Source organism: Aeromonas sp. R10-2 (assembly GCF_040908445.1).
Classification (GTDB): Bacteria; Pseudomonadota; Gammaproteobacteria; order Enterobacterales; family Aeromonadaceae; genus Aeromonas; species Aeromonas veronii.
In genome coordinates, this window is record NZ_JBFODS010000086.1 from 1 (window position 1) to 55859 (window position 55859).

A 55859-nucleotide genomic window follows, 5' to 3' on the forward strand; every position below is an offset into this window, starting at 1 on the left:
GAAGAGAACAGAAAAATGGCTGGGGTACTAGGATTCGAACCTAGGGATGGCGAGATCAAAACCCGCTGCCTTACCGCTTGGCGATACCCCAACAGTGATGCCTGACAGAAACTATCAAACATCTTTCAAAAATGGCTGGGGTACTAGGATTCGAACCTAGGGATGGCGAGATCAAAACCCGCTGCCTTACCGCTTGGCGATACCCCAACAGCGTTCCTCAACAGTCGCGAGACTGGCAAAGAACTTTTAAAAATGGCTGGGGTACTAGGATTCGAACCTAGGGATGGCGAGATCAAAACCCGCTGCCTTACCGCTTGGCGATACCCCAACTAGAGATGGTGGCTATGACGGGATTCGAACCTGTGACCCCCGCATTATGAGTGCGATGCTCTAACCAACTGAGCTACATAGCCAACCTTGCTTCCGGTGAGTCGTTACCTCGTCACCGTGCGGGCCGAATTATGCGTATCTGGCTCTGGGGCGTCAACCCTTTTTTTGCCAGAAAAACGCAATTTGAGTGCGTTTGACCAGTTATTGGTCTCTGTTGCGCAAAAGCCCAACAATCTGCTTTTTTTTACGACATTGCCATGATTGCCCGGGCAATGGCAGATAAAAAACAGGCCAGCAAATGCTGGCCTGTCATGGGATTAGACGTTGAACAGGAAATTCATGATATCGCCATCTTTGACGATGTAATCTTTCCCTTCAGCGCGCATTTTGCCCGCTTCCTTGGCGCCTTGCTCACCCTTGTAGTTGATAAAGTCTTCAAAGGCGATGGTTTGGGCGCGAATAAAGCCTTTTTCAAAGTCAGTGTGGATCTTGCCAGCCGCTTGCGGGGCAGTGGCACCGACCGGAATAGTCCAGGCGCGTACCTCTTTCACACCGGCGGTGAAGTAGGTCTGCAGGTTGAGCAGCTGGTAGCCGGAGCGGATAACGCGGTTCAGGCCCGGCTCTTCGATGCCAAGGTCAGCCATGAACTCGGCGCGATCTTCATCGTCCAGTTCGGCGATGTCGGCTTCGATGGCGCAGCAGACCACGACCACGACCGCGTTCTCGGCGGCGGCGATTTCACGCACCTTGTCCAGATAGGGGTTGTTCTCGAAGCCATCTTCCGCCACGTTGGCGATATACATGGTGGGTTTCAGGGTCAGGAAGTTGAGGTGGCTCACGGCGGCCAGCTCTTCTTTATCCAGCTTCATGCCGCGGATCATCTGGCCGTTTTCCAGCGCGACCTTGATCTTCTCCAGGGTTTCGACTTCCAGCTTGGCATCCTTGTCGCCGCCTTTGGCACGCTTGGACTGACGGTGAATGGCGCGCTCGCAGGCGTCCAGGTCCGACAGGGCCAGCTCGGTGTTGATCACTTCGATATCGTCAGCGGGAGAGACCTTGCCGGCAACGTGAATGATGTTCTCGTCATCGAAGCAGCGCACAACGTGGCCGATCGCTTCGGTTTCACGGATGTTGGCCAGGAACTGGTTACCCAGACCTTCACCCTTGGAGGCACCGGCAACCAGGCCGGCGATGTCGACGAATTCCATGGTGGTCGGCACAACGCGCTGCGGATTGATGATGGCCGCCAACTGATCGAGGCGGGGATCCGGCATCGGCACCACACCTGTGTTCGGCTCGATGGTGCAGAACGGGAAGTTGGCGGCTTCGATACCGGCCTTGGTCAGCGCGTTGAACAGGGTGGATTTGCCTACATTGGGCAGGCCCACGATACCGCATTTAAAACCCATGGATTGTTACCTTACTTGATGGATGCTGTTGGGGGTCGCCCGCAGGCGGCCCATGTCATGCTTGTTCTGGTCGTTGCTCATGTACCGGCACAATGCCCGTACAGGGTCAAACCGACCTAACCCTTTTCAGCCTTGAAGCTGTGCAAGCGATTCATGGCCTTGGTCATATCTTGTTTGAACAGGATATCGGTGGCGCGCAGGGACTCGTCCAGCGCGGCGTCGATCAGGTTCTGTTCACTGCTGGGGGCCTTGGTCAGGACGAAGCCAGCCACCTGCTCTTTGCTGCCGGGATGGCCGATCCCGAGCCGCAGCCGGAAGAAGTTATTGTTGTTGCCCATCTTGGCGATGATGTCCTTGAGGCCGTTATGACCACCGTGACCACCACCCTGCTTGAACTTGGCGATGCCAGGCGGCAGATCCAGTTCGTCATGGGCCACCAGAATCGCTTCCGGCTCAATCTGATAAAAACGCGCCAGTGCGGCCACCGCCTTGCCGGAGAGGTTCATATAGGTGTTCGGGATGAGCAGCCGTACATCCTGTCCCTCGACCAGGATGCGGGCAGTATGACCGAAGAACTTGGGTTCTTCACGCAGGCTGACATTGTGCCAGCGGGCCAGTTGCTCCACATACCAGGCGCCCGCATTGTGGCGGGTCTTGGCATATTCCGGGCCGGGGTTGCCCAGTCCGACGATCAGTTTGATTTCGCTTGTCACGCTTGATGTCTTCACTCGCAGCTGCCGTGGGCACACTACCCAGGGCAATAGGACGCAATATTCTAGCCGCCGAGTGGCGATCACTCAACCAATGCGCATGTTATGGCGGGATTTGCAGCATTATTGCGGCCAATGGGTGGCTAACTGTGGGCAAACGGGCCTCTTGCAAGAGGCCCGTTTCAGTTTACCGATGGATTGTGCCCGGTTGACTATCGTCGTTATTTGGCGCGCAGCAGGGTAACGGTCTCTTCATCCAGCGCGGTCAGGGAGGGGCGGGCATCGCGCACATACTCCACGAAAGAGGCTGCATCGGTGCCGCAATCCACGCCGCTGGCTTTGCAATCGAGGGCCTGGCCCGGGGCATAGACGGCGCTCAGCAGCTCGCCGTTTTGTGCCACCTTCAGCACCGGGAAGGCGGTCAGCTTGCCATTGACGCTGGCGATATCGACCCGCTCGCTCTTCTGACGCTGGGCATTGGCCAGTGCTTGCCAGCCATCGTTGCCGTTGGCGCTGTAGGCGTTCATCACTACCCGATAGCGCTGGCTATCAACCAGATCCTGCCACTCGCCGCTTGCGGTCTTGCGCTGCAATTGGGTCAGGGTGCCCGCTTTGCCTGCGTCGGTCTCCTGGAAGGTGTAACGCAGGTGTCCGCCATAGGGGAACTTGCCGGCATGGGCGCTGGCGGGCAGGGTGGCGGTGATGGTCTCGGTCAAGAGGGCACGCACCTCGGCGCCAGTCAGGGTCAGCACCGAGAGCTGGTTCTTGAACGGCAGCAGGGTGAGGGCACTATCCCCCTCGCGCCATTCGCCAGCAGGCAGGTCGGCGCGCACGCCCCCCACCGCAACCAGAGAAAAATCGACCGGGCCGCCGGTCAGGGCTTGCACTGCTGGGGTATTGGCCCAGTAGAACTCCCCTTCGGCAACCAGCGGCGCGACATCTGAGCCGTGGCTGTCGCTGCCGTTGTCGCCGGGACGACGGGCATTTTGCAGCTGCTCGGGGATGGTGCCGATCACCGGGCCGTAGGCTTTCTCCAGCGCCGGTTTGTAGTGGCTGTCGATGATGCCGCGCAGGCGCGGATCTTCGTCCACGGTCACCAGATTGGGCTGGTTGTCGACAAACTGGCTCGCCTCTTTGCTGCGGGCATCGTCGAGCGCCTGCTTGCGCGCCGCATCGGCGAAGAAGTCGCGGCTGGCCAGCAGGCTGTTGTGGCCCTGGCAGTCGGTCACCTGACCGTGGCTGTCAAAGGTCACCTGCGCCAGACCGATGGCCTGGGCGTAGGAGCCCGCCTGCACCACGCAGGTTTTGCCGATGCCATCCGGATTGGTCACCAGCTTGGCGTAATCGCCGGTCTTGCCCCAGCCGATATTGCGAAAATCGCCGAGCAGGCTGTGGGAGTGGCCGCCGACGATGGCATCGAGGCCGTTTACCTTGGCCGCCAGTGCCAGATCCCGCTCGTTGCCGATGTGGGTGAGCGCCACGATCTGATGGATCCCCTTGGCTTGCAGCATGTCGACCGTGGCCTGAGCCGAGGCGACCTCCTTGCCAAAGCGCAGCTTGCCGACGTTGGGGGCGATATTGCCCATGTCTTCCAGTACCAGACCGATGACGGCGACCAGCTGTTTGCCTTGTGGCAGGTTGTCGAGATCGGTGACCGGGCTCTTCTGGTTGCCGTCAAAGGCGTAGACCACGAAGGGCTTGAGGTTGTCAGCCTTGCTGAGGGCCGGATCGGCCTTGGTGTCGAGGTTGGCGGCCAGCACTGGGAAGTTGACCCCCTCGATGAAGCGGGCCAGCTTCTGGTTATCCAGATCGAACTCGTGGTTGCCCAGCGCCATGGCATCGAGGCCGAACTGGCTCAGCAACTCGGCGTTGGCCATCCCCTCGTTGAGTTTGAAGTAGCCGCTGCCCTGCCAGGCATCGCCACCGTGCAGCAGCAGCAAGGGCTGGTTCTTGGCCAGCGCCTCGGCCTGATAGGCTTTCGCCATGGTCAGCAGGCGCGGGTAACCGCCAAAGCGGGTATAGAGGGTGTCCGTCTCCCCCTGCTGGGCAAAGATCTGCCCTTTGATCTCGGCATTGACCGGATCAAACTGGGAGTGGGTGTCGTTCATGTGAGCCAGAGTTAGCACGAAGGGCGGGTTCTCTTTGGCGGGCTGACAGGCGAACAGGGCACAGGTGAGGGTCGCGAGCAGGAGGGGACGCAAGCAATTCATGGGTAAATCCTTAAGCCTGCCGGGGGCAGGGTCGTACCAGATAGCAGAAAGTTGGAAAGAGAAGGTCCAGAAAGACGAAAACCGCCTGATGGCGGTTTTCGTTATTGCTGAATCTATCAATGCTCAAACATGGCAGAGATGGACTCTTCGTTGCTGATGCGACGAATGGCTTCGGCCAGTACAGTTGACAGCGTCAGCTGCTTGACCTTGCCTACCGCTTTCATCTCCGCAGTGAGCGGGATGGAGTCGGTAATGATCAGTTCATCGATCACGGAGTTCTTGATGTTCTCGACGGCAGAACCGGAGAAGACCGGGTGAGTGGCGTAAGCGAATACACGCTTGGCACCGCGCTCTTTCAGGGCCTCTGCGGCTTTGCACAGGGTGCCGCCTGTGTCGATCATGTCATCAACGATGATGCAGTCGCGGCCTGCAACGTCACCGATCAGGTGCATGACCTGGGAGACGTTCGGGCGGGGACGGCGCTTGTCGATGATGGCGATGTCGGTATCATCCAGCAGCTTGGCGATGGCGCGGGCACGCACGACGCCACCGATGTCCGGGGAGACAACGACAGGAGACTCGAGGTTCTTGGACTTCATGTCTTCCAGCAGCACCGGGCTACCGAACACGTTGTCTACCGGAACGTCGAAGAAACCTTGAATTTGCTCGGCATGCAGGTCAACGGTCAGCACGCGATCCACACCGACGCTGGAGAGGAAGTCAGCGACAACCTTGGCGGTGATGGGGACACGGGCGGAGCGGACGCGGCGGTCCTGACGGGCATAACCAAAGTAGGGGATAACGGCAGTGATACGGCCAGCTGAAGCACGACGCAGAGCATCCACCATGACGATCAATTCCATCAAATTGTCGTTGGTCGGGGCACAGGTGGATTGAATGATGAAGATATCGCCACCACGTACATTCTCATTGATCTGTACGCTGATCTCGCCGTCGCTAAAGCGACCTACGGCAGCATTGCCGAGTTTGATAAACAGGCGATCTGCGATCTTCTGGGCTAGTTCCGGCGTTGCGTTACCAGCAAACAGCTTCATGTCAGGCACGGTTTGAAACCTCGGGGTTGCATCCAGTATGTGGGGGAGTCTGAAATCAGACCCTATCGTTTTTGGGCAAACGATTTATCAAGATAACGTACAAGGTGTCTGCTGCCCAATGAATGTGATGATACCGGTAACCCGAATCCGTGGCCGAGTGCAAAACCGGCCACGTTAATCATCATCAATACCGTTCGGTAAAATTGGCTGGGGTACTAGGATTCGAACCTAGGAATGGCGAGATCAAAACCCGCTGCCTTACCGCTTGGCGATACCCCAATCATTTGAACTGTTGCAATGTGGAGAAGAGAGGTGATATGTTCTCGCCCTTGGCGACAAACCCATCAAGTCCCTTCGGCACGCAGGCCAACACTTCCCGAGCAGTTACTTCGTCTTCAAATTGAGCAAAGACGCAGGCTCCTGTGCCCGTCATTCTTGACGGCGCGTATTCTAGCAACCAGCCGAGCGCATTGGCAACCTCGGGGTGGCGCTTTTTCACCAGTGATTCGCAATCGTTTTTCCACTCGCCTTCCAGCAGGTTGTCCAGCGCCATTTTCGGCGTGGCTCTCGGCAGGTCCGGATCCTGGAATACGGCCGCGGTCGCTACATGGCAATCGGGCTTGAGCACCAGATACCAGGCATCGGGTAGTTCGACCGGTTGCAGCCGCTCGCCCACCCCTTCGGCAAAGGCCGCCTTGCCACGGACAAACACCGGTACATCGGCCCCCAGCTGGACGCCAAGTGCTGCCAGTTCATCTTCGCTCAAACCCGCTTGCCAGAGGTGGTTAAGCGCCACCAGCGTGGTCGCTGCATCGGATGAACCGCCGCCAATACCGCCCCCCATGGGCAGCACTTTTTCCAGCCGGATATGGGCACCTTGCGGGCTCGGCAGGGTTGCTTGCAGCAGGCGTGCCGCCCGAATAATCAGATTCTGCTCATCCGGCACCCCGGGAATGGCCGGGCTCAGGGTGAGTGTGTCGCTATTCGGTATCACCTCAAACTCGAGCCAGTCGCTGTGGTTGAGGAAGATAAACAGGGTCTGCAGCTCGTGATAACCATCGGGACGACGGCCATTGACGTGTAAAAACAGGTTGAGTTTGGCCGGTGCCGGCCAGCGTGTGGAAGCCATTAACGTGCAAGAGTCCATTGGTTGATCTGAAGCTTGAGGCGGCTGTTCTGGCCGGTCATGGTCAGCTGGTGTGGCAGGCGGTAGCCATCCTGATCCCGATAATCGCCATAGACGATCTGCCACTGGCCGTCGCGCACGCTGGCCAGACTGCTGTCGGGGTTGAGTTCAAACTCCGCCTGACCCGGCAGCCCCTTGATCCACTCTGGCAATCCAGCAACCGGAATATTCCAGCCGGTCAGTTGATAGATGAGTGCTTCGGCATCCTGGCTCTGGTGGCGATTGCCGTCGCTGTCGAGCAGGGTGATCTCCCCCTTGCTGCGGGAGAGCTCCAGAATGCTGGTGCCGATCAGGCTGGTGAGGTTGAGGCGATAATCCTCCCCATCCTGCTGCCAGTTGAGACGGGCGCTGCCCTTTTGCTGTGGCGTGATGATGGCCATCTTGCCAGAGAGCTGCCAGTGGGTCAGCTGCTCGAGACGGGCCCGCTCCTGGTTCCAGTTCACCTGGTCACGCTGGGGCTGGGTGGTGGCACAACCGGCCAGCAACAGCAGGCAGGTGAGGGTAAAAATACGTAGCAGCAAGAGACGGCTCCAGAGAGAGGAATTTGCCACAGTATACGGGGCGGCCGTATTGCTTTTAAAGACTTACCCTTTCTCGTACAATTGGCAGCCTTTGCACCCAGCGTATGAAATGATCGTCGCCCACTCATGAGTTTGCTTGCCCTCGGAATCAACCACAACACCGCCAGTGTCGCCTTGCGGGAACGGGTCGCCTTTGGCCCGGACTGCATCGATCGCGCCTTGCGTGAGCTGGTGAGCCAACCCGGTGTCAGCGAGGCGGTGATCGTCTCCACCTGCAACCGGACCGAACTCTATTGCAATCTGGAGGAGGAGCGGCAGGAGCAAGTGCTGCGCTGGCTGCAACAGTTCCACGGGCTGGACGCGGCCGAACTGGTCACTGCCATCTATCAGCATCACGATGAAGAGGCGGTGCGCCACCTGATGCGGGTGGCGTGCGGGCTCGACTCGCTGGTGTTGGGGGAGCCGCAGATCCTGGGGCAGATCAAGCAATCCTACGCTCATGCCCAGCAGGCGGAGTCGGTGAAGGGGGCGCTGGAGCGGCTGTTCCAGAAATCCTTCTCGGTGGCGAAAAGAGTGCGTACCGATACCGAGATTGGCGCCAGTGCCGTGTCGGTGGCCTTTGCCGCCGTCAGCCTGGGCCGGCGGATCTTCTCCGATCTCTCCCAGACCAAGGTATTGCTGGTCGGGGCGGGGGAGACCATCGAACTGGTGGCCCGTCATCTGCGCGAGCAGAACGTCACCAAGATGATGGTGGCTAACCGCACCCTGCAGCGTGCCCAGACCCTGGCGGCCGAATTCGGTGCCCAGGTGATGACGCTCGAAGAGATCCCCGACTATCTGCACGAAGCGGATATTGTCATCAGCTCGACCGCCAGCCCCCTGCCCATCATCGGCAAGGGGATGGTGGAGCGCGCGCTAAAGGCCCGCCGTTTCAAACCCATGTTTCTGGTGGATATTGCCGTGCCGCGCGACATCGAAGCCGAAGTCGATGAGCTCTCCGATGCCTATCTCTACACGGTGGATGATTTGCAGGGGATCATCGAGCAGAACCTCGAAACCCGTAAGCGGGCCGCCGCACAGGCCGAGGTGATCGTGCAGGAAGAGCGCGACGAGTTTATGGGCTGGTATCGCGGCCAGAGCTCGGTCGATCTCATTCGCGATTACCGCCATCAGTCCCAGCAAGTGGCTGATGAAGAGTTGCAACGGGCCCTGCTGGCATTGGCGCAGGGCGAGAGTGCCGAACAGGCGCTCAAGGCGATGGCCCATCGCCTCACCAACAAATTGATCCACGCGCCGACCCAGGCGTTGCGCCAGGCTGCCTCCCAGGGGGATCAGAGCGAGCTCTCCCGCTTGCGGCAGGCGCTGGGGTTGTCACAAGAGCCATAATTTTCGGGCAACCTGCCGGTTGTCCCGTCCTCCATTGAGAATGCAAGAGTTATGAATCCGTCACTGATCAGAAAGCTGGAAGGCCTCATCGAGCGCCACGAAGAAGTACAGGCCATGCTCGGCGAGCCGGATGTGGTCTCGGATCAGGATCGCTACCGCGCCCTGACCCGCGAATATGCCCAGCTGGAAGATATCGTTCACGCCTTCCAGCGTTACCGTCAGGCTCAGGATGATCTTGAGACCACCCAGATGATGCTGGAGGAGGATGATGCCGACTTGCGCGAGATGGCGCAGGAGGAGCTGCCGCTGGCCAAGGCCAATCTGGAGGCGCTGGAGCAGGAGCTGCAACTGATGTTGCTGCCCAAGGATCCCAAGGATGACAACAATTGCTATCTGGAGATCCGCGCTGGTGCCGGTGGCGACGAAGCGGCCATCTTTGCCGGTGACCTGTTCCGCATGTATTCACGGTTTGCCGAGCGTCAGGGCTGGCGCGTCTCCATCGTCAGCTGCAACGATGGTGAATACGGTGGCTACAAGGAGGTGATCGCCAAGATCGACGGCGAGCGCGTCTATGGCCGTCTCAAGTTTGAATCCGGTGGTCACCGGGTACAGCGGGTGCCGGAGACCGAATCTCAGGGGCGGGTGCACACCTCCGCCTGTACCGTCGCCGTGTTGCCGGAAGTGCCGGAAGCCGAGCAGATCGAGATCAACCCTTCCGATCTGAAGATCGACACCTTCCGCGCCTCCGGTGCCGGCGGTCAGCACGTCAACAAGACCGACTCGGCCATCCGCATCACCCACCTGCCGACCGGTCTGGTGGTGGAGTGCCAGGACGAGCGCTCCCAGCACAAGAACCGCGCCAAGGCGATGTCGGTGCTCTCCGCCCGCCTGCAAGCGGCCGAGGATGAGCGCCACCGCGCCGCCGAGCAGAGCACCCGCCGCAATCTGGTGGGCTCCGGTGATCGCTCCGAGCGCATCCGTACCTACAACTACCCGCAGGGCCGCCTCTCCGAGCACCGCATCAACCTGACCCTCTATCGCCTCTCCGAAATTCTGGAAGGGGATCTGGACTGCGTCATCACCCCGCTGGTGCAGGAGTATCAGGCCGATCAGCTCGCCTCGCTGGCCGAGAACAACTAATGCAAATGGTGATCCGGCAAGCTCGCATTAAGTGTTCTGCCCATAAGGTGGAGTGGCACTGATGCAGATCCAGCAGGCCCGCGCCCATATCATGACTGTGTTGGCTGAGGGGGAGTCCCCCCGCGCCGATGCCGATGTACTGCTCTGTCATCTGTTCGGGTGTCGTCGCAGCTATCTGATGACCTGGCCCGAACATGAGCTGGATGCCGCCCAGCAGGCCACCCTGCAGGGGTGGCTGGCTCGTCGTCTCAACGGCGAACCTATCGCCCATCTGGTGGGCGAGCGGGAGTTCTGGTCGCTGCCCCTCAAGGTGAGCCCGGCGACCCTGATCCCGCGCCCCGATACCGAGGTGCTGGTCGAGCAGGCGCTGACCAGAATCCCGCAAGGTCCTTGCGCCGTGCTGGATCTCGGCACCGGCACCGGCGCCATCGCGCTGGCGCTCAAGTCCGAGCGGCCCGAGGTCGATGTGTGGGCGGTGGATCGGATGGCGGATGCCGCGGCGCTGGCCCGCGAGAACAGCGCCGCACTGGGGTTACCCATCGAGGTGCGCGATGGCAGCTGGTTCGAGCCCCTTGGCGAGCCGGATCACGACGAAACGCCACGATTTGCGGTGATTGTCTCCAATCCCCCCTATATTGATGGCGCCGATCCCCATCTCGAGCAGGGTGACGTGCGCTTTGAACCCCGTTCAGCGCTGGTTGCCGATGACGCCGGGCTGGCTGATATCCGCCATATCGTGGCCCATGCTCCCGCTTATCTGCTGACCGATGGCTGGTTGCTGCTGGAGCATGGCTGGGGTCAGGGGGAGGCGGTGCGTCAGTTGCTGCGCGATGGCGGTTACCGCGAGGTAGCCACGGTGCGCGATTACGGGGATAACGACAGGGTGACGCTGGGCCTCTGCCCGCTGCGCTGACAGCCCCTTACTGTTACACGGCGGGTTGCCTGTGCGCCCCCATGCAAGGATTGAATATGGTTTTTGTGCTCAAACACCTGCACCTCACCCTGATAGCCGGGGCCGTGCTGATGTTTATGCTCCGCTTCTACTGGGTACAGACCGCCACTGGCCGAGCCTATAGCGCGCCGGTGATGAAGGTCAGCGGTTGGCTCAACGGTCTGGTGGTGCTCTCCGGCGTATTGCTCTGTATGGTGCTGGATCTCAACCCGCTCAATAACGGAACGCCCTGGCTCAGCGAGAAGCTGATGGCCATTCTGGTGCTGGTATTTCTGGCGGCGATGGCGCTGCGGTTGGCCAAAAGCAATCTGGTGCGCTGGTGCTCCTTTCTGGGGGCGCTCGGCTGGATCTACTTTATTGCCAAGTTGGCAGTGCTCAAACAGACGAGTGTGTTCGGCTAAGGCATGAAGAGAATGTTACACATAGACGAATGGACCGATTTCGAAGCCCACGACATCACCGAGCTGGCGTTGTCAGTCAGTGACGAAATTTATGGCTCGGTCGAGGAGGGGATCCGCGAGTTGAACCTGCTGGACGAGTGGCTGGATGAGCAGATCGAAGAGGGCACCTGCGACGAGGTGCGCCAGCAGTTGCTGCAGGGCTTCTACCACAGCCTCGGTTTTCATGGCGACTGGCAGGACTATTTCTCTGCCAACAACTGTGACCTCAATCAGGTGCTGGTGCAGCGCAAGGGGATCCCGGTCAGCCTCGGCATTCTCATCATCCAGCTGGGGCGCAAGCTTGGGCTCGATGTGGAGGGGATCTGCTTCCCCGGCCACTTCCTGGTGAGCTTTGCCGGTGGCGAGGGGGAGGTCTATGTCGACCCCTTTACCGGCGACGAGCTGAGTCTGGCCCGCATCGAGCTGCTGCTGCGCGGTGCGTTGGGGGACTTGGCGACCCTGACCCCCGACTACCTGCAGCCCTCCGGCCAGTGGGAGATCATCGAACGGCTGCTCAATGTCAGCAAGGGGGCCTTGCTGCGGGAAGACCGCATGCCCGAGGCACTGCGTTGCAGCGAGTTGTTGCTGCGGATGAAGCCCGGCGATCCGCTGGAGACGCGGGATCGCGGCTTTATCTACGAGCAGCTCGATTGCCCGCGCCAGGCCGCCGACGATTTTGAATATTTTATTGAACAATGCCCGGACGATCCGGTCGCCGACGTGCTGAAAGTACAGCTGGCCGCGCTGGATCTGAGCCCCAAGCCCCTCCATTAAGGGCGGCTTGAAACTTAAACAGAAGAATATCAAGGCCGCAGCGCTCGGCTGCAACGGAGTAACTTGGCTTCAGGCCCCTTCATTAAGGAAGTCTTAGATGGAACAGAAGAATATCAAGATCAACCAGATCGACGTAGCCAACGACAAACCGTTCGTGCTGTTTGGCGGCATGAACGTGCTGGAATCCCGCGACATGGCGATGGCGGTGTGCGAGAAGTACGTGGAAGTGACCAGCAAGCTGGGCATCCCGTTTGTCTTCAAGGCGAGCTGGGACAAGGCCAACCGCTCTTCCATCCACTCCTACCGCGGTCCGGGTCTGGAAGAGGGGATGAAGATTTTCCAGGAGCTGAAAGCGACCTTCGGCATGCCGGTCATCTCCGATCTGCACGAACCCCATCAGGCCAAGCCGGTCGCCGAGGTGGTTGACGTTATCCAGCTGCCCGCTTTCCTGGCACGCCAGACCGATCTGGTGGAAGCCATGGCCCGCACCGGCAACGTCATCAACATCAAGAAGCCGCAGTTCCTGAGCCCAAGCCAGATGAAGAACATTACCGACAAGTTCGAGGAGTGCGGCAACGACCAGCTGATCCTGTGCGAGCGCGGTGCCAACTTCGGCTACGACAACCTGGTGGTGGACATGCTGGGTCTGGGCGTGATGAAGAAGAGCACCGGTGGCTATCCGGTGATCTTTGACGTGACCCACTCCCTGCAGTGCCGTGATCCGCTGGGTGCCGCCTCCGGTGGCCGTCGCGAACAGGTGACCGAGCTGGCACGTGCCGGAATGGCGGTCGGTCTGGCCGGTCTCTTTATCGAATCCCACCCGGATCCGAAAATTGCTCGCTGCGATGGCCCGAGTGCCCTGCCGCTGGAGAAGCTGGAAGGCTTCCTCAAACAGATGAAGGCCATTGATGACCTGATCAAGGGCTTCGAACCTCTCGATACCTCGGCCTGATCCCGACGCTGTCATGCCTGATGAAAATGCCCCGCAATGCGGGGCATTTTTTGATAAGGATGCGGTGACAAGCACGCATAAAAAAACGGCCGATTGGCCGTTTTTTTGTGCCGATACAGCGAGTATCAGCTCTTCACTGCAGGGCGCTGATTACAGGCTCTGGGTGAAAGTACGGGTAACCACGTCACGCTGCTGTTCCGGGGTCAGGGCGTTGAAACGCACTGCGTAGCCAGATACACGGATGGTCAGCTGCGGGTACTTCTCCGGGTTTTCGATAGCATCTTCCAGAGTTTCGCGACGCAGCACGTTGACGTTCAGGTGCTGGCCACCTTCAACAGCAGGCTCAGCCTGAACCGGCAGTTCGCGGTATTCGAACTGACCCAGGTCAGCCAGTTGCACTTCTTGATCGGCAGCGAAAGCATCGCCTTTGACGCAGATGCAGCGAGCTTGTTGCTTCTCTTCGTCCAGCAGCCAGAAAGAGTTCAGCAGAGCGGTGTTGGCGGCCTGGGTGATTTGAATGCCTTTGATCATGGTATGACTCCTCAATGGGAACGCGAATCCAACTGTAAGGAAATTACCCTGATGTATTTAAGCTACCGTCGATGGCGATGACTTAAAGGGCCCTTGCCTTACACCTTTTCTTTGATGGGGTCATATATACCACGGTGGTAATATTACCAAAATTGATCTAGATCAAGAAAATCCGACAAAGCGCCATTTCAATGGGATTAAATTCTTGAGTTGAATCAAAAATAGGTCATTTTTCTGATTTTGTAAGATATCCAAATTATGCATCTTTTGTCTCGTTAATCTAGTAATTTAACTACATCTTTTCGGCTTTTTCTGAGGTTAATTGAGGGGTTGGCTACACTCAGCAAAAAAAGCGAGGAGAGTGCCGGGTGAATAATGGGTTGCGAAAGTGGGCATGGCTGGCCCTGTTCTGTTGCTGGGCAAGCAGTGTTGCGGTACGGGCCGAGACGGTGCGAATTGCTGTGGGCGAGTGGCCACCTTATATCAGTGAGGCGCTGCCCAATCAGGGCTTTCTCTGTGAGGTGGTGCGCCAGGCCTTTGCCGAAGAGGGGCTCGATGTCAGCTTTCACTTCTATTCCTGGGCCGAGGCTTACCGACTGACTCTGGAGGGACGCTATGTGGTCACCATGCCCTGGTTTCGCTCCCGCGAGCGGGAGCAGCTTTTCTATCTCTCCGCCTCGCTCGGCCATTTCACCACTCGCCTGATGACGCTGACCGGTACGCCCGCGATCAATCTGGGTGAGCTGAAACACGAGCCGGTCGGAGTGACCCGTGGCTATTTCTATGGCGATGGTTTTGCCGCTCGCCAAGCCGGGCTCACCCTCGAGTGGTCAGATTCCGATGAGGAGAGCATGGGCAAGCTGCTTGACGGGCAGATCCACTATCTGGTGATGGATGAGCAGGTGGCACAGACTCTGTTCCAGCAGGCGCTCGTTCGTCATCCCCAATCGCTGTCACTGACCGGTGCCGCCGACCCCATCTGGTTGCAACCGGGATACCTGCTGATGCGCAAGGCCGATCCCGAGGCGCGCCGTCTGATGCTGCTGTTCAATACCGGCCTGCGCAAGCTGGAGCGCTCGGGGCGCCTAGCCAGGCTCTGGAAAGCGTGAGCCACGGTTGCGTCTTGCGGGCTGGCCCCCTATCCTGAGCCCTTCGCCGTATCAAGTGAGGAGGCCGGGGTGCTGACCTGGAGTGATGTGATTGGCTCTGAGAAAGAGCAGGACTATTTCAAGAGTACGCTGGCAACTGTCAGAGCCGAGCGGGAAGCGGGCAAGGTGATCTACCCGCCAGCTACCGATGTGTTCAATGCCTTCAAGCTGACCGAGCTGGATCAGGTCAAGGTGGTGATCCTGGGCCAGGACCCCTACCACGGCCCCAATCAGGCGCACGGTCTCTGCTTCTCCGTTCTGCCCGGCGTGCGTACGCCCCCCTCACTGGTCAACATCTATAAAGAGATGCAGCGTGACCTGCCAGGTTTCGTCACACCCAATCACGGCTTTCTCGAATCCTGGGCCAAACAAGGTGTCTTGCTGCTCAACACTGTGCTGACGGTGCAGGCCGGTCAGGCCCATTCCCACGCCCATCTGGGATGGGAGACCTTTACCGATCGGGTCATCGAGCAGATCAATGCCAGCTGTCAGGGGGTGGTGTTCCTGCTGTGGGGCGCCCACGCCCAGAAGAAGGGACGTTTCATCGACCGCCAGCGCCACTATGTGCTGACCGCGCCGCACCCGAGCCCCCTCTCTGCCCACCGCGGTTTCATCGGTTGCGGTCACTTTAGCGAGACCAATCGCTTGCTGGAACAACAGGGCAAGAGTCCGATAGAGTGGAAATCTGTCTGCATCCCACTTGATTGAGTGCAAAGTTCGGGCGACAAATGACCGTATACTCAGGGACATAAGATTAATTCAGAGCCAAGGAGTGCCCATGTTATCCAGTCTGCACAAGGATCATCTCAACATCGCCCGACTTTTGGAGCTGCTCAAGCACAAGCTGGCAGCCATCCGTGCCGAAGAGCCCATCAGCTATTTTCTGGTGCGCGATGTCATCGACTACCTGCGGGAGGTCTCTGACAAGTACCACCATCCTAAGGAAGATCTCATCTATGACTACTACCTGAAATATCGGGTGGTGGAGGGAGAGGTCGCCAACCGCCTGCAGGAGGAGCACGTCAAGCTGCTGGAGGCCGGGGCCGATCTCAAGGAGATGGTGGAGATGATCCTGATGGATGCGGTGATCCCCCTCGATCAGTTCACTACCAAGCTGGAGCGCTTCGTGGAGCTGCAAGAGGCACACATGAACTATGAAGAGGGGGTGATCTTCCCCCATCTGCGTGACTCCCTGACCGAGGATGACTGGCGTCATCTGGAGCAAAACTGGCAGAATCGCGCCATTGGCGACCCCCTGTTCGGGGCTGAGGTGAGCCAGCACTTCCAGGCACTGGCCAAACGCCTCTCTCTGCCGCTCACGACCGGCTAAGACGAGCCCGTACCCGCAGCGTGGCAGGTATTGTGTGAGTGCAACTTGAGTGAAAATAGAAAGGCCTCCGGATGGAGGTCTTTTGCATGATGGATGTTGCCATCCATTGCGCAGCCCAAGGATATACAACTGCTGGCAGCAACTCTCTTCGGAAAAGTTACTTATCGACTATCTGGCGTGACTGAGCAGGGTGGATGGGCAGGTGTGCAGGTATTGGTGGGGCGTCAGGCCGAACTCCTGTTTGAAGCGGGCGGCAAAACGGCTGGGGGAGTCATAACCGCAGGCGAGGGCGACCTCCAGCGGGGTTAGGCCCTGTTGCAACAGGTTGAGGGCGTGGCTCATGCGTACCTGAGCCAGCAACTGGCGAAAGCTGCGACCTTCGGCGGCCAGCTTGCGCACCATGGAGGCGCGGCTCATGGAGAAGTGGGGGGCCACCGCCTCCAGGGTGTGGTCGATGCCGGGTTCCACCGCCAGGTAGCGTGCCAACCGCTCTGCGAGGGTCATGGTGCTGGCGGGAAAGAGCAATCCGAGGGCGTTGGCGGCCCGCAGTTCGGCATAGAAGCCGCGCAGCAGTTCGGCCTGTGTTGCTTCGCTCAGTCCCCGTTCGGCCATGGTGCTGATGAGTTCAAAGCAGAAGGCGAGCCCGGGGGTGACCTTGACGGCGGGTTCCTCCAGATCGGCGTGGGAAGGGGCTGACTCGGCCAGCCACTCCGGCGGTGGTGGGGTCAGCAGCGTGATGGCGTGGGAGCGAAACTTGCCCTGCTCCGGCTGATTGACGAAGGTGAGCTGGTGGCCTGCCGGGATCAGCAGCCATCGCTCCCTGTCAAACGACAGACGTCGCTCGCGCCACCATAGTTGCTTGCTCCCCTGGGTGACCCAGATAAGGGTCGGGGCATAGATGAGCACCCGATGCAGGGGCTGCTGGCGGATCCCGAGATAGTGGCTCTGTTGCAGCAGGGGAGTGCTCATCCGGTTGGCTCCTAGGGAGTGACGAAGGTGGCGGTCAGGGTGGCCTTGCCGAGCGCCATGCTATTGAGCATGTAGCCTACCATAGCGGGCGGGGTATCAGCCTTCACCTCGAGATCATGGGGCAGGGCCCAGGCGGTGAACTGATAGCGGTGCATGCCGTGACCTGCGGGCGGGCAGGGGCCGCCGTAACCCTGGTTGCCAAAGTCGGTGCGGATCTCCAATCCCTGCTTGAGCTTGCCGGAGGCATTGCTGGCCAGCTCGCTCTGGGTGGCAGGCAGGTTAACCACCAGCCAGTGCCACCAACCGCTGCCGGTAGGGGCATCGGGGTCATAGGCGGTGATGGCAACACTCTTGGTGCCTGCCGGCAGATCCTGCCAGCTAAGTTGGGGCGAGTGGTTGTCGCCGCTGCAGCCAAAGCCGTTGAAGCTGAACTGTTTGTCCATCAACTGGCCTTCGTGAATGTCCGTGCTCTTCAGGGTCATGGCAAAGGCTGGCATGGCCGTCAGGCAGAGCAGTGGCAACAGGGCACTCTGTTTGAGCAATTTCATCGGGTGACTCCTCGTGTGGTAACGGGTTCACTTTAGCGAGGGTGGGACAGGATTTTGTTGCAGAACGACTCAATTTGAGGTCGATTGGTGAGTTAATTGAGCCTTTTGGTGGTTTTATGGCAAGAGGGTAAACGGCAGCCATAAAAAAACCGGCATCAGGGATGCCGGTTTTTTGTTTGAAGATGAGAGGTGCGGCTTAGCGCAGGATCATCTCGTCACGGCCCGGGCCGACGGAGACCATCGGAACCGGTACGCCGAGCAGCTCTTCGATACGCAGCACGTACTGCTGGGCCGCTTTGGGCAGCTCTTCGAAGGTGCGGCAGCCGGTGATGTCTTCGCTCCAGCTTTCCATCTGCTCGTAAACCGGCTTCAGGGCTGCAGTTTGCGGCCAAATCGGGTTCTCGGTGTGGGCACCTTCGTAGGCCACGCAGATCTTCAGATCCGGCAGACCGGTCAGGCAGTCCAGCTTGGTCAGAGCCACTTCGGTGGCGGCTTGCAGCTCGACACCGTTCTTGGTAGCGACGGCGTCGAAGTAACCGACATCACGGGGACGGCCAGTGGTAGCGCCGAACTCATTGGTGATCTTGCGGAACTCGTCCTGGTTCTCCATGGCGGTCAGCAGGGTGCCGGTACCGACAGAGGAGCTGAATGCCTTGGCTACAGCGATGACGCGCTCCGGGCGCAGACCTGGCAGACCGCCACCGATACCGGCGTAGGCGCCAGATACGTGGGAGGAGGTGACCCAGGGGTATTCGCCGTAGATCAGGTCACGGCCAGCGCCCAGCTGGGCTTCGAACAGCAGGGTCTTGCCTTCAGCCTGCAGCGCTTTGAGCGGCATGCTGACGTTGCACACGGCGTCGATCCACGGTGCAGAGACTTCCAGCAGCCAGTCAGCCATCTCCTGGGCAGTCTGGGTGAATTCGAAGGAGGGGTAGATAGCCTTCATCTGCGGCAGTTTCCAGTCCAGCATGAACTGGATGCGCTCGACCAGTACGTCCGGCTGTTTCAGCCAACCGACCAGGATCGCTTTTTTCATGACGCGATCGCCGTAGGCAGGGGCGATGCCCTGACGGGTGGAGCCATAGGCGCCGTCACCCAGACGTTGCTCTTCCAGGGTATCTTCCAGTGCGTGCAGCGGCAGGCAGAGGGTTGCGCGGTCAGAGATGGCCAGCTTCGGAGTCACGCCGGAGGCTTTGACTTCCTCGAGCTCGACGGTCAGTTTCTCGGGGCTGATCACCATGCCCGGGCCGAGGACAACCAGGCAATCCGGGTTGAATACGCCACTCGGAACCTGGTGCAGCTTGAAGGTGCCAAGGTCGTTGACCACGGTGTGGCCAGCGTTGTTGCCGCCCTGGAAGCGAATGCTGGCGCCAGCTTGACCTGCCAGATAATCCACGATGCGGCCTTTGCCTTCATCACCCCAGTTAGCACCTACGACTACGATAGACGACATGACTCTTTCTCCTAAGACGTTAGGCGTCCATCCTAGGAGCCTGATGCGGATTAGAAAAATTAATTATCTTTATAATTCCGATAAGAGAACCATATAATTATGGCCAATTAAGCGGCAAACTGCTCGATTTTGCCTGGCAAGCCCCGCACATCGCGGGTTGAGGGACTCTTATGCTGGATATTCACTGGCTGCAAACCTTTGTCACTCTGGCCCGATTGCAACATTTTGGTCAGACCGCCACCGAACTGCACATGACTCAGCCCAATGTCAGCCTGCATATCAAACGGCTGGAGCAGGCGACCCGGGTGCGGCTGATCGAGCGCAGTCCGTTTCGCCTGACGCAGGCGGGGGAGCGGCTGCTGCAAAGCGCCGAGCGCACCATCGCCGAGTTGCAGCTCTGCCAGTCCGATCTCAATGCCCTCAACCAGCTCAGTCAGGGGACGCTAGCCATCGCCGCCAGCGACATCATCTCCCGCCTGCTGCTGATCCAGCCGTTCCAGCGCTTCAAGCGGGAGTTCCCCGGCATCGACCTCACTCTGTTCAACACCACTTCGGATCAGGCCGCCGAGCTGGTCAAGGCGGGCAAGGCGGATCTGGGTTTTGTCATGGCGCAAAAGCGCAGCGAACCGCTCTTCTATACCGAGCTGCAACAGGTAACCTGGTGCGCGCTGGGCCACGGCCTTGCCCGCTGGCAGGCGCGGGCGGTGGCGGGAGAGAGCGATCCCCTCGACGAGCCGACCCTGATCCTGCTCGGTCACGACACCCGCACCCGGGCGCTGATCGACCCGTCCCTGCCGCTGCTGGCGCTCCCCCCTTGCCGCATCATGGAGGTGGGCAGCGTAGATGCCCAGCTCGATTGGGCCGAGGCGGGCTTTGGTGTCGCCATCGTGCCGGACTTCTCCCTGCATCCGCGCCTCAACCTCACCGCGCCGGTCACCAGCCTCGGCGACTTTCCCGGTACCAGTCTGGGCTACGTGGTGCGCCAGAATCAGGTGTTGTCGCGGGCCATCAAGCAGTTGCTGCACTGGGTGGAGGAGGAGATCCAGAAGCCCAATCCCTATCTGACCCGGGTGATTGAGCCGTAGTGGTACGGCAAGGTGAGCAGGCCTATCGGGGTGACTGCGCCGCCATCAATTGCGTCACTATCGAACGCGCGTAAACAATCAGGGCAGCCGAAGCTGCCCTGATGCATTTGTGGGCGCTGACCACTCAGGGTTGCTGCGGTGTGGCTGCGCTGGTGGCAGGGGAGGGTGACATGTCGGCCTTATCCTGCGGTGGGGTTTCGTCAGCAACCGCGCTGCTGGCAGGCTGGGTTGCCTGCTCTTGCGGCGCAGTGGCCGCAGAGGCGCTTTGCGGCCACTGAGTCGAAACGGCAGCCGATGGTGGTGGAACCGTTGACGCTGCGGCAGAGGGGGCCACGCTCCCACCCTCGGTGGTCGGCGTAGCAGTGAGCTCGGAGGCGACCTCAAGCGCCTCTTCGGGTAAGGGATTAACCTCTGTGGCTTCTGTCGTCACTGCGGCACTGCTGGTGGCGGTCGCGTCAGAAGGTGCTTCAAGGGTGGCTGTCATCCCGTTGGCGGCGCTCACCTGCTCTGTCGTGGGCACCGCCTCCGAGGCCGATGGCGCTGGTGTTAACGGCTCCGGCGTCAGCTGTTCCGCGGTTAACTGCTCGGGGGTCAGTGACAAGGGGGCTGGCGGTTGATCCGACATCCCCGCATGGAGGGGCAGCTCGGTTTGCGCCTGCAACTGCTCGGGGGTCACCTTGCTCAGGGCGGGATGCAGCCGACTGAACTGTTTGACCCGGGCCAGCAGGGTATCGCGCACGGTTCGGACGATGGGGTCCGGCAGGCTGGCCAGCGCCACCAGTTCAGCACTCATCCCGATGCTGTTGATGGCGGTGGTCTGCCCCGGATAGAGGTTGGCGGCGATGCGGCTGCGCTGGTAGTAGGGGTGTTGCTTGAGCAGCCTGTCGATCTGCTCCCCTTCGATGGGGATGAGGCGCACCTTGCAGCGGCTGATCAGGTCGCCGACCGCCAGACTGGGGTTACCGGCCACCACAAACGCGGCATCCAGCGAGCCATCGCACAGCCCTTCCAGCGGTTCGCTGTCCGACTTGAGTTGATAGGCAGCAAACTGCCCGGGTTGCCATCCCATGGCTGCCATCAGGGCCTGGCTGGTGATCTGCTCACCGGCGCCGTTGTTGCCCGGATAGACCCGTTTCCCTTCGATATCTGCCAGGGTGGTGATGCCGCTATTGGGGGCGGCCAGCAGGGTCAGCGACTCCTGATAGAGGCGAAACAGGCTGCGCAGCTCATTGTTGGCCCCCTGCCCGCTGAAGGGGCCGGTGCCGTGCAGGGCGTGGTGCAACACATCGGATTGCACCAGCGCCAGCTGTACGTCCCCCTTGTCGAGTGCCTTGAGGTTGGCCATCGAGCCACGGGTGCTCTGCACGGTGCAGCTGTCCCCATGCAGGGCATGGCCGGCATTGAGCACCCGGCAGATGGCGCCACCGGTCGGGTAGTAGACCCCATTGAGCGGGCCCGTTCCGATAGTCAGCGCCTGGCTGCCAAAGGGGAGCAGCGCAGAGAGTGCACAGAGGGGAAGCAGAAGGTGATGCAAGATCCGTAGAGACATAATTGACCGTTGACTGAGTTGACCGCTGGCTGATGACACAGTGAAAAAGGGATGGGGCTTGCCCATCCCGTTGCTGGCTGATCAGGGCTTGCTGTGGTTGAGGATTGCCCGCTCCATCCGCGCCAGCGCGTCGGTCAGTCGTGCCCTGGTGCAGCCGAAGTTGAGCCGCACGAACTGGCCGTCGCCAAACTGGGCGCCGGGGGAGAGACCAACCCCTGCCTGCTCGAAGAAGGCGATGGGATCGGCAAGGCCAAGGGCGCTCACATCAATCCAGGCCAGATACGTCGCCTGATGACTGGCCAGCTTGACGCCGGGCCAGCGGGCCACCGCCTGCTGGATCAGCGCCAGATTGGCCGCCAGATAGTCGAGCTGCTCGGTCAGCCACTGTTCGCCCCCCTCATAGGCCGCTTCGGCGGCGATAAAGCCCAGCAGGTTGACGTCGGCGCTGATGCCGCGCATCGCCTGTTGCAGCCTGAAGCGCAGACGGGGGTTGGGGATAATGGCGAAGGAGCAGCAGAGACCGGCGATATTGAAGGTCTTGCTCGGGGCCATCATCACCGCGCAGCGCTCGGCTGCTTGTGCACTGATGGCGCCGTAGGGAATGTGGCGGGCATTCTTATCCAGCAGCAGATCGCAGTGGATTTCATCGGAGCAGATCACCAGATTGTGGCGCGCAGCGATGGCATCGATGGCCAGCAGTTCGTCACGGGTGAAGATGGTGCCGCCCGGGTTGTGGGGGTTGCAGAGCAGCAGCAGATCTGCGGCGGGGGCCTGACGCTCAAGCTCTGCCAGATCCAGCACCCAGCGACCGGCTTCTTCAATCATCGGCACGGTGAGCAGGGGACGATCATTGAAGCCCGGTGCCTGCAGGAAGGGGTAGTAGACCGGCTTGGGGGTGATGATACCGCGGCCATGCTGGCTCCACGCCTTGCAGGCAAGGTTGAGCCCCGGCACCACGCCGGGCAGGAACACCAGCCATTCGGGCTCGATGGCCCAGCCATAGCGGGTCGCCATCCGTTCGATAATGAGTTCGATCAGGCGCGGCGAGGGGCGTGAATAGCCGAAAATGCCGTGGGCGACCCGTTTGGTCAACGCCTCAATCACGGACGGGGGGGAGACAAAGTCGGTATCGGCAACCCACATGGGCAGCACATCCTGACCCTTGTACTTGTCCCATTTCAGGCTCATGGTGCCACTGCGGTCTACTTCCTGATCAAAATCAAACATGCGAACTCCTTGTGCTGGCAGGATGGGCTTTCACTCTACGGGGTCGCGGCCTCCCTCGCAAGGCGCACACCTGCTTATGCATCCTTGAGCCCGCTCTTGATAGTGACATAAGATAGGCGCCGAATTTTCATACGGCTGCCGCCCGTTAGCCCGTATCGTCCCTCCAACCAGTGGTAACCCTATGAGCTTGTCGATAGCGACGGTCAAACGCCCGGACCCCGTCTCTCTTTCATTTCTTGCCGTGACCTTTATGACCGGCGTCGCGGTGGCACTGCAGGTGCCTACCTTAAGTCTGTTTCTGGCCGAAGAGGTGCAGGTGCGCCCCTTTCTGGTCGGGCTCTTCTATACCATCAATGCGGTGGTGGGCATTCTGGTCAGCCAATGGCTGGGCCACCGCTCCGACAACAAGGGGGATCGCAAGCGACTGATCCTGCGCTGCTGCTTTGCCGGGGTGGCGCTCTCCTTGCTGTTTGCCTGGAACCGCAACTACTGGCTGCTGGCGAGTCTGGGGGTGATGCTGGCGGCGCTGGCGGCCACAGCCAGCCCCCAGTTGTTTGCGCTGGCGCGGGAGTATTCCGACAGCCGCAACCGGCGGGCGGATATGTTCAGCATCGGTGATGCGGGCTCAGTTTTCGCTGGCCTGGGTCATAGGCCCGCCCATCGCCTTCGCGCTGGCCATCGGCTACGGTTTCGAGTTGATGTACCTGGCCTCGGCACTGGCCTACCTGCTCTGCGCTCTGGTGGTGTGGCGCTGGCTCCCCTCTCTCCCTTTGCCCAAGATGGTTGAAGAGACAGAGCGGGTCAGCAGCTGGCGGGATCCGGCGGTGCGGGCGCTCTTTATCGCCTCCACCCTGATGTGGACCTGCAACAGCATGTACCTCATCAATATGCCGCTCTACATCACCCGCGAGCTCGGGATGGATGAGAAGCTTGCCGGTATCCTGATGGGCACGGCGGCGGCGCTGGAGATCCCCTTCATGCTGCTGGCGGGTTATTACACTGCCCGTTTTGGCAAGCGCCCCATGATGTTGCTGGCGGTGCTCGCTGGCGCGGCCTTTTACACAGGTCTGGTGACCCTCACCGATCAATACGCCCTGATCGCCTTGCAGCTGTTCAACGCCATCTTCATTGGTATCGTGGCGGGGATCGGCATGTCTTATTTTCAGGATCTGATGCCGGGGCGGGCCGGGGTAGCGACCACCCTGTTTGCCAACAGCATCCGCACCGGCTCCATCATGGCGGGGGCCATCGCCGGTGTGGTGGCGGAGGTGTGGAGTTTCCACGGGGTCTTTATGGTGGCGTTGGGATTGGCACTGGTAGCACTGGCCGCCAGCTGGCGGGTGCCCAACGTCTGACTGGGGACTGGCTGTTATTTGTCGTGCTGGGGCTGGGCGTGCGGGAGCGGCGCTGATTCGCCCTGATATTCGTTGCGCAGGCAGCGCAGCAGCAGCTCGGTCGCGGGGCCGAGAGATTCGGGGGAGAGGGTCAGCAGATAGGTGTAGAGGTGGCGCTCGTTGCCGCTTTCCAGATCCAGCTGTATGAGTGACCCTTCCGCCAGCTCCCGCTCTACCAGATGGCGCGGCAGCCAGGCATAGCCGAGGCCGAGGCGCAGCATGGCGAGCACTTCGTGGTAGTGGGTCGCCTTCCAGCCGGTGTCATCCGCATCGTTCCAGTCCACCGAGCGGTGAATGGGGGGATGCAGGCTGATCTGGTTGTGGCCGGTCAGCACATCGCTGCGGATGGCCCCCTCCTCTTGCGCCAGCGGATGGCTGGCGGCGCAGAGGGGCAGCAGGCACACCTCGTCCAGCAGCAGACCGGTGCGATCGCCGGGCAGGTGCTCGGAGAGCATCAGGTCCCCCGGTTGCAGGGCGTTGAAGTGGCAGTGAATGCGTTCGTGCAGGTTGACCCGGCAACCCCGGCTGCGGGGATAGAAGCTGGCCAAGGCCCGATAGAGGCGATCCCTTGGCTGCAGCGCCGAAACATAGAGGTTGATCTGCGGCTCCCATTGCCGCTCCAGGTTGTTGGCCAGATTTTCCAGCTCTTCCACCTGTTGGCTCAGCTGACGGGCCCGCTTGAGGAAGATCTCGCCCGCCGGGGTCAGCACCGCCTTGCGGCCGCGCACCTCCAGCAAGGGCACCCCCAGACTCTGCTGCAACTTTGCAACCGCATGATTGAGGGAGGACTGGCTCTTGTTCAGCGCCTCGGCCGCCTGGGCGTAGCCGCCGCAGTCGACCACCGCCTGAAAGATCCGCCATTGCTCAAACGTGCTCTTGGGACGAAACATAGTTCAACCTGATTGGAGATAGGATGGTCAGTGGTTCGAACAGGGAGCCTGTGCCCCCTATTCAATTTAACCCCTGCCGCACAACACTCTGGGTATTTTATTGATTTATTTGGACTGAGCCGCCTGTTTATTTTGGCTGAGCCACAAAGGTCTGGCCGGTTTTGCCGCGGCTGTCCGACCCCATCAGGTAGAGGTAGAGCGGCATCAGGTCGGCCGGAGTCTTGAGGTTCATGGGATCTTCCGCCGGGAAGGCGCTGGCGCGCATCTTGGTACGGGTACCGCCCGGGTTTAGGGTATTGACCCGCACACCTGTGTTCTCAAGCTCGTCGGCCAGCACTTCCATCATCCCCTCGATGGCAAATTTGGAGATGGCATAGGTGCCCCAGTAGGCGCGCCCCTTGCGCCCCACGCTGGAGGAGGTGTAGACGATAGATGCATCGCCCTGCGCCTTGGCAGTCTGGCGCAGCAGCGGTAGCAGCGCCTGGGTCAGCAGGAATTCCGATTTGACGTTGACCTGCATCACCTCGTCCCACTCCTTCTCCTGAATGTGTTCAAACGGAGAGAGGGTGCCAAGCAGACCGGCGTTGAACAGCACGCCATCGAGGCGGCCAAACTGCTGGGCGAAGGTTTCTGCCATGCCGCGGTAGTGGGCGGCGGTGGCCCCTTTCAGATCCACCGGCACGATGGCGGGCAGCGGATAACCGGCCGCTTCAATCTGGTCATACACGGCTTCGAGTTTGGCGCTGGTGCGGCCGAGCAGGATCACGGTTGCACCGTGAGCGGCGTAGGTGAGGGCGGCTTCGCGGCCGATCCCGTCGCCGGCACCTGTGACCAGAATGACTTTATCCTTGAGCAGATCGCGGGGTGCCTGATAATCGAGCATGACAACTCCTGTTAACAAATTCCGGCCATAAGTGCATGGCAATCGGCGCCAAGTGTACTGATCCGCGCGCCTGTTTGACCAGCCAGCGGCAAGAAAAATGTGAAGAAAATAGAGAGGTTGTGATGCTCGGGTTGGTTTTTCCGGGCACTGGCTGCGATTTTTTGCGCGCCTCCATCAAACTCCCTAGAATGTGACGAAAACCGATCCATTCTGGAGTCCATCGTGACATTTCTGACCGAATATGGCCTGTTTTTGGCCAAGACAGTGACCTTCCTGCTGGCCATCGGCGCCATCATCCTGATGATCGTCAGCACTCGCCAGCCGAAAGCGCGCAAGGGGGAGCTGGTGGTGACCGATCTCTCGAGCGAGCTGGAGCAGGGGCAGTTTGCCCTCAAGAGCGCGCTTGCCAGCAAGGCCGAGCGCAAGGTGATGGAAAAGCAGCAAAAAGAGGAGCAGAAAAAGCGCGCCAAGGCCGGTGATGAGCGCAGTCGCCTGTTCGTGCTCGATTTCAACGGCAGCATGGATGCCAAAGAGGTGGCCTCCCTGCGCGAAGAGGTGAGCGCGGTGATTGGCGTCGCCCAGCCCGGCGACGAGGTGCTGCTGCGGCTTGAATCCGGTGGCGGCGTGGTGCATGGCTATGGCTTGGCCGCTTCCCAGCTGCAGCGGCTGCGCGATCGTGACATCAAGCTCACCGTGGCCATCGACAAGGTGGCGGCGAGCGGCGGCTACATGATGGCCTGCGTGGCCGATAAGATCCTGGCTGCCCCCTTTGCCATCGTCGGCTCCATCGGGGTGATAGCCCAGATGCCGAACTTCAACAAGCTGCTGAAAAAGCACGACATCGAATTCGAGATGCACACCGCCGGTCAATACAAGCGCACCATCACCATGTTCGGCGAGAACGACGATCTGGGGCGCGAGAAGTTTCGCGAGGAGTTGGCGGCGATCCATGAGCGCTTCAAGCAGTTTGTTGCCGAACACCGCCCGCAACTCGATATCGATCAGGTCACGACCGGCGAGCACTGGCTGGCAAGTCAGGCAAAGGGGCTGGGGTTGGTGGATACCCTCTGCACCAGCGATGACTATTTGCTGGCGCAGGCCAGCCACCACAAGGTGATCGGTATCAGCTATCGCAAGCCAAAAAGCCTGACCCAGAAGCTGGGGCAGCAGGGCGCGCAGGCGCTGGAAGCCGGACTTGGGCGGCTGTGGCAGCAGAGCCCCTGGCGCTAGCCGGAGGGAAATCCCGTGATAAAAAGGCCAGCCGATGCCCATCGGCTGGCCTTTTTGCATCCGGTTGCACCTTGCTGGTGAGCAAAGGTTGTTTCTATTGAGGCCCTCTGTTACAACTGAATGCTTTCCCCGTTTATGACAGGATCTTGTGGTAAGAGCTGCGGGGCATGGAGCATAGCGATGTCATGGAGCACCTTCAGGCAATTTACCCCGCTGGTCTGGATCGTCATTCTGGGCACCTTCATGGTGCGTACCAGCTACTACATGGTGTGGCCCTTCCTCTCCATTCTGCTCTATCGGGAGTATGACCTTTCGGCCACCTTCATCGGCCTGTTGCTGGGTGGCTCGATGGCCCTCTCTACCCTGGTCAGTTTTTACGGCGGCTGGCTCTCTGATCGCTTCGGGCGGCGCAGCATACTGCTGGCCGGTTGTCTGGTGGCGATGCTCTGTTTCGGCCTGCTCGGTTTTTCGCACGAGGTGTTCTGGCTTGGGGTCGGGGTGATGGGCAGTGGCCTCTCGTCGGGGCTCATCGATGCCCCCGGCAAGGCGCTGATGGCCGACAGTCTGGCCTCGGCCAAGGCGCGGGAGCTGGCGCTGCACCTGCGCTATTTTCTGCTCAACCTGGGGGCCGCGCTGGGGCCGCTGCTCGGAGTGACCCTCGGGATCAACGCCCAGCAGGAGACCTTCCTGTTTCTGGTGGTGAGCTATTTGCTGCTGGCGCTGGCCTTTGGCTGGGGATTTCGCCGGGCTGGCAGCACAGGCAAGCCGGGTGCTGCTGGCCCCGGACTGCGGGATGCCATCAAGGTGTTGCTGGCGGATCGCGCCTTCCTGCTGCTGGTGATGGCCAATCTCCTGATGGTGCTGGTTTACTCCCAGTTTCACTCGCCGCTGGTGCAATACCTGACCCGGGCCGGTATGCCGCAGGTGGCCGAGCTGGTTGCTCTGCTGGTGGCGACCAATGCCCTGACCGTAGTGCTGCTGCAGTTTCCGCTGCTGCGGTTGTTGTCACGCTGGCCGGTGCGGGTACGGCTTCATATCGGCATGGCGCTCTTTCTGGCGGCCCAATTGCTCTTTGCGCTGGGGGACCCGACGGTGCGCAGCCACTGGTTTGGCGCCGTGCTGCTGCTCAGCATCGGCGAGACCATCCTCTTCCCCCTGCTCAACGTGCTGATCGACCAGATGGCCCCCACCCACCTCAAGGGGAGCTACTTTGGCGCCAGCGCATTGGCCGGGTTGGGAGGTGCCGCCGGTGCCCTGCTGGGAGGCTGGATCCTCGAGCAGTGGAGCGGGCAGCTGCTCTATGTGCTGATGGCGCTGCTTTGTGTGGCGATTTTTGCGCTTTATGAGTGGGGTGCCAGAGTACAGCGTCCCGCTGTGGCCTCGTCTGTGGTTGAGCGGAGCTGACCCAGTTAATGCGGGGATCTGTGATGCTGAATGTTCAGTGCGTGCTACCCGGAGTCTTCTCTTTGAGCGCCTTCTTGGCTGCGTACATCCTCTCGTCGGCGAGCCGGATCAGGTTTAGCCCGTCGTCGTAGTGCTCCGGCCCGGTCTGCACTATGCCGATGCTGAGGGTGAGATCGCCCAGCTGCTCCTTGACGGTGCTGACCAATCGTTTGAGATAGATATCCCTAGCCTGGCTCTCGTTGCAGTTGGGCAGGATCAGGCAGAATTCATCTCCGCCATAACGAAAGCAGCTGTCTTCGGCGCGAAAGACCTGACGGATGCAGTGGCCGACGATCCGCAGGATCTCGTCTCCGCGCTGGTGCCCTTCGGTATCGTTGATTTGCTTGAAGTTGTCGATATCGAGATAGGCGATGGCCATGGGTTCGGCACGGCGCTGACAGGTGCGCAGGCTTAACAGCAACAGCTCGTTGAGGTGGCGAACGTTGAGCAATCCGGTCAGTGCGTCGGTGCGGTTCAGCTCCTCAAGCTGCTTGGTCCGCTCGCGTACTTTCTGCTCCAGACTCTTGGCATAGTTCTCCGACTTCTCTCTGGAGGACTCTATTTCCGACACCAGACTGCGAATGTAGGTTTCGAAGACTAGGGTGATGTCAAACAGAAAGAGTTTGTCCAGTGCGGCCAGCATGACGAGACGCTCCGGTTCATCGTGGATCTGCTCGAACATATCCTCGATCAGCAGGGCTTTGAGGGTGTTGATGGCGGCCAGATAGAGCTTGGGTTCGACCCCGATCCGCTTGTGAACCAGCCCGATCCGCAGCCGGTTGTTGACGTACTCCAGATCGTAATGGCCGCTGAAGAGATCGAGCACATAGCGCCGTTGTGCGGTGCGCAACCGTATGAGGGTATCGGCATCCCCGATCAACAGGGCGATTTCGGTGATGGCCGTCTGCTGCTGGTAGAAGCGATCCACCAGGGCGTCGATCCGTGGTTCTATCTTGCTGCAATAACTTGCCAGCCGGGCCACATCCTGCTCATTGAGCAGCAATAACTCCTTGCGATGGGCAATTTCAAAGTCGGTGATCCTCATCTGCTCAAGCAGGGTCTGTTCGGTCGGATTCATCGTCGTCCTCGGTTTATTACTGGGCGTTACGCTGTCCGTGAGGTGGGACAAACAAGCAGGCGTGGCAACTGATAGTGTAGTCAGTTGGACAGGGGCGCGCGCAATGCCCCCGCGTGGCGGGGGCTATGGAGGGTCAGGTGAAGGCTAAAGGGGCAAGAGATCCGGAGAGGGTGCTCAGAACGTCAGCACCTTGTCGGCCGCCAGGGTCCATTGGGCCAGCATCGGCAGGGTGCCGACCTCAATGCCCTCGATCAGCGGCAGGGCGGTGATGCCACGGGCATCGGTGCAGGTCTTGCACAGGCGAATGGTGACGCCTTGTGCCAGCAGGATCTCCAGCATCTGGCGCAGGTTGTACCCCTCGGCCGGAGCCTGACCGGCCAGCGCTGCACTCACCGCATCGGACATCAGGAACAGCTTCAGGCTGGCACCACCCTGTTCGTTGAGGGCGATAGCGAGACGCAGGGCGTTGAACAGGGATTCGCTGCCATAGGGGGCACCGTTGGCAATGACCACAATTTGTTGATTCATAACAGACTCCCGATTGGAAAGAGCGCCATTGTAGAACCAACAGGTTGGCAATTGCGTGATGTTGCACAACTTCTGTCGCACCTTTTTCCCGCTTGCTTGACCCTGCCGCCGATCGAGGTTTTTATGGTCAGCTCGCAAACAAGACCGGATGAATCGAGATGTGGAAAGTATTGGGAGCCGGCTTGCTGCTGTTGGCGGGTCAGGCCTTTGGCAGTGAGGCGGTCGGTTGCAAGGCCCGTCTGCAGGCCGTCAACGACCAGCTGGTGTTTGCCAAAGCACACAACAATGCCGGGCAGATTGCCGGGCTCGAACAGGCAGCACGCAATATCAAGGCCCACTGTACCGATGAAGGTCTGCTCAAGGAGCAGAAAGAGCGGGTTAACAAACTGCGCGGCGAGGTGGACGAGAGCCTGCTCGAGCTGCAGGAGGCGAGAGTCAGTGGCAAACCGGAGAAGATTGCCAAGCGGCAGGCCAGGCTGGAGGAGTCCCAGACCCGGATGCTGGAGGCCCAGCGTGAGCTGGACAAACTGATCCGGCAGGTCGGCAAGTGATGGCCAGCCGCTGAACTCAGGATCAAAAAAGGCCGATTGCTCGGCCTTTTTTCGTTTTATTGCCTGTGCATCCGCACAAACTTCTCCATCAGCTGATCTTCAGTCTCCACGTGGGCGGGATCCCAGATGATGCAGTCGATAGGGCAGACACTGATGCAGGTCGGCTTCTCATAGTGACCGACGCACTCGGTGCAGCGACTGGGGTCGATCTCGTAGATCTCCTCACCCAGACTGATGGCCTGGTTGGGGCACTCGGGATCGCACATGTCACAGTTGATGCACTTGTCGGTGATGAGCAGCGCCATTTCAGGCCGCCGTGTGCGGGTTGCGGGTATCCTGGCTGTCGCCCAGATTGCGCAGCAAAATGCCGTAGTTCACATCCAGATCTTTAGGGACCGGCACATAGACCACGTGACCGTTGCCCGGCGCGGTATCGATAAGCTCGCCCTTGCGGTTCTCCATCTGCTCCAGATTGAAACGGACGTTGCCCTGCGGGGTCATCAGCTCCAGGTTGTTGCCCACCAGGAACTTGTTCTTCACCTCGACCTCGACCATGTCACCTTTGCGACCGGTGATCTCGCCGACAAACTGCTGGGTGTCGGAGACGGAGTAGCCGTAGTCGTAGTTCTGGTATTCGCTGTGGTTGTGACGGCGCAGGAAGCCCTCGGTATAGCCGCGGTGGGCCAGATTTTCGAGGGTGCCCATCAGGCTGCGGTCGAACGGACGACCCGCCACCGCATCGTCGATGGCCTTGCGGTAAACCTGAGCGGTGCGGGCGCAGTAATAGAAGGACTTGGTGCGCCCTTCGATTTTCAGCGAGTGCACGCCCATCTTGGTCAGTCGCTCGACGTGTTCGACGGCACGCAAGTCCTTGGAGTTCATGATGTAGGTGCCGTGCTCGTCCTCGAATGCGCTCATGTACTCGCCCGGGCGGTTGGACTCTTCCAGCAGCACCAGCGCATCGGTCGGTTTGCCAAGGCCCAGGGTGTTGTCCGGACGCACTGCGATGGGCTCCTGACGGTGGACGATCTGGCCCACGTCATCTTCTTTACCCTCGTGCACTTTATACTCCCAGCGGCAGGAGTTGGTGCAGGTGCCCTGGTTGGGGTCACGCTTGTTGATATAGCCGGAGAGCAGGCAGCGGCCGGAGTAGGCCATGCACAGCGCGCCGTGAACGAACACTTCCAGCTCCATCTCTGGTACCTGCATGCGGATCTCTTCGATTTCGTCCAGCGACAGCTCGCGGGAGAGGATGGCGCGGGTCAGGCCCATTTGATGCCAGAACTTCACCGTGGCCCAGTTGACCGCGTTGGCCTGCACCGAGAGGTGAATGGGCATATCCGGGAAGGCTTCACGCATCATCATGATAAGACCGGGGTCGGACATGATCAGCGCATCGGGCTTCATCTCCACCACGGGACGCATATCGCGGATAAAGGTCTTGAGCTTGGAGTTGTGGGGTTGGATGTTGGCCACCACATAGAACTGCTTGCCCAGCGCATGGGCTTCGTTGATGCCCAGCTGCAGGTTTTCGTGATCGAATTCGTTGTTACGCACCCGCAGGCTGTAGCGGGGCTGACCGGCATAGACGGCATCTGCGCCATAGGCATAGGCGTAACGCATGTTCTTGAGGGAACCTGCGGGGGAGAGCAATTCTGGTTTAAACATGGCGGACTCTTTATATCTGATTGCAAATCAGGACGATGCCACCTGATGGCATCGTAGTGGTTGAGTTGCGGTGCAAGAAGCTCTCCGAGAGGAGGCTCAATGCAGCACGACCCGATGACGGCATATCCGGGCCTATCTACAGAAGATACGCCGGATATTCGGGGTGCGAGATTGTACTCGCCCCCACGTCATCATGCAATTTGGCAGGAATATCCTGTGAATGGAAAATCAGCTTTTGGGGAATCTTTGATGGTGGGTTAGCGATAGTTGCTGATGCTCAATTATCCAGTGCGAGTTGAAAAGCGGGGAACTGTTCGCTCATAAAATTGCGGGGGCTGTGGCCATTGCCTGCGGTGGCCAGCCATTCCCAATCCAGTCTTGGCGAACCCGCTTTGAAGCGTTGATAGGCAATGCCCTGATGAATGGTCAGAAAGAGGGTCGTGGGGAGTCCCAGCTTGTTGCTGTAGCGCACCATCAGATCGCCCTGATAGTCGTTGCTGATTCTGACTTTGAGCGCCTGCAGTGTCAGACCGGTGGCGTGACCATGCTCGTCCCAGACTTCAAACATGATATGAACACTCTGATGTTGATGATGCCACGATGAGCAAGATGGGATGCAATTGCAACTGTCAGATCTGACAAGGCCGAAAAAGTGTGAGGAGAATGGCAGAAAGCGAAAACCCGGCGCGAGGCCGGGTTTTCTTGAATGATGGTGGAGGGAGAAGGATTCGAACCTTCGAAGGCAGAGCCGTCAGATTTACAGTCTGATCCCTTTGGCCGCTCGGGAACCCCTCCACAGGGGCAAAGCAAATTGTATTCAGCCATTGCAATCAGGGAAATGGTGGAGGGAGAAGGATTCGAACCTTCGAAGGCAGAGCCGTCAGATTTACAGTCTGATCCCTTTGGCCGCTCGGGAACCCCTCCACGGGGTATTTCCTGATTGTCACTACTTTGCACTTGAATGGTGGAGGGAGAAGGATTCGAACCTTCGAAGGCAGAGCCGTCAGATTTACAGTCTGATCCCTTTGGCCGCTCGGGAACCCCTCCCCAAGTGCGAGGCGCATACTATCAGATCCAGAGGCTTTGTGAACCCCTTGATGAAGCATCTGGCAGTAAAAAATGACTGTTCGTCGATTTTTTGATACATCAAGCTCAAAATTCAAGCTTATCAGCAAGTTGTGTGCTGCTTTTCTGCACAAAACAGCATCTGTGCAAGTTGGCGATCGCGCTGAAGAGAAGGCAGATAGCAGAAGACCGCCAGCGTCGGCGGTCTTCCCGGGCATCACATCTAGCGCTGGAACGGGTAGACCGAACCCAGTTTCAGGATCTGGGTCAGTTCGTCCAGTGCGCTGCGGGACTCCTGCACCAGTGCCGGATCCCGCAGGTCATCGAGGGTTAGGCGGTCGCGGTAGTGGCGATCCACCCAGCCATCGAGGCGGGCAAACTGGCTGTCGTTGATGAGGCAGGCCGGATTGACCGCAGCGAGTTCCTGATCGTTCATGGCAACCCGCAGTCGCAGGCAGGCCGGGCCGCCGCCATTGCGCATGCTCTGTTTCACATCCATATAGTGGACCGCCTTGATCGGGGTCTCCTGCGTCAGCAGCTTGCCAAGATAGGCAGAGACAGCCGGATTGTCGCGGCACTCGGTGGGGGCGATGATGGCCATCTCGCCACTCGGCAGGGTGAGGATCTGGGTGTTGAACAGGTAGGATTTCACCGCATCCAGCACGGATACCTCGGCGGTCGGCACTTCGATAAAGTGCAAATCTCCCTCGCCAAACTTGCCGCTGATCTCGGCCAGCACCGCTTCGGTGTTGAGGAACGCTTGTTGATGGAAGAAGAGCACGTTCTGGTTGCCCACCGCGATGACGTCGTTGTGGAACACCCCCTGATCGATCACGTCCGGGTTCTGCTGAATGAAGACCGCGCTCTCATCCCCAAGGCCATGCAGGCGGGCGATGGCCTGGCTCGCCTCCAGGGTCTGGCGGGCCGGATAGCGTTTGGGGGCGGGCTGGGAGACGTCGAAGGCGCTGCGGCCGTAGACGAACAGCTCGACCCCCGCTTCGCCATAGGCGCGGCACAGCCGGGTGTGGTTGGCGGCGCCTTCGTCACCGAAGTGGTCGTTCTCAGGCAGATGCTGGTGGTGATAGAAGTGGCGATCGTTGTTGAACACGGCCCGCAGGATGCGCCCGGTCACCTCGGGCTCCAGGGAGCGGTGGAACTTGTTGGTCAGGTTGGCGGGGGTGAAGTGAATGCGGCCATCCTGGGTGTCGGCGCTCGGGGAGACGGTGGCGGCGTTGGCGGTCCACATGCTGGAGGCGGAGTAGCAGGCGGCCAGCACGGCGGGGGCCTGTCTGGCGGCCTGGGCCAGGACGCTGGCATCGTTGCCGGTGAAGCCCAGGCGGCGCAGGGTCGCGAGATCCGGTCTCTCCTGTGGCGCCAGCACGCCCTGCACCATGCCGAGGTCGGTCAGCGCCTTCATCTTGCGCAGCCCCTGCTTGGCCGCTTCCTTGGGGTTGGAGGCCTCTTTGGCGTTGCTCTGGGAGGCGACGTTGCCATAGGAGAGGCCGGCATAGTTGTGGGTGGGGCCGACCAGGCCGTCGAAGTTGACCTCGAAGTGCTTCATGATCATATCCTTTCGATTTTTATATGGGGAGCGGTTCCTTCCGCGCACAAAGCTGCGGTGTGCGGCCATTATAAAGAGATTTCATCCTTTGTAACAAGCTGATAACCAGAATGGGTTTTTATGTCACAAGGGTGGCTGGATATGTCATTTCCAATCTAAAAAAGGGGGGGATATAGCATAAAAACAAAAAAGCGGTTGCTTCCCGCGCCCCGGCTTCGCATTAATAAATAAAGAAGCAGGGCGGTTCGGGCTGTCGGGCAAATTGACCCGCAAGATTGCTTTTTCCCGTCAAATCTCTTATACAGCCCCACAAAACCGCACGCCAACCCCGTCGGGTGCAATGAGGATAATAGTTACAGCATGGGCAAATCACTGGTCATCGTGGAGTCTCCGGCCAAGGCCAAGACCATCAACAAATATTTGGGCAAGGACTACGTGGTGAAATCCAGCGTAGGCCACGTGCGCGATCTGCCGACCAGCGGCAGCGCCAGCACCGAGCCCAAAAAACCTGTCATTCGCGGCATCAAGCTCAGCGAATCCGAGAAGGCGGCCAAGGATCGCAACGCCCTGTTCTCAAGGATGGGCATCAACCCGACCGCAGGCTGGCAGGCCAACTACCAGATTTTGCCCGGCAAGGAAAAAGTGGTCAGCGAGTTGCAAAGTCTGGCCGCCAAGGCTGACACCATCTATCTCGCAACCGACTTGGATAGAGAGGGGGAAGCGATCGCCTGGCACCTGCGCGAGATCATCGGTGGCGACGACAGCCGCTACAAGCGCGTGGTGTTCAACGAGATCACCAAGAGCGCCATCCAGGAGGCGTTCGCCCAGCCGTCCGAGTTGAACATTCATCGCGTCAACGCCCAGCAGGCCCGTCGTTTCCTCGACCGGGTGGTGGGCTACATGGTCTCCCCGCTCTTGTGGAAGAAGCTGGCCCGCGGCCTCTCCGCCGGTCGGGTGCAATCCGTCGCGGTGCGTCTCATCGTCGACAAGGAGCGCGAGATCAAGGCGTTCGTGCCGGTGGAGTTCTGGGATCTCAACGCCGACCTGCTCACCGCCGAGAAGAGCGAGCTGCGCATGGAGGTGGTCAGCCGCAACGGAGCCGACTTCAAGCCGGTGACCCAGGCCGAGACCTTCGCCGCCGTGGCGGCCCTGGAAGGGGTCGACTACAAGGTGGTGAACCGGGAAGACAAGCCGACCGGCTCCAAGCCGTCCGCTCCCTTTATCACGTCCACCCTGCAGCAGGCGGCTTCTACCCGTTTGAGCTTCGGGGTCAAGAAGACCATGATGATGGCCCAGCGTCTCTATGAAGCGGGTTACATCACTTATATGCGTACCGACTCCACCAACCTCAGCAAAGAGGCGGTGGACGCGGTGCGGGAATACATCGGCGAGCAGTATGGTGCCGCCTACCTGCCGAGCGAGCCGAACCTCTACGGCGCCAAGGCCAATGCCCAGGAGGCCCACGAGGCGATCCGCCCTTCCAGCGTCCAGGTGACTGCCGAGATGCTGGAAGGGATGGAGCCCGATGCCATGCGGCTCTATGACCTCATCTGGCGCCAGTTTGTCGCCTGCCAGATGACCCCGGCCCAGTACGACTCCTCCACCCTGACCGTCAAGGCAGGGGAGTTCGAGCTCAAGGCCCGTGGCCGCACCCTGCGCTTCGCCGGCTGGACCAAGGCCCTGCCGCCCATGGGCCGCAAGGGTGAAGACAGCCAGCTGCCGGCGGTGACCGTCGGCGAGGTGCTGAAACTGGTCAAGCTGGATCCGCGCCAGCATTTCACCAAGCCGCCCGCCCGCTTCACCGAAGCGGCCCTGGTACGCGAGCTGGAAAAGCGCGGCATCGGCCGTCCGTCCACCTATGCCTCCATCATCTCCACCATCGTCGACCGTGGGTATGTGCGGGTCGAGAGCCGCCGCTTCTTCGCCGAGAAGATGGGGGAAATCGTCACCGACCGCCTGGTGGAGAACTTCGTCGAGCTGATGAACTACGAGTTCACCGCCAAGATGGAAGACAAGCTCGACGGCATCGCCGAGGGGAGCCTGGAGTGGAAGAAGGTGCTCGACGCCTTCTACGCCGAGTTCACCCAGGAGCTGGAGCAGGCCGACAAGCCCCACGAAGAGGGAGGCATGCGTGCCAACCAGATGGTGCTGACCGACATCGACTGCCCGGATTGTGGCCGCAAGATGGGTATCCGTACCGCCACCACCGGCGTCTTCCTCGGCTGCTCCGGCTATGCCCTGCCGCCCAAGGAGCGCTGCAAGAAGACCATCAACCTGGTCAGTGCGGACGAGTTCGTCTCCGCCACCGACGGGGACGAGGCGGAAACCGATGCGCTGCGTGCCAAGCATCGCTGCGGGATCTGCGGCACCGCCATGGACGCCTACATCATCGACGACAGCCGCAAGCTGCACGTCTGCGGTCGCAACCCGGATTGCGATGGCTACGAGGTGGAGCAGGGGCAGTTCAAGCTCAAGGGCTACGAAGGGCCGAGCATCGAGTGCGATCGCTGCGGCTCCGAGATGCAGCTCAAGAACGGCCGTTTCGGCAAATACATGGGTTGCACCAACGAGAGCTGCAAGAACACCCGCAAGATCCTGAAAAATGGCGACATTGCGCCGCCGAAAGAGGATCCGGTACCCCTGCCCGAGCTGAAATGCACCCAGTCCGACGCCCACTTCGTGCTGCGGGACGGCGCCGCCGGCCTCTTCCTGGCCGCCAGCAACTTCCCCAAATCCCGCGAGACCCGTGCGCCCCTGGTGGAGGAGCTCAAGCGCTTCCGCGATCGCCTCTCCCCCAAGCACCAGTACCTGGCGGACGCCCCGGCGTCAGATCCTGACGGAAACGCCTCCGTGGTGCGCTTCAGCCGCAAGACCAAGGAGCAGTACGTGATGACCGAGGTCAACGGCAAGGCGACCGGCTGGACAGCCCATTACGACAACGGAAAATGGCAGGAGAGCCTGCCCAAGGCGAAGAAAGCCTGATGGCGACGCCGCTCACAGCATGATGAAAGAGGCCCCTTGCGAGGGGCTTCTTTGTTGGTGGATGGCGATATACTGGAATGGCTGCATGGATGGCAGCGCAAGACAGGGAGTTGTCATGGAGATACATGAAATACGGCCAGGCATGACCTGCCTGACCCGTGAAGGAACCGCCTATGTGCTGGAGGTGGACAGACAGAGTCTGCTGGTGCTCTTGCAACGGGAGGATGAGACCATCCCGGTACAGGTGCGCAGCGATGACATTTTGGGACCCATTGCCGGCGACTAGGGAAGAGAACGTGACGGAGGGCGATCACAGAGGCCCTCCCTTATGTTGCAAGAGCCCCCATCCCTTCGGGACGTGCCAGCCTCGTCAGAAGGGAACCAGAAAGAGCAGCTCGGCCAGGTCGGGCTGCCACTGCCACTCCCGCATCCTGACCCGCCCGCCAATCACGGGCACCCCCTCTTCCTGCAGCAGCCCCGCTTGCTTGTCAAAGCCTGCGGATCCTTTTGGCAGCGAAATGGTGCCTGCCGCCCCCAGCACCCGGTGCCAGGGCAGCACCTTGTCGATTTCCCGCAACACCTTGCCCACCAGTCGTGCTCGTCCGGGCAGGCCAGCGAGATCCGCCACCTGGCCGTAGCTCACCACGCGGCCGGGGGGGATCAGGGCCAGGATCGCCTCGATGCGGGCCGTCTTGTCCAGGGGGGGCGCGTTCGTTCTCATGATGATGGCTCGTCAAAAACAGCAGAAGCGCCATTGTGGCGCTTCTGTCATGGGGCTTGCAATCTGTCAGCCGAAGGTCTGGCTCAGTCCCCTGAGCTCGCGGGCCCGCCTGAGCAGCTCCTGGCTGGAGTCGTCCACCGCCTGGATCTTCTGGCTGTTGGCGCGGGAGTATTCGGAGATCTGGTGGATGTTGCGGCTGATCTCCTCCACTACCACCTGCTGCTGCTCCGCGGCGGCGGCAATCTGGGTGGAGAATTCGGTCACCTGATCGATTTCACCCAGCACCAGGTGCAGGTTGCCTGATCCCTGGCGGGTCATCTCGACGCATTCCCGGGTCTGGGCCAGGTTGTCCTGCATCATGCCCTGCCAGCGCTCCAGGGTGTGCTGGATCTGGCTGATGCTGCCCTGGATCTGCTCGGTCGCCTTGTGGGTACGGGTCGACAGGGTGCGCACCTCGTCCGCCACCACCGCAAAGCCGCGCCCCTGCTCGCCGGCACGGGCGGCCTCGATGGCGGCGTTGAGGGCCAGCAGGTTGGTCTGCTCGGCGATGCCCTGGATTTCACCCATCACGCTGCCAATGCGCTCCGACTCGCTGGCGAGCTCCACCGCGGAGTGGAAGGCCTGCTCCGCCTGGCTGGCCAGCCTGGTCATCTGCTGCTGGGTCTGGTCCAGCTGTTCCACCGTGCTCTGGCAACTGCTGCGCGCCTCGGTCATCTGGCCGTTGGTGTCCTGGATGTTGCGGGCAATCTCGTGGGCGGTGCTGGCCATCTGGGTCATGGCGGCCGCCATCTGCTGGGTCTGGGCATCCTGCTCGTTGATGTCGAGGAAGGCGCGGTGTGAGGAGTCCTGCAGATCGGTTGCCAGGGCCTGCAGCGGATGGGTGGCATCGTCGACCCGCCCCAGCACGGTGCGGATCCGGGCCTGCAGCATCTTCAGGTGAAAATCGGCGATGGCCCCCGGGGCATCCCCCGAATAGACCAGCCGGGTCAGGCTGTCATATTGCTGACCGAGCTGCCTGAGATAGCGGGGCAGGGCGATGAGTTCGCGCCAGTAGGCGCCCGCAATGGCGAGGGGGGGAAGCAGCATCAGCAGCGCGGTGAGGGGGCCCTGGGTGAGGGCGGCCCAGACCAGCAGCGCCAGCAGCGGCAGGCCGAGCATCAGCGGCCTGAAACGGCGCAGCGAGGGGCGGGCCGGGGTGCCCCGTTGCTCGGCCGAAAGCAGGGCCCGATAGGCCTGGGCGGCAGCCTGCTTGAGCTGGGGGTCGGGCTTGCAGCGCACCGACTGGTAGCCGCTTATCTTGCCGTGCTCGTAGATGGGGGTGACGTAGGCGTCGACCCAGTAATAGCGGCCATCCTTGCAGCGGTTTTTCACCACTCCCCGCCAGGGGTTGCCTTCCTTGAGGCGATCCCAGAGGTCGGCGAAGGCGGCCTTGGGCATGTCGGGGTGGCGAACCAGGTTGTGGTTGTGGCCGACCAGTTCATCGACCTGGTAACCGGCGATGCGGCAGAAGGCGGGGTTGGCGTAGGTAATGACGCCGCGCAGATCCGTGGTGGAAACGAGTTGCACGTCGGCGGGAAATTCCACTTCACTGTCCACGACCTGGGCGTGTTTGCGGGCCATAAGGGTAAGCTCCGATCTGTTTGCTGATTGTTATTGTGGCGGAACCGCAGGGAGGTGCATCCCCTGTCTGGTTTCATCGGGTCCTTATTTTGCCAACAAAGGCAGATGAAAAGTAGGGGCTAGGTTGGGTTTTTTGTTGTTGATGAGTAAAAAAACGGCGACCAAAAGGTCGCCGAAAAGAAAAAGATAACACTACCTCTGTGGCACCCGGTAACGCACTTGCAACTGGTCGAGGATGTGCAGCTGGCCGGGCAGACGGGCGACGAAGTGCTCCCACACCTTGCGGGCGGGAGTGCTCCAGGCCACCTCTGCCGTGGCCAGCATGCGCGGGAACAACATGTAGTCGAGACGATCGCGAGAGGTGATCAGTTCCGACCACAAGGGGCTCAGCACCCCCAGGATGTTATCGTTGGCATGGAAATCGGCCGGGGCAGGATCGTATGCATGCACCTGCGCCAGGTTGAGGGTACCCGCCCAGTAGAGTCCCGGCTCGTGGATGTCCTGACTCCAGGCGAGATCCAGATAGAGGTGCTGGGCAGGCGCCATCACCACGGGGTAACCGGATGCGGCGGCATCCAGGCCGGCCTGGAAGCTGGTCCAGGCGAAGACGGTGGCCTCCCGGCTCACCTTGTCACCGTGTAGTATCTCCTCCCACCCCAGCATCTGCTTGCCCTTGCGGGCCAGGTATTGCTGGCAGTGGCGCAGCAAGTGCCCCTGCAGCTCGCGGCAATCCTGATACCCCTGCTCGGCCATCAGCTGCTGGCAGGCGGGACTGTCGGTCCAGACGCCGGTGGGCACTTCGTCACCCCCCATGTGAACCTGACTCCCGGGGAAGAGATCGCACACCTCGTCCATCACGGCGTCCAGGAACCGGTAGGTGCCGGGCAGGGCCGGGTTCAGCACGTTGTCGTCGAAATATTGCACCGAGAGGTAGCGGGAGCGGTCTGCCTCTTCCACCAGCAGCTCGGGCAGCGCCTTGATGGCGGCGTGACAGTGCCCCGGGATGTCTATTTCCGGAATGATCGTGATGCCAAGCCCGGCGGCGTAGGCGACCAGCTCGCGCACCTCGCTCTGGGTGTAGTAACCGCCATAAGGGTCGGGGCCGCCGCTCAGCTGGGGCCCCACCGCCAGGCCATGGCCGCGCCAGGCACCCACGGCGGTCAGCTGGGGGAAGGCCTTGATCTCAAGGCGCCACCCCTCGTCATCGGTGAGGTGCCAGTGGAAGCGGTTGAACTTGTAGAGGCTCATCTGCTTGAGCAGGCGCTTGAGGGTAGCGATGGAGTGGAAGTGGCGGGCACAGTCGAGGAAGATGCCGCGAAAACCGAAGCGCGGTGTATCCCGCACCGTCAGGCAGGGCAAGCTCTCTCCGTGTTGCAGCGCCCACTGGGCCAGGCTCACCAGCCCGTGGCGCCAGCCCGCCTCGCCGGCGGCCCGGATGACGATCTCCTCAGGGGTGATGGTGAGCTCATACCCCTCGGGGGGAAGTGTCGCCTCGACGAGGTGGATCTCCGCATCGTGATCCTGGGTCAGGGCCAGGCCTGTCAGCTCGTTGAAATGGGCTAGCAGGGAGGCGAGGGGAACGGGGCCGTCGACGTGGGCCCGCTCGGCCAGCCGGAAGTTGCCTTCTGTATAAATCAGGTGGGCGGGCTGGGGCACGAGGCCGTTGACGGCCTCCACCTGTGGCAGGTCGGGGCCCGGGGAGGGCGGGTTGGTCAGGCCAATGTCTTCTCCCTCCAGCACCAGGGGTTGCAGCTGTCCCTTGCTCTCCAGGCTCAGGAAGAAACCCTTGGGCATATCGGAGTCATGCTTGAGCGGGGTGTTGCGACAGCAGAAGCGCAGCTCGTTCACCCCCTCGTGGGGCACCATGACCTTGTAACTGCCGCTCTGGCGCTCCAGGGCGCCCCCTTCGATCGAGTGGGGATCGATCTGGCGGGCGAGGCAGAAGTGGAGTTTCCAGGGGGTGGCCGGGAGTTGGCTCAGGGTGAAGCGAAACCAGACATCGTCACCGTCACGGTGATCGACCCGGGTGTGGATCAGGGGTGCAGACATGGGAATTCCTCTGATGGGGTGAAGGAAACGGGAACCTGTCCCGCAGGTGTTGTCGGCCCGACCAGGCTCAGGGATGCAGACATGGCAGCGTCTCCGTCCTGGCAAACAGGATGGCCCCCTCCAGCGCGTCGCGCTTGGGGGCGACCAGATGGAAGTGGCCCAGACGGGGGGCGAGGCGCGTGCCGATGCCGCCCAGCAGGGCGATCCGGTCTGCCCCGAGCTGGGTCATGCCCTCCAGCAGCATGCCGAGCTGGGCACAGGTCTCATCCAGCAGGGCGGTGGCGAGATCGTCCCCGTCGCTCGCGGCATCGAACACCCAGGGGGCGAAGCGGCCATAGTCGGCCGGGATGGCGCGCGCAGCCCAGCGCACCACCTCGGCCTGATCCCGCTTGAAGTGATCCATCAGGCGCACCGCCAGGGTGCTGGGGGGCAGGATGCCGTCGTGGCAGAGCAGGGATTGCTGGATGGCGCGCAGCCCGAGCCAGGCGCCGCTGCCGAGATCCGAGACGGGGAATCCGCGACCCGAGCAGGTGCGAAGGCGTCCCTCCCGGTAGATGAGCCCCGCCGAGCCGGTGCCCGCGATCAGGATGGCCCCCTCCTGGCCGTCGAAGGCGCCGAGGCAGGCACCAAAGGCATCGGAGGTGAGCTTCACCCGCGCAAACGGGAAGGGCATGGTCAGCATGGCGTGGTAGCAGTCGGCGAGCTCGGCGGAGGCGAGTGCGAGCCCGACTCCCATCCGCTGTTCGCTCTCCCTGGGCAGACCCGCGTCGATGCGGGCCTGATCGATGGCAGCCAGTACATGGCCGTGGGCGAGGGCGATGCCCAGCTCCAGATTGGAGCCGGCGGCGCGCCCCTCGCCGAGCAGCTTGCCTGCGTTGTTGCGAATGCGGGCCCGGGTGTGGGTGCCGCCGCCGTCCACCCCGACCCAGAACTCAATCATGGGGGCCTCCCTGCGCGCTTTGCCAGGTGATGGCCAGGGTAAACCTGGCTGGCGGTATGGAGGATCCAGGGCTCTCCCCGGTGCCAGTGATGTGTGAACCGCTCTCAATCATGGTGGCCTCCTTGTGCGCTCTGCCAGGTGATGGCCAGGGCGAACCAGGCGGCGTGCGGGATCCACTGCTCCCCCCAGCGCCAGTTCTGATCCAGCCGATCCTTGTACGCCTCTGGAATAAAGGCCACGTCATTTTCGTCATCGAAGCCGGCGGTGATGCCGTTGCAGATCCCCCCCTGCGCATTGGGGTAGCCGGCGGTGTATTCCGGGTTGTTGATGCCCTGACCCGCCAGCATGCAGGCGTTGAAGGGGTTTCTCCCCAGGATCCAGTCGAGCTGCTGCTGGCCGAAGGTGCAGAGCAGTGCGCTCTGCCCGGGCAGGTGCTGTGCGGCAGCAAATGCCATGGTGGCGAGCGATGCCAGCCGGGCGTTCTCCCCCTGCCACCAGTAACCGGATTCGTTGTGATGGGGCATAAAGAAGCTGACGCGCGGCGCTTCATCCACCCCTTTGACATATTGGCGGGCGAGGGAGAAGGGGTTGCCCGCGCGGGCGCAGAGCGCCAGCTCGGCGGCCAGCGCCTGCTCCACCACGGTTTGTACCCTAGCCTTGTATTCCTGATCCGGCTCTACGCCCAGATATTCCAGCAGCGCCAGCACCGGCAGACCCGCCTCGGCGGCGTGGTAGTAAGGGCGCGAGCCATCCTCGTTGGCCGACCAGTAGTGACCCAGCTCCGAATGGGGGCGCTGGCGGGCACAGAGCTTGCTGGCACGGACTCTCGCTTCATTCAGCCACTCGTTGCCGAAGGTGCGGGTCAGCTCCACCGCTGCCAGCAGGGCGCAGTAGTCGTCGATGATGTTCTCGACCCCGTCATCGAGGTAGGCAAGGTTGTGTTCGCACAGATGCAGGTAGCCGCGTTTGGCTGCCTCGGCGTAGCGGCTGGCATCGAAGTCGCCACTGACGCTCTCGCGGGCGGCGCGGGCCAGTGCGGCGATGGCCATGCCGCCCCCTTGGCGAAAACCCGCCTGCCAGTTGGCGGACTTGAGCCCCTGTTGGGTAGCATAGGCGCACAGCTCGCGCTGGGCGGGATCCTTGCTCCACTTGTCGAACAGGGTCATGTAGAAGAAGCCCGACTCATCCTGCATCCGGCAGAGGAAATCGGCGCCGTGCAGCGCCTCGTCATTGAGCCGCTTGCAGAGGTTCACCCCGTCGATATCGCGGCGCGGGGCCAGCAGTTCCCGGCACTTGAGCAGGGCCCACACCACCATGGGGGTCTGCTGGGGGTTGAGGTAGTTGGCGTAGGAGAGGTGGCTCAGGTACTTGCTCATGTCGCCGCTGGCATCGAACCAGCCGCCGTGCACATCTTTGTGCTGGTCGGTGCCAAACAGGCGGGCGTTGCGGTCGGCCCGATCAAAGGTGCCGCTGGCGCGCTGCCCCTTGAAGTAGTGAATGACGTCGGAGAGGCAACTGCTGGCCAGCAGACCCTGGCCGATGGCAAAGCGGGTCGAGCGGACTATGCGCTGCTCTGTAGCGGCTGCGCCTATGGGGACAGTGATCGCCTCCAGCCGATAGTGGCCGGGCTCCTTGAAGGCGGAGAAGTCGGCGCGCCAGTAAGCGCGGCCTTGCCAGCCTGGGACGCTGCCAGCCGGTTGCAGCGGGGTTTCAAACAGGATCTGGCCATCGTCGAGGCGTTGCAGCCTGACATAGCCGCCGAGATCAGGGGCGGGGGAGGTTTGCAACAGGGCGACCTTGTGTCCGTCGCACTCGTAGCCCACCTGATTGATCAAGAGTTCCATCAAGGTATTACTCCTGTGGTTCACCGCCGGGCGGTGAGGCACATCACGGGGCTGTGGCCGCCCCGTATCGAGGCATGGCCGGACAGGGTTGTCCGGCCGGTCTAAGGCTCACCTTCACTCGTAGAGGTAGCAACGCACGAAGTGGTTGTCGGCAAGCTTGGTGATGGGGGGGAGCGCCTCTTTGCAGCGGGGCATCGCCTGATTGCAACGCCCGGCAAAGGGGCAACCGCAGGATTCTGGCGTCCAGAGCGGGATCTCCCCCTTGCGGCCACCCTCCAGCTCGGCGTGGATGCTCTTCTCCGGGTCGGGCACCGCCGAGATGAGCAGCTGGGTGTAGGGGTGCTGCGGGTGGTGCAGGATCTCGTCCACCTCGCCCCACTCCACCATGTGCCCCACATACATGACAGCCAGATCTTCCGCCACATAGCGGGCGGTGGCGATGTCGTGGGTGATGTAGAGCATGGAGACGCCGAGCTCGTTCTTCATCTGCTCCATCAGGTTGAGGATGCCGATGCGAATGGAGACGTCGAGCATGGAGGTGGGCTCGTCCGCCAGCACCACTTCCGCCTCCACCGCCAGATTGCGGGCGATGTTGACCCGCTGGCGCTGGCCGCCGGAGAGCTGGTGCGGATACTTGGCCGCCGTTGCCTTGGCGGGGGTCAGGCCGACCTTCTCCAGCAGGGCGTAGACCATGTCTGGCAGCTCTTTTTTGTCGATCACCTTGCTGTGCAGCAGCAGGGGGCGGGCGATGTGGTGATAGATGGTGTGGGTCGGGTTGAGCGAACCGAACGGATCTTGCCACACCATCTGCACGCTCTGGCGATAGTCCAGCAGGGCGGTGCCCTTGTTGAACTCCTCCAGATCGTGGCCGCGATAGAGAATGCGCCCGGCACTGAGCTTGTACATCTTGGCGATGATCTTGGCGATGGTGCTCTTGCCGGAGCCCGACTCCCCGACCACCGCCAGGGCGCGGCCCCGGTGCAGGTTGAAGGTGATGTCGGAGAGCGCCCGCATCTTGCCACTCTTGATGGCATTGGAGTTGATGGGGAAGTCCTTGTAGAGGTGCTGGACTTCGATGATGGGTGCATCGGTTTTGGCGATTTGCATGACAGACATCCTTAACAGCCAGCGGCCTTGTCCAGATAGATCACGGAATCTTGTTGCAGTCCCTGCTCCTCATAGAGGTGGCAGGCGGTCTGTTGCCCGGGGCGGATCTCGGCCAATTTGGTGTACTCCTGACGGCAGCGATCGTGCACCTTGCCGCAGCGGGCCTGAAAGCGGCAGCCGACCGGCACTTCCAGCAGGTTGAGCGGGGTGCCCGGGATCCCTTCCAGCACCTTCTTCGGTCCGTGCAGGGGCGGGAAGGAGTTGCCGAGCCCTCTGGTATAGGGGTGCAGCGGCGAGGTCAGGATCGCCTTGGAGGGGGCGACCTCCACCAGTTCACCGGCATACATGATGCCGATGCGATCGCAGAACTCCACCATCAGGGAGAGGTCGTGGGTGATGAACAGAATGGAGAAGTTGAACTTCTCTTTCAGGGCATAGACCTTCTGCAGGATCTCCCGCTGCACCACCACATCGAGCGCCGTGGTCGGTTCATCCATGATGAGCAGCTCGGGGTTGAGCGCCATGGCGATGGCGATCACCAGCCGCTGGCGCATGCCGCCGGAGAACTGGTGCGGGTAATCCTTGAGCCGGCTCGGGTGGATATCGACGATGGTGAGCAGCTCCTGGGCGCGCTTGATCGCCTCGTAACGGGTCATGCCGATGTTGTGGGCCAGCAGCACGTCGCAGAACTGCTCCTCCATCCGCAGCACAGGGTTCAGGGCGTTCATGGCGGACTGGAATACCACCGACACCTGTTGCCAGCGATAGGAGCGCAGCCGCTCGTCGTTGTAATGGAGGATGTTCTCCCCCTTGAACAGGATCTCGCCACCGCTGATGTAGGCGGGCGGCTTGTGCAGCCGGGCCACCGAGAAGGCGACGGTGGATTTGCCGCAACCCGACTCACCGGCGAGACCGAAGATCTCGCCCTGTCTGATATCGAAGCTCACCGAGTTGACGGCGCGCACGTCGCCATTTTCGGTGATGTAGTCGACGCAAAGATTGCGTACTGACAGCAGGGGATGCTTGTTCATGCTGTCTTCTCCTGTGCTGTGGCAACCGGAGTGGTGACCGGGGCCGCGAGTTTCTTCCAGCGGCTCAGCCCTTTGTGGGAGCGCAGCTGCGGGTTGGCGATCTCGTCGATGGCGAAGTTGAGCAGAGCCAGACCGGCACCCAGGGTGGCGATGGCAAAGCAGGGAGCCAGGATCTCCCACCAGGCGCCGACCAGAATGGCGCTGGAGGTCTGGGCGTTGTAGAGCATGATGCCCCAGCTCACCACGGTCGGGTCGCCAAGACCGAGGAACTCCAGGGTCGCTTCGGTGACGATGGCGTAGATTATGGAGCCGATGAAGCTCACCCCGATGATGGAGATGAGGTTGGGCAGGATCTCCACCAGAATGATGCGCCAGGCCGGCTCGCCCAGCACTTCGGCGGCAATGACGAACTCCTTCTCGCGTAGCGCCAGGGTCTGGGCCCGGATGACCCGCGCGCCATAGGCCCATGAGGTCAACCCTATTATCACGGCAATGACCGCCGGCGACGCCTCCCCGATAAAGCTCGCCAGCACCAGTAGCAAGGGGAGGTTGGGGATCACCAGCACCACGTTCATCAGGAAGGTGAGGCACTCATCCACCAGACCCCCGAAGTAACCGGCAGTGATGCCGATGGCGACGGCCAGGGTGCAGACCAGCAGGCCTGCGCTGAAGCCCACCAGCAGCGAGATACGGGCACCGTTGGTGAACTGGGCCCAGATATCGTGGCCCATGCGGGTGGAACCCATCACGAACTCGGCACTGGGCGGCTGGTGCGGGCGAGCCACCCGTTTGGTCGGCTCGTTGCTGGCCAGAATGGGGGCAAAGAGGGCCATCAGTACGAAGGCAACCACGATGGCGAGGCCACAGGCAGCCTTCTTGTTGCCCAGCAGGATTTTGAGAATGGTCGGCATACGCATCTTATTTGCCTCCTGTACGCAGACGGGGATCCAGGAAGACGTAGAGCACGTCGGCCAGGAAGTTGAAGCTGAGCATGGTGATGGTCATGATGAGCAGCTGCCCCTGAATGAGCGGGTAGTCGCGGGCCAGAATGCCCTGATAGAGGGTCAGGCCCAGACCGGGATAGTTGAAGATAACTTCGGTGATGAGAGAGCCACCGATGACGAAGCCGAGCGCCATGGAGAGGGCGGTGACGCTGGGCAGAATGGCGTTGCGGGCGCCGTAGTTGAAGATCACCCGGTTGCTGGAGAGCCCCTTGGCCTTGGCCATGGTGATGTAATCCTCGCCGAGCAGGTTGATCATGTTGTTGCGCATGGTGATGAGAAAGCCCCCCACCTGCACCACGGCCAGGGTCAGCACCGGCATGATGGCGTGGGTCATGATGCTCTTGATGTGCTCCCAGCCCCAGTCAGCCTTGATCTCCGGGCTGTAGGCGTAGCCGATGGGCAGCCATTCGAGGCTGACCCCGAACAGGAACAGTGCGAGCAGGGAGACCACCACCGGCGGAATGGCCTGCATCACCAGGGTGAGCGGGGAGAGAATGCTGTCCATCCGGCCGCCGCGATACCAGGCGGCAAAGATGCCGACGATGGAACCGATGGAGAAGCTCAGGATGGTGGAGGTGCCGACCAGAAACAGGGTCCAGCCGATGGCACGGCCCAGCACGTCAGAGACCTGCTGAGGGTAGAAGCGCACCGAGGTGCCGAGATCCCAGGTGAAGACACTCTTCACATAGGTGAGAAACTGGGCGCCGATGGGGCCATCGACAAAGCCGAAGGTGGCTTTGAGGGCTTCCAGGGCGGCGGGTTCCATCATGGCGCCAGCGCGGGCAAACATCACGGAGACAGGATCCCCTGGCATGGCACGGGGTAACAGGAAGTTGATGGTGGCGGCTACCAGAAAGGCAACCAGATAGAAGGAAAAGCGTCTCAGTATGAATCCCATGATGGTACCTTTTACTGCAAGTCTGCCCCGCGTCGGGTATAGCTACCCCAACCCCGGCAGAGCCGGGCAAGAAGGGGATTAACGGGGAAGATGGCCCCCCGCAGGGGGCCGGGATTGTTTAGCTGTTTGGCTTGAGGGACAACACGTGCAGCAGACGCTCAGGGGTGTCCGGGTGGAGCTGAGGTTTGGCTACCGGGTTATCAGCACTGAACCAGCCGTTGAAGCGCTTGGTGCTGTACTCATACCAGGTCGGGTTGTTGAAGACCGGAATGATGGTCTGGTTGGCACCAACACGATCCTGGATGGCGAACATGATCTCCTTCTGCTTGGCCGCATCGGCGGTCTGGGTGAAGTCATCGATCAGCTTGTCGAGCTCGGGATCCTTGTAACGGGGCGCGGCGAAGCGGTTGCCACGCTCACCCATGTTGCGGGAGTGGAACGCGGTCTCGAAGTACTTGTGCGGGTTGGCACCGGCAAAGTAACCCTGCAGGGCGACGTCGAAGTCACCGGTGATCAGGTTCTCGGTCCAGACGGTCGCTTCCGGGGTGGCGGTCTTGGCGTTCAGGCCCAGTGCCTGCAGCCCTTCTACACCGATCTGTACTGTGTTGACCCAATCGGTCCAGCCGTTCGGTACCAGTACCTTGAACTCGATCTTTTTGCAGCTCGGGGTGTCGAGGAACTTGTCGCCGTCACAATCCTTATAGCCAGCCTCTTTCAGCAGTGCCTTGGCCCCTTCCAGGTCGAACTTGTTGTACTTGCCGTACTTCTTGTCTACTTCCGGGTTGTTCCAGGAGTCAAAGGCTTTGCCCAGACCTGACGGGTACTCGTTGACGGTGGGGTAACCGTAGCCCGCGATATCCACCATGGACTGGCGGTCCATCGCCATGGAGAAGGCGCGGCGGAAGTTGATGTCGTTGAAGGCTTCGTGGTTGCCCGGGTTCTTGGTCTGGAAGTTGACGTTGAACGCCACGGTACCGGAGGCCGGGAACCAGTATTTGTTGTTTTTCGGATCGTTGCCAACGTAGAGGCGCTCGATATCCGGTACGAAGGAGCCGAACCAGTCGATGTCACCCTTCATGACAGCAGCCAGCACCTGATCGTTGGTGGCCATCTGCGGCATGCGGATACAGTCGATGGCGAGGTTGGCGTTATCCCAGTAGTGCGGGTTGCGGCACTGGGTATAGAGCTGGGCGGAGAAGTTGTCCACTTCGGTGAAGGGGCCAGTACCAACCGGCTTGTCGTTGGTGAAGGCAACCGGATCTTTCACCGATTTCCACTGATGCTCCGGCACGATAGGTACCAGCACCAGATCGTTCACCACGTTGGTGTTGACCTCGGTCAGGTCGAATTTGACCTTGTTGGGGGCCAGCTTCTCGACGCTCTTGATCTGGGTCCAGATTGAGCGCTCATCCAGCGCCTTGTTGGCCTTGACCAGATTGAAGGAGAAGATGATGTCATCGGCATCAAAGGCTTCGCCGTCAGACCACTTCACGCCGTCACGCAGATCGAAGGTGACGGATTTCAGGTCATCGCTGAATGCATAGTTGGTGGCCAGACGATAGACGGGTTTGCCCCCTTGCATATCGTTGAAGATCACCAGCGGTTCATAGATGAAGTGACGGGTGGTGTGCAGCAAGCCCGCTTGCAGGAAGGGGTTGAAGTTCTTGACCCAGGCGGTTTCCTGCTGTGCGACCATGGTCAGCACGGTTTTGTTTTCTGCGGCCATGGCGTTACCGGCGGCACCGGCAAGCATCATGGTTCCCAGCATTACAGCGGTAGAGATTTTGGATACTTTGGCAAGCATATGTTTTCCTTTCTTATTTTTTGGCATTCCCGAGGGTTCGCCTTGTTTTGTGTGAGCACCGGTTTCGCATGCTGATGAAATCGGCCCTCTGTGTTGGTCAGGTGTCTAACCTTTGTCGTTCTGTTTTCCAACGCCCTAAGCAAACCAGAATTAACAGGAAAACAACAACTATTGATTTCGTTGTTTTCGTAAAAATTGACGGTGTTACGTCAATCTCGTCAAAATGCCTTTTTATCTGTTTAAAATCATTGCTTTGCGTTATTTGCTCTCGCGTAGAAAGTGGCTGTGAAAATGGCGTATATGACAAATTTGTGAATTGGATCTGCTCTCGGTTTCGGAGTTGTGCGGGGCTTTGTTTTGCGCAAAAAGAAACCAGATTGCCAATTGTGATCCGGCGCCCGTTTAGGGCGCCGTGTCACGGCTTGCGGTTGGCGAGTTGACGCAGGGTCTGGGCGCTGTGCTGCAACTGCTGGCGCTGGTGGTCATTGAGCGGGCAGTGGCCCAGCACATACTCGGTGGTGGCCACGACCGTCTTCCAGCGTGGCGACTTGGGCAGGGTGTCCAGACTCAGGTATTTGTCGAGGGTGCGGGTCTGCGGGCTGGATCTGTCCATATAGACCCGCCACAGCTTGCTCTTCTCTGCCAGCACAATTTTGCCCTTGCCGGTCCCCTGCTGCCAGGCATCCAGGGTGAGCTGCATGGTCTCTACCAGCGCCCGGCGCAGCGGCTCGTCATCCTGCTGGCGAATGAGGTCGTCGGCCAGGGAGCGGAACTCGCCACCCAGGCGGCTCAGCTCGCCCAGCAGCTGTTCATCTTCGATGATGGCTTGCCGCGAGAGGTTCTTGAGGGCGTTCTCCAGCGCCATTACCCGGTTCTCATCCTGACGCAGCTCGGTACTCAGAGTGAGGGCGAAAGCAGCCTGTCCTCCGAGCGCGATGGGCAAGGCACGGGCGTTGAGCACGTCCTTCTGCCCGGCCACCAGAAACTCCAGATTGTGTTCCCGTTCGCTGGCAAGGTCGGGCCACTGATGTTGCAGCGGGGTGGCGAGCCACTCATTGAGGGGCTGCCCCTCCATGGCTTCCGGCTCCTGTCCCAGCAGGCGCGCCAGCACCCGCGAGGCAAACAGCACTGTGCCCTGCTCGTCGATAAAGATCATGGGGTCGGCCCCTTCACCGAGCAGGGCCAGCAGGCGCTGCTGATCCTGATGCAGTCGATCCTGCAGGGTGAGGCGATGTTCGATCTCCTGCTTCAATAGCCGATTCTCTACCAGCGAGGCGCGCCCGGCCTTGGCCTCGAGCAGTGCCTTGACCCGGGCAAACAGCTCCTCCTTGCAGAAGGGTTTGACCAGATAGTCGTTGGCTCCGGCTCCAAAGCCCTCCTCGATATCTTTGGGCTGGTTGAGGGCGGTGAGCAGCAGCACCGGCAGCATATCTTTCGGGTGCTGCTGGCGCAGGCGACGGCAGACATCAAAACCGGAAAGGGTCGGCATCATCACATCGAGCAGGATGAGGTCCACCGGCTCCTCGGCCAGCTTGGCCAGCGCATCGTGGCCATCGCTGCTGGGCAGAATGCGGTAGCCGCAGGGCTGCAGCAGATGGCGCAGGATGTGCAGGTTGATAGGCTCGTCATCCACCACCAGAATGAGCGGCGCACCCTCGGGGGGAGGGGGCAGATCGTCGCTCTCCCAGTCCGGCAGGATCAGCGGTTGCTGGCGCACCAGCTGATGCTCGATCTGGCGGCTGCCCTGAGTCAGATTGGCCGCTTTGCCGGTGGCAAGGGGCAGGGTAAAGGCGAAGGTAGAGCCGACGCTCGGCTCGCTCTCGACAAACAGCTCGCCCCCCATCAGGTGCACCAGCTGGCGGGTGATGGAGAGGCCAAGGCCTGCCCCCTGCTTGCTCACCTCCGGGCTCATCTGCACAAGCGGCTCGAAGATATGTTCCAGATGGTCGGGGGCGATGCCGATGCCGGTGTCGGTGACCTTGATGCGCAGGAAGTTGTTCTCGACGATGGCGCTGAGCACCACCTTGCCCTGAGGTGTGTACTTGATGGCGTTGCCCACCAGGTTGTAGAGCACCTGTTCGAGCCGCTGCTCGTCGGCCAGCACCGGCGGCAGTTCGGCCGGGCTGATATCCACCAGAGTGAGGGGTTTGGCCTGCACCAGATGCTGGCAGAGGTCCAGCACCAGCCGGATCACCCCTTTTGATGAGACGGGCTGGGAGTGGATCTCCAGTTGGCCATAGCGCATCTGGTGGTAGTCCAGCAGATCGTCCACCAGACGGGCCAGGCCGTCTGCACTCTTGATGATGAGCCCGAGCTGCTTTTGCTGCCCTTCGGTCAAATCCTGCTGGCTGGCGAGCATCGACTCGGCCATCCCCTTGATGCCGTGAATGGGGGTGCGCAGCTCGTGGGAGGTGTTGGCCAGCAGTTCATCCTTGAGCTTGTCCGCCTGCTGCAGGCTGAGGTTCTGCTTGTGGGTCAGCTTGACCTGCTGTTGCAGCTCCTGGGTCTGCTGTTCGATGAGCTCGATCTTGTCCTTCACCGAGCGCTGCATATGGCGAAACGCCTCGGCCAGCCGGTCGATATCATCGCCGGTGCGCTCGATGGCGATGGGGTGATCCAGCGCGCCGTCGGCCACCTGCTCGGCTGCTTCGGTCAGCGATCGCAGCGGCGCCGTGATGGAGTGGGAGAGCCAGCGGGAGAAGAGGATCAGCAGCAGTACCGAGCCCGCTCCCAGCACAATTACCAGAGTTTCCAGCTGGCGGATCGGGGCATAGGCTTCCCGGGTAGAGATCTCGGCGATAAAGGCCCACTCGGTATCGAACACCTTCACCTGGGTGTAGGCGGCCAGCACCTCGTCATCCTGATAGGAGTGGAACAGCCCGACCCCCTGCTCGCCGGAGAGCGTCTTGGTGATGAGGGGGGGTTGCAGTGGACGGAAGTTGGGGCTGAAGCTGTTCTCTACGCTGAACTCCGGTGCCAGCCAGGCATCGGCGCGCATCCGCTTGTCAGGGCCGATCAGGATGGTCTCGCCGGTCTCGCCCAGCCCCTCCCGCTCCGCCATGATCTGGTTGAGCTTGTCCGGCAGCAGCTCGAAAATCACCACACCGCGCACATAGTCGTACTGCATCACGGGGGCGGCCATGTAGGCGACCACCTGCCCGGTCAGCTCGTTGCGGCCAAAATCGGTGAATTCGAAGATCTGCTGCGGCTTCTGGCCGCCATCAAGGCGGCGTTTGATCTTGGCAAAGGTCTGGCCCAAGCCACTGCCCTGATAAGGTCCGGAGAGCAGATTGGTGGCAAAGTTAGGGTGCTTGGTGACTGAATAGACCACATCACCGTTGAGGTCCACCAGAAAGATGTCGCTGTAGTTGGACTTGCGCACCATGTCGGCATAGCCGCGATGAAAGCGCTGGTGCACCCGGCCATACATCTCGTCGGCGAGGATAAGCGCCGTGATGGAGGGTTCGATCTCTACTTGGCTGTCCGGTTTGCGCAGTTGATCCCAAGAGCCTGGCAGATAGCGGGCCTGAGCACGGCTACGGGCCTCCTGCGGCGTGGTGCCCAACTTCTCGAAGGCGCCAGTAAAGCCATAGAAACGGCCGATACTGTTGCCGGCAAAATCCTGCTGGGAGAAGTTGATGATCTGCTCTTTGAGGTTGTTGAAGTAATCCTCGAGCTGACTCTTCTTGATATTACGGACGGAGACCAGATGGTTGGAGGTCTGGGTGGTGAGATCCTTGCCGTGGCTGTATAGGAAGAAGAGGGTGATGACCAAAAAGGGCACCATGCCCAACATGAAAAAAGCCAGCATTAACTGCGGCCTGAGCCCACGAAGCGTGAAGATCCATTTCATCTTGTGATTTTCAATTGAGAATCCGGTTATTAAGCCGCTCAAGTCTCGAACGAAAGCGTAATCATTTCAACGACTTTATCCCAAATTCGCTTGGTGGGTCACAGCTGGCTGGAGAAAAATGCAGCAAGGCGTTTAAACCCTGAGCAAACAGTCTGCATCAGGGCTTAAATTGCGAAAAAGGGGTTGTGCTGGCGCTCGTGGTACGTATAATGCGCCTCGTTGTCAGGCAACTGGCACGAAAGCAGTAATGCGGGAATAGCTCAGTTGGTAGAGCACGACCTTGCCAAGGTCGGGGTCGCGAGTTCGAGTCTCGTTTCCCGCTCCAATTTTCCATCGCACCAACGATGGATATCACTTTCAAGACAATCAGTCTTGTCAGCATGGCGCGTTAGCAAAGCGGTTATGCAGCGGATTGCAAATCCGTTTAGTCCGGTTCGACTCCGGAACGTGCCTCCATTTTCTCTCTCTTTTCCCTGATTTATAACTCTTCGAGCCGTGAAGCTTGGTCAGTATCCTTGCTGCACCAGTAACTGTTCGCAGCCAGCCTGTTTCCACTCGCGCTCGAGATAGTGGCTCACATCCGCCATGTTTTGCCCCCGATATTGAAACAGCACCTCGGCACTGTGCTGGTTGAGATCCGCAATCCGTTGCTTCAGTGTGCCGCATTGCCACAGGCTGACGGTGGGCACGCCCCGTTCGGCCAGCACGATGGCATCTTCCCGATTCAGTTGCCACTCCTCCAGTTGTGCCCGTGTCAGGGCAACCATCAGCACCAGCAGTGCCACTTCCGGCAGTTTCATGCGTGTCTCC

47 protein-coding genes, 10 tRNA genes and 1 pseudogene are annotated in these 55859 nt (G+C 60.7%); 18 read left to right on the forward strand and 40 right to left on the reverse strand.

Annotated elements, in window-relative coordinates:
- Window positions 1-16 precede the first annotated feature (16 nt).
- From AB5Y97_RS16365 to lolB, 11 genes are all read right to left on the reverse strand, one after another.
- Window positions 17-91 (reverse strand) — tRNA-Gln (locus AB5Y97_RS16365).
- Window positions 92-132: 41 nt separating this feature from the next.
- A tRNA-Gln gene (locus AB5Y97_RS16370) sits at window positions 133-207 on the reverse strand.
- Between the two features lie 46 nt (window positions 208-253).
- Window positions 254-328, reverse strand: a tRNA-Gln gene (locus AB5Y97_RS16375).
- Window positions 329-336: 8 nt separating this feature from the next.
- Window positions 337-413 (reverse strand) — tRNA-Met (locus AB5Y97_RS16380).
- A gap of 234 nt (window positions 414-647) precedes the next feature.
- Window positions 648-1739: a redox-regulated ATPase YchF gene (gene ychF, locus AB5Y97_RS16385; RefSeq protein WP_005334961.1), complete on the reverse strand. Its 1092-nt coding sequence runs from the start codon at window positions 1737-1739 to the stop codon at window positions 648-650.
- 116 nt (window positions 1740-1855) lie between these two features.
- Entirely contained in the window at window positions 1856-2452 is a 597-nt protein-coding gene (gene pth / locus AB5Y97_RS16390) for an aminoacyl-tRNA hydrolase (RefSeq protein ID WP_058059203.1), read from the reverse strand.
- A gap of 218 nt (window positions 2453-2670) precedes the next feature.
- On the reverse strand, window positions 2671-4659 hold the full coding sequence (locus AB5Y97_RS16395; RefSeq protein ID WP_368158485.1) for a bifunctional UDP-sugar hydrolase/5'-nucleotidase: 1989 nt from the start codon (window positions 4657-4659) through the stop codon (window positions 2671-2673).
- A gap of 116 nt (window positions 4660-4775) precedes the next feature.
- Window positions 4776-5723 (reverse strand): ribose-phosphate pyrophosphokinase, encoded by a 948-nt coding sequence (locus tag AB5Y97_RS16400; RefSeq protein WP_005343846.1) that lies wholly within the window; start codon window positions 5721-5723, stop codon window positions 4776-4778.
- Between the two features lie 195 nt (window positions 5724-5918).
- Window positions 5919-5993: transfer RNA gene (locus AB5Y97_RS16405), tRNA-Gln, on the reverse strand.
- Between the two features lies 1 nt (window position 5994).
- Window positions 5995-6843 carry a 4-(cytidine 5'-diphospho)-2-C-methyl-D-erythritol kinase gene (gene ispE / locus AB5Y97_RS16410; RefSeq protein ID WP_042054540.1) on the reverse strand — a complete coding sequence of 283 codons (849 nt, stop codon included), beginning with the start codon at window positions 6841-6843 and terminating at the stop codon, window positions 5995-5997.
- A complete protein-coding gene (lolB, locus tag AB5Y97_RS16415) occupies window positions 6843-7421 on the reverse strand; it encodes a lipoprotein insertase outer membrane protein LolB (protein ID WP_005334955.1) in 579 nt (192 codons plus the stop codon). Before lolB ends, ispE begins: the two co-directional genes overlap by 1 nt.
- A gap of 126 nt (window positions 7422-7547) precedes the next feature.
- Here lolB and hemA point away from each other — a divergent pair, with 126 nt between their 5' ends.
- From hemA to kdsA, 6 genes are all read left to right on the forward strand, one after another.
- On the forward strand, window positions 7548-8807 hold the full coding sequence (gene hemA / locus AB5Y97_RS16420) for a glutamyl-tRNA reductase (RefSeq protein WP_005362209.1): 1260 nt from the start codon (window positions 7548-7550) through the stop codon (window positions 8805-8807).
- A gap of 51 nt (window positions 8808-8858) precedes the next feature.
- The gene (prfA, locus tag AB5Y97_RS16425; protein WP_005353897.1) at window positions 8859-9947 is read left to right on the forward strand and encodes a peptide chain release factor 1; all 1089 of its coding nucleotides are present in this window, start codon (window positions 8859-8861) and stop codon (window positions 9945-9947) included.
- A gap of 61 nt (window positions 9948-10008) precedes the next feature.
- Window positions 10009-10860: a peptide chain release factor N(5)-glutamine methyltransferase gene (prmC, locus tag AB5Y97_RS16430; protein WP_368158488.1), complete on the forward strand. Its 852-nt coding sequence runs from the start codon at window positions 10009-10011 to the stop codon at window positions 10858-10860.
- A gap of 56 nt (window positions 10861-10916) precedes the next feature.
- Window positions 10917-11300, forward strand: a complete 384-nt coding sequence (locus AB5Y97_RS16435) for a SirB2 family protein (protein WP_005334939.1) — start codon at window positions 10917-10919, stop codon at window positions 11298-11300.
- 12 nt (window positions 11301-11312) lie between these two features.
- Complete coding sequence (locus AB5Y97_RS16440; protein WP_005362204.1) at window positions 11313-12113, forward strand: SirB1 family protein; 801 nt, start codon at window positions 11313-11315, stop codon at window positions 12111-12113.
- A 97-nt stretch (window positions 12114-12210) separates the two neighbouring features.
- A complete protein-coding gene (kdsA, locus tag AB5Y97_RS16445; protein WP_005334937.1) occupies window positions 12211-13065 on the forward strand; it encodes a 3-deoxy-8-phosphooctulonate synthase in 855 nt (284 codons plus the stop codon).
- 150 nt (window positions 13066-13215) lie between these two features.
- Here kdsA and grcA read toward each other — a convergent pair whose 3' ends face one another.
- Complete coding sequence (grcA, locus tag AB5Y97_RS16450) at window positions 13216-13596, reverse strand: autonomous glycyl radical cofactor GrcA (RefSeq protein WP_005334936.1); 381 nt, start codon at window positions 13594-13596, stop codon at window positions 13216-13218.
- Window positions 13597-13964: 368 nt separating this feature from the next.
- Here grcA and AB5Y97_RS16455 point away from each other — a divergent pair, with 368 nt between their 5' ends.
- The 3 genes from AB5Y97_RS16455 to AB5Y97_RS16465 all read left to right on the forward strand — a co-directional run bounded on the left by AB5Y97_RS16455 (window position 13965) and on the right by AB5Y97_RS16465 (window position 16074).
- On the forward strand, window positions 13965-14705 hold the full coding sequence (locus AB5Y97_RS16455; RefSeq protein WP_201946226.1) for a transporter substrate-binding domain-containing protein: 741 nt from the start codon (window positions 13965-13967) through the stop codon (window positions 14703-14705).
- A gap of 69 nt (window positions 14706-14774) precedes the next feature.
- Entirely contained in the window at window positions 14775-15452 is a 678-nt protein-coding gene (gene ung, locus AB5Y97_RS16460) for a uracil-DNA glycosylase (RefSeq protein WP_005353881.1), read from the forward strand.
- A gap of 70 nt (window positions 15453-15522) precedes the next feature.
- Window positions 15523-16074, forward strand: a complete 552-nt coding sequence (locus tag AB5Y97_RS16465; protein WP_005353878.1) for a hemerythrin domain-containing protein — start codon at window positions 15523-15525, stop codon at window positions 16072-16074.
- Window positions 16075-16242: 168 nt separating this feature from the next.
- Here the strand turns inward: AB5Y97_RS16465 and AB5Y97_RS16470 are convergent, their stop codons facing one another.
- From AB5Y97_RS16470 to AB5Y97_RS16480, 3 genes are all read right to left on the reverse strand, one after another.
- Window positions 16243-17043, reverse strand: a complete 801-nt coding sequence (locus tag AB5Y97_RS16470) for an AraC family transcriptional regulator (protein WP_019445688.1) — start codon at window positions 17041-17043, stop codon at window positions 16243-16245.
- 11 nt (window positions 17044-17054) lie between these two features.
- The gene (locus AB5Y97_RS16475) at window positions 17055-17591 is read right to left on the reverse strand and encodes a YbhB/YbcL family Raf kinase inhibitor-like protein (protein WP_005347798.1); all 537 of its coding nucleotides are present in this window, start codon (window positions 17589-17591) and stop codon (window positions 17055-17057) included.
- A 196-nt stretch (window positions 17592-17787) separates the two neighbouring features.
- Window positions 17788-19044 carry an adenylosuccinate synthetase gene (locus AB5Y97_RS16480; RefSeq protein ID WP_005362191.1) on the reverse strand — a complete coding sequence of 419 codons (1257 nt, stop codon included), beginning with the start codon at window positions 19042-19044 and terminating at the stop codon, window positions 17788-17790.
- A 170-nt stretch (window positions 19045-19214) separates the two neighbouring features.
- Here AB5Y97_RS16480 and AB5Y97_RS16485 point away from each other — a divergent pair, with 170 nt between their 5' ends.
- Complete coding sequence (locus AB5Y97_RS16485) at window positions 19215-20129, forward strand: LysR family transcriptional regulator (RefSeq protein ID WP_042658174.1); 915 nt, start codon at window positions 19215-19217, stop codon at window positions 20127-20129.
- Window positions 20130-20253: 124 nt separating this feature from the next.
- Here AB5Y97_RS16485 and AB5Y97_RS16490 read toward each other — a convergent pair whose 3' ends face one another.
- Together AB5Y97_RS16490 and AB5Y97_RS16495 are read right to left on the reverse strand one after the other, a co-directional pair.
- Entirely contained in the window at window positions 20254-21678 is a 1425-nt protein-coding gene (locus AB5Y97_RS16490) for a TAXI family TRAP transporter solute-binding subunit (protein WP_201946224.1), read from the reverse strand.
- An 81-nt stretch (window positions 21679-21759) separates the two neighbouring features.
- Window positions 21760-22905, reverse strand: a complete 1146-nt coding sequence (locus tag AB5Y97_RS16495) for a MalY/PatB family protein (protein ID WP_201946223.1) — start codon at window positions 22903-22905, stop codon at window positions 21760-21762.
- Between the two features lie 181 nt (window positions 22906-23086).
- Here AB5Y97_RS16495 and AB5Y97_RS16500 point away from each other — a divergent pair.
- A pseudogene (locus tag AB5Y97_RS16500) lies at window positions 23087-24260 on the forward strand (MFS transporter).
- Between the two features lie 14 nt (window positions 24261-24274).
- Here AB5Y97_RS16500 and AB5Y97_RS16505 read toward each other — a convergent pair.
- Together AB5Y97_RS16505 and AB5Y97_RS16510 are read right to left on the reverse strand one after the other, a co-directional pair.
- Window positions 24275-25189 (reverse strand): LysR family transcriptional regulator, encoded by a 915-nt coding sequence (locus AB5Y97_RS16505; RefSeq protein WP_139410724.1) that lies wholly within the window; start codon window positions 25187-25189, stop codon window positions 24275-24277.
- A gap of 127 nt (window positions 25190-25316) precedes the next feature.
- On the reverse strand, window positions 25317-26072 hold the full coding sequence (locus AB5Y97_RS16510; protein WP_005334909.1) for a YciK family oxidoreductase: 756 nt from the start codon (window positions 26070-26072) through the stop codon (window positions 25317-25319).
- Window positions 26073-26294: 222 nt separating this feature from the next.
- Here AB5Y97_RS16510 and sohB point away from each other — a divergent pair, with 222 nt between their 5' ends.
- Together sohB and AB5Y97_RS16520 are read left to right on the forward strand one after the other, a co-directional pair.
- Entirely contained in the window at window positions 26295-27302 is a 1008-nt protein-coding gene (gene sohB / locus AB5Y97_RS16515) for a protease SohB (protein ID WP_040098535.1), read from the forward strand.
- Window positions 27303-27482: 180 nt separating this feature from the next.
- The gene (locus tag AB5Y97_RS16520; RefSeq protein WP_201946215.1) at window positions 27483-28706 is read left to right on the forward strand and encodes an MFS transporter; all 1224 of its coding nucleotides are present in this window, start codon (window positions 27483-27485) and stop codon (window positions 28704-28706) included.
- 34 nt (window positions 28707-28740) lie between these two features.
- Here AB5Y97_RS16520 and AB5Y97_RS16525 read toward each other — a convergent pair whose 3' ends face one another.
- Window positions 28741-29823, reverse strand: coding sequence for a diguanylate cyclase (locus AB5Y97_RS16525; RefSeq protein WP_151285604.1), 1083 nt, complete (start codon window positions 29821-29823; stop codon window positions 28741-28743).
- Window positions 29824-29997: 174 nt separating this feature from the next.
- On the reverse strand, window positions 29998-30351 hold the full coding sequence (locus AB5Y97_RS16530; RefSeq protein ID WP_005334901.1) for a DsrE/DsrF/TusD sulfur relay family protein: 354 nt from the start codon (window positions 30349-30351) through the stop codon (window positions 29998-30000).
- Window positions 30352-30509: 158 nt separating this feature from the next.
- Here AB5Y97_RS16530 and AB5Y97_RS16535 point away from each other — a divergent pair, with 158 nt between their 5' ends.
- Entirely contained in the window at window positions 30510-30902 is a 393-nt protein-coding gene (locus tag AB5Y97_RS16535; protein WP_201946213.1) for a DUF1090 domain-containing protein, read from the forward strand.
- A gap of 56 nt (window positions 30903-30958) precedes the next feature.
- Here the strand turns inward: AB5Y97_RS16535 and AB5Y97_RS16540 are convergent, their stop codons facing one another.
- The 7 genes from AB5Y97_RS16540 to astB form a co-directional block, all read right to left on the reverse strand.
- Entirely contained in the window at window positions 30959-31207 is a 249-nt protein-coding gene (locus AB5Y97_RS16540) for a YfhL family 4Fe-4S dicluster ferredoxin (RefSeq protein WP_005334896.1), read from the reverse strand.
- 1 nt (window position 31208) lies between these two features.
- The gene (gene yegQ, locus AB5Y97_RS16545; RefSeq protein WP_005334895.1) at window positions 31209-32570 is read right to left on the reverse strand and encodes a tRNA 5-hydroxyuridine modification protein YegQ; all 1362 of its coding nucleotides are present in this window, start codon (window positions 32568-32570) and stop codon (window positions 31209-31211) included.
- 277 nt (window positions 32571-32847) lie between these two features.
- The gene (locus AB5Y97_RS16550; RefSeq protein ID WP_201946211.1) at window positions 32848-33138 is read right to left on the reverse strand and encodes a hypothetical protein; all 291 of its coding nucleotides are present in this window, start codon (window positions 33136-33138) and stop codon (window positions 32848-32850) included.
- Between the two features lie 142 nt (window positions 33139-33280).
- Window positions 33281-33365, reverse strand: a tRNA-Tyr gene (locus tag AB5Y97_RS16555).
- A gap of 44 nt (window positions 33366-33409) precedes the next feature.
- Window positions 33410-33494 (reverse strand) — tRNA-Tyr (locus tag AB5Y97_RS16560).
- Between the two features lie 38 nt (window positions 33495-33532).
- Window positions 33533-33617 (reverse strand) — tRNA-Tyr (locus tag AB5Y97_RS16565).
- Between the two features lie 241 nt (window positions 33618-33858).
- Complete coding sequence (gene astB, locus AB5Y97_RS16570; protein ID WP_368158494.1) at window positions 33859-35196, reverse strand: N-succinylarginine dihydrolase; 1338 nt, start codon at window positions 35194-35196, stop codon at window positions 33859-33861.
- 360 nt (window positions 35197-35556) lie between these two features.
- Between astB and topA the strand changes: the two genes are divergently transcribed.
- Both topA and AB5Y97_RS16580 read left to right on the forward strand, forming a co-directional pair.
- Window positions 35557-38178, forward strand: a complete 2622-nt coding sequence (gene topA / locus AB5Y97_RS16575; RefSeq protein WP_010673895.1) for a type I DNA topoisomerase — start codon at window positions 35557-35559, stop codon at window positions 38176-38178.
- A gap of 115 nt (window positions 38179-38293) precedes the next feature.
- Window positions 38294-38464, forward strand: coding sequence for a hypothetical protein (locus AB5Y97_RS16580; RefSeq protein WP_164882955.1), 171 nt, complete (start codon window positions 38294-38296; stop codon window positions 38462-38464).
- A gap of 84 nt (window positions 38465-38548) precedes the next feature.
- On the opposite strand, the gene AB5Y97_RS16585 is transcribed toward AB5Y97_RS16580, so the two are convergent.
- The 11 genes from AB5Y97_RS16585 to AB5Y97_RS16635 all read right to left on the reverse strand — a co-directional run bounded on the left by AB5Y97_RS16585 (window position 38549) and on the right by AB5Y97_RS16635 (window position 55049).
- Complete coding sequence (locus AB5Y97_RS16585) at window positions 38549-38899, reverse strand: MGMT family protein (protein ID WP_368158496.1); 351 nt, start codon at window positions 38897-38899, stop codon at window positions 38549-38551.
- Between the two features lie 66 nt (window positions 38900-38965).
- Entirely contained in the window at window positions 38966-40519 is a 1554-nt protein-coding gene (locus tag AB5Y97_RS16590; protein WP_290433921.1) for a PAS domain-containing methyl-accepting chemotaxis protein, read from the reverse strand.
- A 192-nt stretch (window positions 40520-40711) separates the two neighbouring features.
- The gene (locus AB5Y97_RS16595; protein WP_257707192.1) at window positions 40712-42568 is read right to left on the reverse strand and encodes a beta-N-acetylhexosaminidase; all 1857 of its coding nucleotides are present in this window, start codon (window positions 42566-42568) and stop codon (window positions 40712-40714) included.
- A 67-nt stretch (window positions 42569-42635) separates the two neighbouring features.
- Window positions 42636-43508, reverse strand: coding sequence for a BadF/BadG/BcrA/BcrD ATPase family protein (locus AB5Y97_RS16600; RefSeq protein WP_257707191.1), 873 nt, complete (start codon window positions 43506-43508; stop codon window positions 42636-42638).
- A 104-nt stretch (window positions 43509-43612) separates the two neighbouring features.
- Complete coding sequence (locus tag AB5Y97_RS16605) at window positions 43613-45352, reverse strand: glycoside hydrolase family 9 protein (RefSeq protein ID WP_368158500.1); 1740 nt, start codon at window positions 45350-45352, stop codon at window positions 43613-43615.
- Between the two features lie 114 nt (window positions 45353-45466).
- The gene (locus AB5Y97_RS16610; protein ID WP_005353824.1) at window positions 45467-46459 is read right to left on the reverse strand and encodes an ABC transporter ATP-binding protein; all 993 of its coding nucleotides are present in this window, start codon (window positions 46457-46459) and stop codon (window positions 45467-45469) included.
- An 11-nt stretch (window positions 46460-46470) separates the two neighbouring features.
- A complete protein-coding gene (locus tag AB5Y97_RS16615; RefSeq protein WP_201946204.1) occupies window positions 46471-47490 on the reverse strand; it encodes an ABC transporter ATP-binding protein in 1020 nt (339 codons plus the stop codon).
- A complete protein-coding gene (locus AB5Y97_RS16620) occupies window positions 47487-48407 on the reverse strand; it encodes an ABC transporter permease (RefSeq protein ID WP_005347708.1) in 921 nt (306 codons plus the stop codon). Before AB5Y97_RS16620 ends, AB5Y97_RS16615 begins: the two co-directional genes overlap by 4 nt.
- Window position 48408: 1 nt before the next feature.
- Window positions 48409-49392: an ABC transporter permease gene (locus tag AB5Y97_RS16625; RefSeq protein ID WP_368158503.1), complete on the reverse strand. Its 984-nt coding sequence runs from the start codon at window positions 49390-49392 to the stop codon at window positions 48409-48411.
- A 118-nt stretch (window positions 49393-49510) separates the two neighbouring features.
- Window positions 49511-51196 carry an ABC transporter substrate-binding protein gene (locus tag AB5Y97_RS16630; protein ID WP_005347706.1) on the reverse strand — a complete coding sequence of 562 codons (1686 nt, stop codon included), beginning with the start codon at window positions 51194-51196 and terminating at the stop codon, window positions 49511-49513.
- 415 nt (window positions 51197-51611) lie between these two features.
- On the reverse strand, window positions 51612-55049 hold the full coding sequence (locus AB5Y97_RS16635; RefSeq protein WP_368158505.1) for an ATP-binding protein: 3438 nt from the start codon (window positions 55047-55049) through the stop codon (window positions 51612-51614).
- A 249-nt stretch (window positions 55050-55298) separates the two neighbouring features.
- Between AB5Y97_RS16635 and AB5Y97_RS16640 the strand changes: the two genes are divergently transcribed.
- A tRNA-Gly gene (locus AB5Y97_RS16640) sits at window positions 55299-55374 on the forward strand.
- 57 nt (window positions 55375-55431) lie between these two features.
- Window positions 55432-55505 (forward strand) — tRNA-Cys (locus tag AB5Y97_RS16645).
- A 50-nt stretch (window positions 55506-55555) separates the two neighbouring features.
- On the opposite strand, the gene AB5Y97_RS16650 is transcribed toward AB5Y97_RS16645, so the two are convergent.
- Entirely contained in the window at window positions 55556-55849 is a 294-nt protein-coding gene (locus tag AB5Y97_RS16650) for a hypothetical protein (RefSeq protein ID WP_201946202.1), read from the reverse strand.
- Window positions 55850-55859: the final 10 nt, after the last annotated feature.

Excerpts from the sequence above, each read along its gene's own strand:
- AB5Y97_RS16480 (WP_005362191.1), bottom strand. The coding sequence starts at position 19,044 with ATGTCGTCTATCGTAGTCGTAGGTGCTAACTGGGGTGATGAAGGCAAA.
- topA (WP_010673895.1), top strand. The coding sequence starts at position 35,557 with ATGGGCAAATCACTGGTCATCGTGGAGTCTCCGGCCAAGGCCAAGACC.
- AB5Y97_RS16625 (WP_368158503.1), bottom strand. The coding sequence starts at position 49,392 with ATGGGATTCATACTGAGACGCTTTTCCTTCTATCTGGTTGCCTTTCTG.
- AB5Y97_RS16540 (WP_005334896.1), bottom strand. The coding sequence starts at position 31,207 with ATGGCGCTGCTCATCACCGACAAGTGCATCAACTGTGACATGTGCGAT.
- AB5Y97_RS16520 (WP_201946215.1), top strand. The coding sequence starts at position 27,483 with ATGTCATGGAGCACCTTCAGGCAATTTACCCCGCTGGTCTGGATCGTC.
- AB5Y97_RS16475 (WP_005347798.1), bottom strand. The coding sequence starts at position 17,591 with ATGAAATTGCTCAAACAGAGTGCCCTGTTGCCACTGCTCTGCCTGACG.
- AB5Y97_RS16605 (WP_368158500.1), bottom strand. The coding sequence starts at position 45,352 with ATGGAACTCTTGATCAATCAGGTGGGCTACGAGTGCGACGGACACAAG.
- AB5Y97_RS16470 (WP_019445688.1), bottom strand. The coding sequence starts at position 17,043 with ATGAGCACTCCCCTGCTGCAACAGAGCCACTATCTCGGGATCCGCCAG.
- AB5Y97_RS16610 (WP_005353824.1), bottom strand. The coding sequence starts at position 46,459 with ATGCAAATCGCCAAAACCGATGCACCCATCATCGAAGTCCAGCACCTC.
- AB5Y97_RS16465 (WP_005353878.1), top strand. The coding sequence starts at position 15,523 with ATGTTATCCAGTCTGCACAAGGATCATCTCAACATCGCCCGACTTTTG.
- AB5Y97_RS16530 (WP_005334901.1), bottom strand. The coding sequence starts at position 30,351 with ATGAATCAACAAATTGTGGTCATTGCCAACGGTGCCCCCTATGGCAGC.
- AB5Y97_RS16495 (WP_201946223.1), bottom strand. The coding sequence starts at position 22,905 with ATGTTTGATTTTGATCAGGAAGTAGACCGCAGTGGCACCATGAGCCTG.
- AB5Y97_RS16595 (WP_257707192.1), bottom strand. The coding sequence starts at position 42,568 with ATGTCTGCACCCCTGATCCACACCCGGGTCGATCACCGTGACGGTGAC.
- astB (WP_368158494.1), bottom strand. The coding sequence starts at position 35,196 with ATGAAGCACTTCGAGGTCAACTTCGACGGCCTGGTCGGCCCCACCCAC.
- AB5Y97_RS16620 (WP_005347708.1), bottom strand. The coding sequence starts at position 48,407 with ATGCGTATGCCGACCATTCTCAAAATCCTGCTGGGCAACAAGAAGGCT.
- AB5Y97_RS16485 (WP_042658174.1), top strand. The coding sequence starts at position 19,215 with ATGCTGGATATTCACTGGCTGCAAACCTTTGTCACTCTGGCCCGATTG.
- AB5Y97_RS16490 (WP_201946224.1), bottom strand. The coding sequence starts at position 21,678 with ATGTCTCTACGGATCTTGCATCACCTTCTGCTTCCCCTCTGTGCACTC.
- ispE (WP_042054540.1), bottom strand. The coding sequence starts at position 6,843 with ATGGCTTCCACACGCTGGCCGGCACCGGCCAAACTCAACCTGTTTTTA.
- AB5Y97_RS16600 (WP_257707191.1), bottom strand. The coding sequence starts at position 43,508 with ATGATTGAGTTCTGGGTCGGGGTGGACGGCGGCGGCACCCACACCCGG.
- AB5Y97_RS16585 (WP_368158496.1), bottom strand. The coding sequence starts at position 38,899 with ATGAGAACGAACGCGCCCCCCCTGGACAAGACGGCCCGCATCGAGGCG.
- hemA (WP_005362209.1), top strand. The coding sequence starts at position 7,548 with ATGAGTTTGCTTGCCCTCGGAATCAACCACAACACCGCCAGTGTCGCC.
- AB5Y97_RS16615 (WP_201946204.1), bottom strand. The coding sequence starts at position 47,490 with ATGAACAAGCATCCCCTGCTGTCAGTACGCAATCTTTGCGTCGACTAC.
- AB5Y97_RS16505 (WP_139410724.1), bottom strand. The coding sequence starts at position 25,189 with ATGTTTCGTCCCAAGAGCACGTTTGAGCAATGGCGGATCTTTCAGGCG.
- AB5Y97_RS16630 (WP_005347706.1), bottom strand. The coding sequence starts at position 51,196 with ATGCTTGCCAAAGTATCCAAAATCTCTACCGCTGTAATGCTGGGAACC.
- grcA (WP_005334936.1), bottom strand. The coding sequence starts at position 13,596 with ATGATCAAAGGCATTCAAATCACCCAGGCCGCCAACACCGCTCTGCTG.
- prfA (WP_005353897.1), top strand. The coding sequence starts at position 8,859 with ATGAATCCGTCACTGATCAGAAAGCTGGAAGGCCTCATCGAGCGCCAC.
- yegQ (WP_005334895.1), bottom strand. The coding sequence starts at position 32,570 with ATGTTTAAACCAGAATTGCTCTCCCCCGCAGGTTCCCTCAAGAACATG.
- AB5Y97_RS16635 (WP_368158505.1), bottom strand. The coding sequence starts at position 55,049 with ATGAAATGGATCTTCACGCTTCGTGGGCTCAGGCCGCAGTTAATGCTG.
- AB5Y97_RS16650 (WP_201946202.1), bottom strand. The coding sequence starts at position 55,849 with ATGAAACTGCCGGAAGTGGCACTGCTGGTGCTGATGGTTGCCCTGACA.
- AB5Y97_RS16535 (WP_201946213.1), top strand. The coding sequence starts at position 30,510 with ATGTGGAAAGTATTGGGAGCCGGCTTGCTGCTGTTGGCGGGTCAGGCC.
- ychF (WP_005334961.1), bottom strand. The coding sequence starts at position 1,739 with ATGGGTTTTAAATGCGGTATCGTGGGCCTGCCCAATGTAGGCAAATCC.
- AB5Y97_RS16580 (WP_164882955.1), top strand. The coding sequence starts at position 38,294 with ATGGAGATACATGAAATACGGCCAGGCATGACCTGCCTGACCCGTGAA.
- AB5Y97_RS16590 (WP_290433921.1), bottom strand. The coding sequence starts at position 40,519 with ATGGCCCGCAAACACGCCCAGGTCGTGGACAGTGAAGTGGAATTTCCC.
- AB5Y97_RS16510 (WP_005334909.1), bottom strand. The coding sequence starts at position 26,072 with ATGCTCGATTATCAGGCACCCCGCGATCTGCTCAAGGATAAAGTCATT.
- AB5Y97_RS16550 (WP_201946211.1), bottom strand. The coding sequence starts at position 33,138 with ATGTTTGAAGTCTGGGACGAGCATGGTCACGCCACCGGTCTGACACTG.
- prmC (WP_368158488.1), top strand. The coding sequence starts at position 10,009 with ATGCAGATCCAGCAGGCCCGCGCCCATATCATGACTGTGTTGGCTGAG.
- AB5Y97_RS16440 (WP_005362204.1), top strand. The coding sequence starts at position 11,313 with ATGTTACACATAGACGAATGGACCGATTTCGAAGCCCACGACATCACC.
- kdsA (WP_005334937.1), top strand. The coding sequence starts at position 12,211 with ATGGAACAGAAGAATATCAAGATCAACCAGATCGACGTAGCCAACGAC.
- AB5Y97_RS16435 (WP_005334939.1), top strand. The coding sequence starts at position 10,917 with ATGGTTTTTGTGCTCAAACACCTGCACCTCACCCTGATAGCCGGGGCC.
- AB5Y97_RS16525 (WP_151285604.1), bottom strand. The coding sequence starts at position 29,823 with ATGAATCCGACCGAACAGACCCTGCTTGAGCAGATGAGGATCACCGAC.
- AB5Y97_RS16395 (WP_368158485.1), bottom strand. The coding sequence starts at position 4,659 with ATGAATTGCTTGCGTCCCCTCCTGCTCGCGACCCTCACCTGTGCCCTG.